At 72.5% G+C, this 57,671-nt stretch carries 45 protein-coding genes and 1 pseudogene (2 of these 46 cut by a window edge); 19 read left to right on the top strand and 27 right to left on the bottom strand.

The window, feature by feature from the left end; all coding sequences use genetic code 11:
* The 4 genes from IEZ13_RS24060 to IEZ13_RS24070 form a co-directional block, all read left to right on the top strand.
* Nucleotides 1-1,691, top strand: the 3' portion of a protein-coding gene (locus IEZ13_RS24060; RefSeq protein WP_203833928.1) for an esterase-like activity of phytase family protein. It extends 55 nt beyond the left edge of the window; 1,691 of the gene's 1,746 nt are visible here — the last part of the coding sequence; the start codon falls outside the window, past its left edge; the stop codon is at nucleotides 1,689-1,691.
* A 17-nt stretch (nucleotides 1,692-1,708) separates the two neighbouring features.
* Nucleotides 1,709-1,834: a hypothetical protein gene (locus IEZ13_RS47545; RefSeq protein WP_260179625.1), complete on the top strand. Its 126-nt coding sequence runs from the start codon at nucleotides 1,709-1,711 to the stop codon at nucleotides 1,832-1,834.
* A gap of 67 nt (nucleotides 1,835-1,901) precedes the next feature.
* Nucleotides 1,902-2,837: an ATP-binding cassette domain-containing protein gene (locus IEZ13_RS24065; protein ID WP_183226077.1), complete on the top strand. Its 936-nt coding sequence runs from the start codon at nucleotides 1,902-1,904 to the stop codon at nucleotides 2,835-2,837.
* Between the two features lie 5 nt (nucleotides 2,838-2,842).
* A complete protein-coding gene (locus tag IEZ13_RS24070; RefSeq protein WP_183226156.1) occupies nucleotides 2,843-3,595 on the top strand; it encodes an ABC transporter permease in 753 nt (250 codons plus the stop codon).
* On the opposite strand, the gene IEZ13_RS47550 is transcribed toward IEZ13_RS24070, so the two are convergent.
* Nucleotides 3,521-6,595, bottom strand: a complete 3,075-nt coding sequence (locus IEZ13_RS47550) for an ATP-binding protein (protein WP_183226076.1) — start codon at nucleotides 6,593-6,595, stop codon at nucleotides 3,521-3,523. The genes IEZ13_RS24070 and IEZ13_RS47550 overlap by 75 nt on opposite strands.
* Before the next feature lie 147 nt (nucleotides 6,596-6,742).
* Between IEZ13_RS47550 and IEZ13_RS47960 the strand changes: the two are divergent.
* Nucleotides 6,743-7,093, top strand: a pseudogene (locus IEZ13_RS47960) (YdcF family protein); the annotation flags it as partial.
* A 79-nt stretch (nucleotides 7,094-7,172) separates the two neighbouring features.
* Nucleotides 7,173-7,379, top strand: coding sequence for a hypothetical protein (locus tag IEZ13_RS46725; protein ID WP_229794947.1), 207 nt, complete (start codon nucleotides 7,173-7,175; stop codon nucleotides 7,377-7,379).
* 25 nt (nucleotides 7,380-7,404) lie between these two features.
* Here the strand turns inward: IEZ13_RS46725 and IEZ13_RS24085 are convergent, their stop codons facing one another.
* The 5 genes from IEZ13_RS24085 to glnA form a co-directional block, all read right to left on the bottom strand.
* The gene (locus IEZ13_RS24085; RefSeq protein WP_183226074.1) at nucleotides 7,405-8,238 is read right to left on the bottom strand and encodes a hypothetical protein; all 834 of its coding nucleotides are present in this window, start codon (nucleotides 8,236-8,238) and stop codon (nucleotides 7,405-7,407) included.
* A 12-nt stretch (nucleotides 8,239-8,250) separates the two neighbouring features.
* Nucleotides 8,251-8,571 (bottom strand): PadR family transcriptional regulator, encoded by a 321-nt coding sequence (locus IEZ13_RS24090; RefSeq protein ID WP_183226073.1) that lies wholly within the window; start codon nucleotides 8,569-8,571, stop codon nucleotides 8,251-8,253.
* Between the two features lie 63 nt (nucleotides 8,572-8,634).
* Nucleotides 8,635-9,216: a putative adenosine monophosphate-protein transferase Fic gene (locus tag IEZ13_RS24095; RefSeq protein ID WP_183226072.1), complete on the bottom strand. Its 582-nt coding sequence runs from the start codon at nucleotides 9,214-9,216 to the stop codon at nucleotides 8,635-8,637.
* Nucleotides 9,213-9,800, bottom strand: coding sequence for a Panacea domain-containing protein (locus IEZ13_RS24100; RefSeq protein WP_183226071.1), 588 nt, complete (start codon nucleotides 9,798-9,800; stop codon nucleotides 9,213-9,215). The genes IEZ13_RS24095 and IEZ13_RS24100 overlap by 4 nt, the downstream gene beginning before the upstream one ends.
* 213 nt (nucleotides 9,801-10,013) lie before the next feature.
* Complete coding sequence (glnA, locus tag IEZ13_RS24105; protein WP_183226070.1) at nucleotides 10,014-11,438, bottom strand: type I glutamate--ammonia ligase; 1,425 nt, start codon at nucleotides 11,436-11,438, stop codon at nucleotides 10,014-10,016.
* A 191-nt stretch (nucleotides 11,439-11,629) separates the two neighbouring features.
* Here glnA and IEZ13_RS24110 point away from each other — a divergent pair, with 191 nt between their 5' ends.
* Complete coding sequence (locus tag IEZ13_RS24110) at nucleotides 11,630-11,995, top strand: RDD family protein (RefSeq protein ID WP_183226069.1); 366 nt, start codon at nucleotides 11,630-11,632, stop codon at nucleotides 11,993-11,995.
* 3 nt (nucleotides 11,996-11,998) lie between these two features.
* Here IEZ13_RS24110 and IEZ13_RS24115 read toward each other — a convergent pair whose 3' ends face one another.
* Nucleotides 11,999-14,035 (bottom strand): hypothetical protein, encoded by a 2,037-nt coding sequence (locus IEZ13_RS24115; protein WP_183226068.1) that lies wholly within the window; start codon nucleotides 14,033-14,035, stop codon nucleotides 11,999-12,001.
* Nucleotides 14,036-14,039: 4 nt separating this feature from the next.
* Nucleotides 14,040-15,050 (bottom strand): hypothetical protein, encoded by a 1,011-nt coding sequence (locus tag IEZ13_RS24120; protein WP_183226067.1) that lies wholly within the window; start codon nucleotides 15,048-15,050, stop codon nucleotides 14,040-14,042.
* Nucleotides 15,051-15,227: 177 nt separating this feature from the next.
* Here IEZ13_RS24120 and IEZ13_RS24125 point away from each other — a divergent pair, with 177 nt between their 5' ends.
* The 3 genes from IEZ13_RS24125 to IEZ13_RS24135 all read left to right on the top strand — a co-directional run bounded on the left by IEZ13_RS24125 (nucleotide 15,228) and on the right by IEZ13_RS24135 (nucleotide 17,314).
* On the top strand, nucleotides 15,228-15,587 hold the full coding sequence (locus tag IEZ13_RS24125; RefSeq protein ID WP_229794949.1) for a WXG100 family type VII secretion target: 360 nt from the start codon (nucleotides 15,228-15,230) through the stop codon (nucleotides 15,585-15,587).
* Between the two features lie 20 nt (nucleotides 15,588-15,607).
* Nucleotides 15,608-15,892, top strand: a complete 285-nt coding sequence (locus IEZ13_RS24130) for a WXG100 family type VII secretion target (RefSeq protein WP_183226066.1) — start codon at nucleotides 15,608-15,610, stop codon at nucleotides 15,890-15,892.
* Between the two features lie 180 nt (nucleotides 15,893-16,072).
* Nucleotides 16,073-17,314 (top strand): S8 family serine peptidase, encoded by a 1,242-nt coding sequence (locus IEZ13_RS24135; RefSeq protein WP_183226065.1) that lies wholly within the window; start codon nucleotides 16,073-16,075, stop codon nucleotides 17,312-17,314.
* 150 nt (nucleotides 17,315-17,464) lie between these two features.
* Here IEZ13_RS24135 and eccB read toward each other — a convergent pair whose 3' ends face one another.
* Together eccB and eccD are read right to left on the bottom strand one after the other, a co-directional pair.
* Entirely contained in the window at nucleotides 17,465-18,832 is a 1,368-nt protein-coding gene (gene eccB / locus IEZ13_RS24140) for a type VII secretion protein EccB (protein WP_183226064.1), read from the bottom strand.
* A gap of 6 nt (nucleotides 18,833-18,838) precedes the next feature.
* Nucleotides 18,839-20,248 carry a type VII secretion integral membrane protein EccD gene (eccD, locus tag IEZ13_RS24145; protein WP_183226063.1) on the bottom strand — a complete coding sequence of 470 codons (1,410 nt, stop codon included), beginning with the start codon at nucleotides 20,246-20,248 and terminating at the stop codon, nucleotides 18,839-18,841.
* Nucleotides 20,249-20,339: 91 nt separating this feature from the next.
* Between eccD and eccCa the strand changes: the two genes are divergently transcribed.
* On the top strand, nucleotides 20,340-24,290 hold the full coding sequence (eccCa, locus tag IEZ13_RS24150) for a type VII secretion protein EccCa (RefSeq protein ID WP_183226062.1): 3,951 nt from the start codon (nucleotides 20,340-20,342) through the stop codon (nucleotides 24,288-24,290).
* Nucleotides 24,291-24,957: 667 nt separating this feature from the next.
* Here the strand turns inward: eccCa and IEZ13_RS24155 are convergent.
* From IEZ13_RS24155 to IEZ13_RS24170, 4 genes are all read right to left on the bottom strand, one after another.
* Entirely contained in the window at nucleotides 24,958-25,947 is a 990-nt protein-coding gene (locus tag IEZ13_RS24155; protein WP_229794951.1) for a hypothetical protein, read from the bottom strand.
* Complete coding sequence (locus IEZ13_RS24160; RefSeq protein WP_229794952.1) at nucleotides 25,944-27,239, bottom strand: type VII secretion protein EccE; 1,296 nt, start codon at nucleotides 27,237-27,239, stop codon at nucleotides 25,944-25,946. Before IEZ13_RS24160 ends, IEZ13_RS24155 begins: the two co-directional genes overlap by 4 nt.
* Nucleotides 27,240-27,288: 49 nt before the next feature.
* The gene (locus IEZ13_RS24165; protein WP_183226060.1) at nucleotides 27,289-28,947 is read right to left on the bottom strand and encodes a right-handed parallel beta-helix repeat-containing protein; all 1,659 of its coding nucleotides are present in this window, start codon (nucleotides 28,945-28,947) and stop codon (nucleotides 27,289-27,291) included.
* A 322-nt stretch (nucleotides 28,948-29,269) separates the two neighbouring features.
* Nucleotides 29,270-29,962: a DUF4191 domain-containing protein gene (locus IEZ13_RS24170; protein ID WP_183226059.1), complete on the bottom strand. Its 693-nt coding sequence runs from the start codon at nucleotides 29,960-29,962 to the stop codon at nucleotides 29,270-29,272.
* Between the two features lie 372 nt (nucleotides 29,963-30,334).
* Between IEZ13_RS24170 and IEZ13_RS24175 the strand changes: the two genes are divergently transcribed.
* A complete protein-coding gene (locus IEZ13_RS24175; RefSeq protein ID WP_183226058.1) occupies nucleotides 30,335-33,490 on the top strand; it encodes a helix-turn-helix transcriptional regulator in 3,156 nt (1,051 codons plus the stop codon).
* A gap of 321 nt (nucleotides 33,491-33,811) precedes the next feature.
* Nucleotides 33,812-34,042 (top strand): hypothetical protein, encoded by a 231-nt coding sequence (locus tag IEZ13_RS24180; protein WP_183226057.1) that lies wholly within the window; start codon nucleotides 33,812-33,814, stop codon nucleotides 34,040-34,042.
* 158 nt (nucleotides 34,043-34,200) lie between these two features.
* Here IEZ13_RS24180 and lipA read toward each other — a convergent pair whose 3' ends face one another.
* Complete coding sequence (lipA, locus tag IEZ13_RS24185) at nucleotides 34,201-35,124, bottom strand: lipoyl synthase (RefSeq protein ID WP_308285632.1); 924 nt, start codon at nucleotides 35,122-35,124, stop codon at nucleotides 34,201-34,203.
* Nucleotides 35,125-35,475: 351 nt separating this feature from the next.
* Between lipA and aspS the strand changes: the two genes are divergently transcribed.
* Nucleotides 35,476-36,723 (top strand): aspartate--tRNA(Asn) ligase, encoded by a 1,248-nt coding sequence (gene aspS / locus IEZ13_RS24190; RefSeq protein WP_183226056.1) that lies wholly within the window; start codon nucleotides 35,476-35,478, stop codon nucleotides 36,721-36,723.
* A 15-nt stretch (nucleotides 36,724-36,738) separates the two neighbouring features.
* Nucleotides 36,739-37,884, top strand: coding sequence for an outer membrane protein assembly factor BamB family protein (locus IEZ13_RS24195; RefSeq protein WP_183226055.1), 1,146 nt, complete (start codon nucleotides 36,739-36,741; stop codon nucleotides 37,882-37,884).
* 294 nt (nucleotides 37,885-38,178) lie between these two features.
* Here IEZ13_RS24195 and IEZ13_RS24200 read toward each other — a convergent pair whose 3' ends face one another.
* The 7 genes from IEZ13_RS24200 to lpdA all read right to left on the bottom strand — a co-directional run bounded on the left by IEZ13_RS24200 (nucleotide 38,179) and on the right by lpdA (nucleotide 47,024).
* Entirely contained in the window at nucleotides 38,179-38,343 is a 165-nt protein-coding gene (locus IEZ13_RS24200) for a peptide ABC transporter substrate-binding protein (RefSeq protein ID WP_183226054.1), read from the bottom strand.
* The gene (gene lipB, locus IEZ13_RS24205; RefSeq protein WP_183226053.1) at nucleotides 38,343-38,972 is read right to left on the bottom strand and encodes a lipoyl(octanoyl) transferase LipB; all 630 of its coding nucleotides are present in this window, start codon (nucleotides 38,970-38,972) and stop codon (nucleotides 38,343-38,345) included. Before lipB ends, IEZ13_RS24200 begins: the two co-directional genes overlap by 1 nt.
* A 9-nt stretch (nucleotides 38,973-38,981) precedes the next feature.
* Entirely contained in the window at nucleotides 38,982-40,898 is a 1,917-nt protein-coding gene (locus IEZ13_RS24210) for a DUF6311 domain-containing protein (RefSeq protein ID WP_229794954.1), read from the bottom strand.
* A 26-nt stretch (nucleotides 40,899-40,924) separates the two neighbouring features.
* A complete protein-coding gene (locus IEZ13_RS24215) occupies nucleotides 40,925-42,796 on the bottom strand; it encodes a DUF6311 domain-containing protein (protein WP_183226052.1) in 1,872 nt (623 codons plus the stop codon).
* A 31-nt stretch (nucleotides 42,797-42,827) separates the two neighbouring features.
* Complete coding sequence (locus IEZ13_RS24220; protein WP_183226051.1) at nucleotides 42,828-43,745, bottom strand: TIGR01777 family oxidoreductase; 918 nt, start codon at nucleotides 43,743-43,745, stop codon at nucleotides 42,828-42,830.
* An 84-nt stretch (nucleotides 43,746-43,829) separates the two neighbouring features.
* Nucleotides 43,830-45,590, bottom strand: a complete 1,761-nt coding sequence (gene sucB / locus IEZ13_RS24225) for a 2-oxoglutarate dehydrogenase, E2 component, dihydrolipoamide succinyltransferase (RefSeq protein WP_183226050.1) — start codon at nucleotides 45,588-45,590, stop codon at nucleotides 43,830-43,832.
* Between the two features lie 42 nt (nucleotides 45,591-45,632).
* Complete coding sequence (lpdA, locus tag IEZ13_RS24230) at nucleotides 45,633-47,024, bottom strand: dihydrolipoyl dehydrogenase (RefSeq protein WP_183226049.1); 1,392 nt, start codon at nucleotides 47,022-47,024, stop codon at nucleotides 45,633-45,635.
* A gap of 165 nt (nucleotides 47,025-47,189) precedes the next feature.
* Here lpdA and IEZ13_RS24235 point away from each other — a divergent pair, with 165 nt between their 5' ends.
* Nucleotides 47,190-47,510: a hypothetical protein gene (locus IEZ13_RS24235; protein ID WP_183226048.1), complete on the top strand. Its 321-nt coding sequence runs from the start codon at nucleotides 47,190-47,192 to the stop codon at nucleotides 47,508-47,510.
* 24 nt (nucleotides 47,511-47,534) lie between these two features.
* On the opposite strand, the gene IEZ13_RS24240 is transcribed toward IEZ13_RS24235, so the two are convergent.
* Nucleotides 47,535-49,070: a leucyl aminopeptidase gene (locus IEZ13_RS24240; protein ID WP_183226047.1), complete on the bottom strand. Its 1,536-nt coding sequence runs from the start codon at nucleotides 49,068-49,070 to the stop codon at nucleotides 47,535-47,537.
* A 120-nt stretch (nucleotides 49,071-49,190) separates the two neighbouring features.
* Here IEZ13_RS24240 and gcvT point away from each other — a divergent pair, with 120 nt between their 5' ends.
* Nucleotides 49,191-50,282 carry a glycine cleavage system aminomethyltransferase GcvT gene (gcvT, locus tag IEZ13_RS24245; protein WP_183226046.1) on the top strand — a complete coding sequence of 364 codons (1,092 nt, stop codon included), beginning with the start codon at nucleotides 49,191-49,193 and terminating at the stop codon, nucleotides 50,280-50,282.
* Nucleotides 50,283-50,575: 293 nt separating this feature from the next.
* On the opposite strand, the gene IEZ13_RS24250 is transcribed toward gcvT, so the two are convergent.
* Both IEZ13_RS24250 and IEZ13_RS24255 read right to left on the bottom strand, forming a co-directional pair.
* Entirely contained in the window at nucleotides 50,576-51,373 is a 798-nt protein-coding gene (locus tag IEZ13_RS24250; RefSeq protein WP_183226045.1) for an adenosylcobinamide-GDP ribazoletransferase, read from the bottom strand.
* Entirely contained in the window at nucleotides 51,303-53,192 is a 1,890-nt protein-coding gene (locus tag IEZ13_RS24255; RefSeq protein WP_183226044.1) for a bifunctional adenosylcobinamide kinase/adenosylcobinamide-phosphate guanylyltransferase, read from the bottom strand. The genes IEZ13_RS24250 and IEZ13_RS24255 overlap by 71 nt, the downstream gene beginning before the upstream one ends.
* Nucleotides 53,193-53,285: 93 nt before the next feature.
* On the opposite strand from IEZ13_RS24255, the gene IEZ13_RS24260 reads away from it, so the two are divergent.
* Together IEZ13_RS24260 and IEZ13_RS24265 are read left to right on the top strand one after the other, a co-directional pair.
* Entirely contained in the window at nucleotides 53,286-53,483 is a 198-nt protein-coding gene (locus IEZ13_RS24260; protein WP_183226043.1) for a hypothetical protein, read from the top strand.
* Nucleotide 53,484: 1 nt separating this feature from the next.
* Entirely contained in the window at nucleotides 53,485-54,312 is an 828-nt protein-coding gene (locus IEZ13_RS24265; RefSeq protein WP_183226042.1) for a site-2 protease family protein, read from the top strand.
* Here IEZ13_RS24265 and IEZ13_RS24270 read toward each other — a convergent pair.
* Nucleotides 54,309-55,307: an aldo/keto reductase family protein gene (locus IEZ13_RS24270; protein WP_183226041.1), complete on the bottom strand. Its 999-nt coding sequence runs from the start codon at nucleotides 55,305-55,307 to the stop codon at nucleotides 54,309-54,311. The genes IEZ13_RS24265 and IEZ13_RS24270 overlap by 4 nt on opposite strands.
* A gap of 9 nt (nucleotides 55,308-55,316) precedes the next feature.
* Nucleotides 55,317-57,671, bottom strand: the 3' portion of a protein-coding gene (locus tag IEZ13_RS47555) for a WG repeat-containing protein (RefSeq protein WP_183226040.1). It continues 2,127 nt past the right edge of the window; 2,355 of the gene's 4,482 nt are visible here — the last part of the coding sequence; the start codon falls outside the window, past its right edge; its stop codon occupies nucleotides 55,317-55,319.

The following is a 57,671-nucleotide window of genomic DNA, read 5'->3' on the forward strand; positions in this document are numbered from 1 at the left end:
CGTCCGCGGCGGCGGCACACGGCCGCGCCCCGGAATTCCGCCGGCTCTCCACCTTCCCGGCCTACCTGAACTCGTCGATCGGCGACACGGCGGCCGCGGAGATCTCCACCGTCACCGAGGACGGCCGTACGGTCGTATACACCGACAGCCCGGGCAAACGCCTCGGCTTCGTCGACATCAGCGACCCGGCGGCGCCCAAGCCGGCCGGCGCCCTGGCGGTCGGCGGCGAGCCCACCTCGGTCGCCCACCTGGGCCGTCTGCTGCTGGCCGGTGTCAACACCAGGACCAGCTTCACCGACCCGTCCGGCAAGCTGGTCGTGATCGACGCCGTGAGCCGGAAGACCGTTCGTGAGATCGACCTGGGCGGGCAGCCCGACTCGGTCGCCGTCGCCCCGAGCGGCCGCTATGTCGCGGTCGCGATCGAGAACGAGCGGGACGAGGACGTCGACGACGGCGCGATCCCGCAGGCGCCGGCCGGGTGGCTCGCCGTCGTCGACACCCGGACGTGGGCGGTCTCAAGAGTCGATCTGTCCGGCTTGTCGGCGGTTGCGCCCACTGATCCGGAGCCCGAGTACGTCAGCGTCAACTCCCGCGACGAGGCCGTCGTCTCGCTCCAGGAGAACAACCACCTCGCCGTGGTGTCATTGCGGGACAAAAAGATTATCTCGGACTTTCCGGCAGGGGAAGTCACGGTCGAGGGCGTCGATGTCGCCGACGACGACCGGATCACCCTCGACGGGACGATCACCGCCAAGCGGGAGCCGGACGGCGTCGCCTGGATCACCGACGACCTGTTCGCCACCGCCAACGAGGGCGACTACCAGGGCGGCTCGCGCGGCTGGTCGATCTTCTCGAAGAAGACCGGCAAAGTCGTCTGGGACGCCGGCAACAGCCTCGAGCACATCGCCGTCGCCTACGGCCAGTACCCGGACAAGCGCTCCGACGCCAAGGGCATCGAGCCGGAGAACGTGGCGTTCGGGGTGTTCAACCGGGTGCCGTACGTCTTCGTGAACGCCGAGCGCGGCAACTTCACCGCCGTCTACGACGTGTCGAACCCGCTGAAGCCGAGATTCCGGCAGCTCCTCCCGACCACCAACGGGCCGGAGGGCGTCGTCGCCGTACCGTCGCGGGGTCTGGTCGTCGTCTCCAGCGAGGAGGAGGACCCGTCGATCGGCATCCGCGGCACCGTCCAGGTGTTCGGAATCGGCTCCTCGAAGAACCAGCGGGTCGTCTCGAAGAACGACATCCCGTGGGGCGCCCTCTCCGGCCTCTCGGCGGTGCCCGGCAGGCGTGACCGGCTGGCCGCCGTCACCGACGCCGTCTACTCGCCGACCCGCGTCCTCGGCCTCACCGCCGACGGCGTGATCGACAGTGAGCTGACCGTGACCAGGGACGGAGCGCCCGTGGGCTACGACGCCGAAGGCCTGGTGGTGCGCCGGCAGGGCGGTTACTGGCTGGCCGTCGAGGGTCAGAACCTTCTGGTACGCCTGAACGCGCGCGCCGAGGTGCAGGAGGAGATCCCCCTGTCCCCGGACGTCGCGGCCGCGATCACCAGCAACGGCCTGGAGGGCATCGCCGAGGTCGGCGCCTCGGTGTGGGTGGCAGTGCAGCGCACCATCAAGGGCGACCCGGCGAACACCACCCGGATCGGCCGCTACGACACCGTCACCAGGACCTGCTGCCGCTGCTGAGGGCGGACGGCGGCTGGGTGCAGGACAAGGTCGAGGGCCTCGCCGTCGCCGGTGACGGCCGCACCTACACGGTCACCGACAACGACGGCATCGACGACGCCACCGGCGAGACCGTCTTCCTGGATCTGGGCCGGCTGCTCTGATACCCGCTGACACGGCGCCGACTGTCACATCAGCGCCGTGTCAGCGCCGCCGGGCACCGTCTCCACCATGGATGACACGAACGCGATCGTCGCCGAGGGCCTGGTGAAACGCTACGGCGACACCACCGCCCTGGACGGCGTGGACCTGGCCGTCCGGGCCGGGACGGTGCTCGGCCTGCTCGGCCCCAACGGCGCCGGCAAGACCACCGCGGTACGGGTGCTGGCCACCCTGATCCCGCCGGACGCCGGCCACGCGACCGTCGGCGGCCACGACGTGGTCCGGCGGCCGCACGAGGTCCGCGGGCTGATCGGCCTCACCGGCCAGTACGCCTCGGTCGACGAGTCCCTGACCGGCACCGAGAACCTGCTCATGATCGGCCGGCTGCTCGGCCTCTCCCGTCCGGCCGCCCGCGACCGGGCCCGTACCCTGCTGGAGCGTTTCGACCTGTCGGACGCCGCCGGCCGGGCCGCCGGGAAGTACTCCGGGGGCATGCGCCGCCGCCTCGACCTGGCCGCCAGCCTGGTCGGCCACCCCCGCCTGCTCTACCTGGACGAACCCACCACCGGCCTGGACCCGCGCAGCCGCAACGAGGTGTGGGAGATCGTCCGCGGCCTGGTCCGCGACGGCGTGACCGTGCTGCTCACCACCCAGTACCTGGACGAGGCCGACCAGCTCGCCGACGAGATCGTGGTGATCGACCACGGCCGGGTCATCGCCACCGGCACGCCCGCCTCGCTGAAGGCCCGGACCGGCGCGCAGACCGTCACCGTCCGCCCCGCCTTCGCCGACCAGCTCGCCCGGGTCCGGGACGCGGTGGGCCGGGTCGCCGCCGGGCCGGCCGTGGTGACCGGTGAGATCGTCACCGCCCCGGTCAGCGACCCCGGCGCGCTCGCGAAACTCGTCCGCGACCTCGACGAGCACGGCCTCACCGTGGACGAGCTGGCGCTGCGCAGCCCCAGCCTGGACGAGGTCTTCCTGAGCCTGACGGGAGCGAACTCGTGACCACCATGCCGCTGCGCAACACCGCGACCCTGGCCTGGCGCACCCTGGTCCAGATCAAGCACAACCCGTTCGAACTGATCGACTTCAGCGTCCAGCCGATCATGTTCCTGCTGCTGTTCACGTACGTCTTCGGCGGCGCCATGGCGGGCAGCCCGGCCGAGTACCTGACCTTCGCCCTGCCCGGCATCATCGTCCAGAACCTGATCTTCGCGACCATGAACACCGGCATCGGCCTGAACACCGACATCAGCAAGGGCGTCTTCGACCGGCTCCGGTCCCTGCCGATCAGCCGGTTCGCGCCGCTCGCCGGCCGGATCAGCGCCGACGTGATCAAGCAGGCCTGGGCGATCGCCCTGCTCCTCGGGCTCGGCATGGTCCTCGGCTTCCGGATCGAGACCGGTCCGGTCGCGGTGCTGGCCGCGTTCGGCCTGCTGCTCGTCTTCGCGATGTCGCTGTCCTGGCTGTCGGTGCTGGTGGCGATGCTGGCCAGCGCCCCGGAGAAGGTGCAGATCTTCGGGTTCGTGGTGTTCTTCCCGATCACCATGGCCAGCGGCGCCTTCGTCGACCCGTCCACCATGCCCGGCTGGCTGGAGGCGTTCGCCGAGATCAACCCGACCACGGTCCTCACCGACGCGGTCCGCGGGCTGCTCAGCGGCGGGCCGGTCGCCGGGCCGGCCATCTGGTCACTGGTCTGGGCGGCCGGGTTCCTGGTGGTCTTCGCGCCGCTCTCGGTGCGGGCCTTCCGCCGCCGCGTCTAACGCGGTCCGCATGGTGACGCCGGTGCCACGCCGGTAGGACTCCTCGAAGCCCGCGTCGCCCAGTGCGGCGCGGGCCTCCCGCTCCACCCGGTCCGAGTGCCGGTCGGAGCGGTCCCGTGAGCCGCGGACCGCGTCGGCGGCCCCGAGCAGCGTCGCGGCCCGCGCCGGATCGCCGGCGCGCGCCGCGAGATCCGCCGCACCGGTCAGCGTCGCCGCGACCACCGGCCCGTCCAGCGCCGACACGGCGACCCGCAGCGCCTCCCGGTGCAGCCGGTCCGCCCGGTCCAGATCGCCCGCGGCGCCCTCGGCCAGACCCGCGGTGGTGTACGCCAGAGCCCGGAACTGCGGCGCCACCGTCGACCGGTCGATCACGCGCAGCGCCGCCGCGGCCAGCTCCCGGGCCTCGGTCACCCGCCCCTCGGCCAGCGCGATGGTGGCCCGCCCGTGGTGCACCGCCGCGACCACCGCTGCCCCACCGTCCTCCCGGGCGTGCTCGTCCGCCCGGTCGAGCATCTCCCGCGCCCCGTCCAGGTCCCCGGTCAGCCACAGTTGGTGCGCCAGCTTCACCCGGAACTGCGGCAGCTCCTCCCGCAGACCGACCTCCTCGATCAGCGCCAGGGCCTCCCGCTGACAGGCGACCGCGCCCTCCCGGTCACCGCGGGCCGCCGCCAGGTCGGCCAGCGTGGTCAGCGTCGACCCGAGGCCCCAGCGCTCGCCGACCGCGCGGAACCCGGCGAGCGCCTGCCGCAGCTCGGCCTCGGCGGTCTCCGGCTCCTCACCGAAGTTCAGCCGGATCTGGGCGATGAACATGACCGCCACCGCCCGCAGCCACGGATCCGGATCGTCCAGCAGCGCCCGCGCCCCACCGAACGAGTCATCGCCCCGATCCGCCGAGGAGAGCGTCACCAGTGGCGGGAGCAGGCGCAGCAGCGGGTGTGTGCCGTCGACACCGGCGGCCGCCTCCCGCGCGTTGCGGAACGCCGCCTGCACCTCGGTGAACTCCATCGGGCCCTCGATGCCGTTGATGGCGGAGAACGCGTACACCAGCGCCAGCTCCGCCCGGTCCGCCGCACCCGGCAGGGCCAGGGCCTCCCGGCACAGCGTCGCCCCCTCCGCCCGGTGCCCGCCCAGCCACCAGTAGAAGCCCAGCGCGGCGCAGAACGCGACCGCCGTGGCCCGGTCCGCCGCCACGATCGCCGCCCGCGCCGCCGCGTGCAGGTTGTCGTGCTCGACGGCCAGCCGGCGCATCCAGGTGAGCTGCTCGGCCCGGCGCAGCCGCGGCTCCGCCTCCCGGGCCAGATCCAGCAGGTGACCGGCGATCGCCCGGCGCGCGTCCTCGGCCTCCCCGGCCTCGTCCAGGCGCTCCAGGCCGTACCCGCGGATCGTCTCCAGCATCCGGTAGCGGCCGTCCGCGCCCAGCACCAGCAGCGACTTGTCCACCAGGGCGGCCAGCGGATCCAGATCGGGGCCGCACACCCGCTCCACGGCGGCCACGTCTGCGCCACCCGGCAGCAGCGCCAGCCGCCGCCACATCCGCCGCTCCGGTTCGGACAGCAGATCCCAGCTCCAGTCCACCACCGCGCGCAGGGTGCGATGCCGGGGCAGGGCGGTCCGGCTGCCGCCGGTCAGCAGGCGGAACCGGTCGGCCAGGCGGTCGGCGAGCACACCGACGGGCAGGGTCCGGGACCGGGCCGCCGCCAGCTCGATGGCCAGCGGAATCCCGTCCAGGGCGCGGCACACCCGTACCACCGCGGGGGTGTCGTCACGCGTCAGCGTGAGCCCGGGCGCCCGGTCGAGCAGCAACCGGACCGCCGGAGCCCGGCCCGCCACCTCCGGACCGGCGCCCGCCGGAGGCAGACCCAGCGGCTCCACCGGGAACAGCCGCTCACCGGCGATGCCCAGCGGCTCCCGGCTGGTCGCCAGGATCCGCAGCCCGGGCGCGGCCCGCAGCAGCACGTCCGCCAACTCGGCGGCGGCGCCGATCACGTGCTCGCAGTTGTCCAGGACCAGCAGCATCTCCCGGGCCGCGACGGCCTCCCGCAGCCGGGCCAGTGCGGGCGCGGTCTCCCGGGCCAGTGTCACCGGGCTCCGCAGGTTCAGGGCGGTCAGCACCGCCTGCGGGAGTTCCGCCGGATCGCGGACCGGGGCCAGCTCGGCCAGCCACACCGGACCCGGCAGCCGGGCGCCCACCTCGACCGCCAGCCGGGTCTTCCCACTGCCGCCCGGCCCGGTCAGGGTGACCAGCCGGTGCGTGCCGGCCAGCGCACGAACCGCACGGACGTCGTCGTCACGGCCGACGAAACTGCTCACCTCGGCCGGCAGATTGCCCCGCCGGCCGGTCTCCCGCAGCAGATCCAGATGCAGGGCGGCCAGCTCCGCCGACGGATCCACCCCGAACTCGTCGGCCAGCCGCCGCCGGATCCCGGCGAAGACCTCCAGCGCCCGGCCCCGGTTCCCGGCCCGCCGCAGCGCCCGGATCAGCAGCGTGGCCAGCGATTCGTCCAGCGGGAACTCGTCCGCCAGCGCCTCCAGCTCGGCGACCACGTCCCGGTCGGCCATCTCGGCGGCCAGCCGGGCCCGCTGGGCGGTCAGCCACAGACCCCGCAACCGGACCGCCTCGGCCCGGGCCGACTCCGGGAACTCCGGGTCGCCACGCCACAGCTCCAGAGCCTTCCCCGGATCCTCCGCGACCAGCCGAGCGAAGCGGTGGGCGTCCACCCGGTCCGGATCCAGGACCAGGCGATATCCGGTCGGCACGGCCTCGATCACCAGGTCCGGCACGGCGCGGCGCAGCCGGGACACCAGCGCCTGCAGCGCGTTTCCGGCGGCGCCCGGCGGCGCCGCACCCCACACCCCGTCGACCAACCGGTCCGCGGAGACGGCGCGGCCCGCGTCCAGGGCCAAGAGCACCACGAGGGTACGGAGACGAGCACCCGGAACCGGGAACGGCCGCCCGTCGCCGTTCTTGACCTGTAGCGGCCCCAGCACCCCGATCTCCACCCGACAGATTGTGCCGCCCGAACGCTACGTGACGAACCCAGTGCCACCGTCCTTTCCGGGACCTCGTCGTCGGCCGCCCTCGTTGCGGACACTTCCGCGGAGGCCGCGCCACGGTTGGCAGACTGATCGTTCGTGGACGTCGAGACGATGCCCGGAACGCCGGGACTGACGCTGGCCGAGGTCGCGCACGTCCTGGTGCCCGGGCACGGCCGCGACGCCACCGGGACCGGCCTCAACCCGGGCGGCGCCGACCGCTGCCGGACCGCGGCCGCCCTGCACCGGATTCTGGGTCGAGGGCTGATCATCTGCTCCGGCTACAGGTCACCCGTCGACGGCAAGGGCGCCCCGTGGAGCAGCGCCGACGCGCCCGGCGAGACCTTCCTTGGCGTGCCGGAAGCCGACCTGATGCGGGCGTGGCTGGTGGCGGACGGCATCGACCCCTCGGCGATCCGCGTGGAGCGCCACTCCGTCGACACCGTCACCAACCTGCTGCGCGCCGAACACGAGGGCCACTTCGGCGACGATCGCCCGGTCGCGATCGTCGCCCAGGCCGGCCACCCTGCGGCGCATCCTGGCGGTGGTCGCCCCGCGGACGCTGCGCCGCCCCTACCTCGGCGTCGTCGTCCCCGGCGGCGCCCCGGAGAACCCCCTGGCCCGGCCGGTGAGCCGCCTCATCGTCGCCGGCCTGCCCCGGGAGCCGGCGCTCGCGATCACCATCGCCACCCGGCGCGCCGAACGCCTGTGGGGCCTCGCCCAGCGGCTGGGCAGACGCTCATACCACTGACGCGTCTTGCGCCTTTGGGGGCGGCTCATACCACTGACAGCCTCGGTGCCGGCTCGACCCGGGTCACCTCGCGGTAGAACATCAGGGCCGCCACCAGGATCAGGACCCCGGCCAGCGCGGCCACCCAGGGCAGCACCAGAGCGTCGGCCCCCGGATCGGCGAAGACGTCGCCGTAGTGGCAGTGCCAGCCCAGCTGGAGCCCGGCCTCCACCGTCAGCAGGAGCCGCGTCCATCGGGTCCACGCCTGCCAGCGGCCGCGCTGGAACACCAGGGCCAGCAGCGCGAGGTGCAGCGCGAGGATCGCCACCAGCCAGGGCATCCGCAGCGGGCCGGCGAAGTCGTCGGTGTAGGTCAGTGGGCCCGGATTCAGGTACACCACCAGCAGCACCGCCCAGGCCGTGAACTGCGCGAGCACACCGGCCCGGCTCGCCCGATCGGTCCGCCGGACCCGGTGCGGCCGCCAGGCGAACGCCTCCGGGCGCCGGCGCAGGATCAGGCCCCGGCCCGCGAACCCGATCACCAGCAACCCGAGCCAGGCGAGCGTCGCCACCGACGTCCACTTCGGTGGGATCATGACCCACGCCACGACACCGCCGGCCACCGCGGCGACCAGGAAACTCCACGTGTCGCTCGGCTCGACGAGCGTGAACGGGCGGTGGTAGCGGGCCGCGGTCTCGGCGGGACGGCCCAGCTCACGCAGCATCTCCACGGCGGACTCCGGCGTACCCCCGTCGGGCCGGGACCGCAGATCCTCCCGCAGCAGCGCACGCAGCTCGAAAGCGACATCGTCCCGCTTGCGCGGTGGCAGCCGCCGCGCCACATCGTGCACGTAGCTCTCGATGACGTCGTCGGCATCCACGCCGATCGCCTCCTAACCCAGGAGCGAATCCATCACCCGGACCTGACGTCGCCACGTCTCACTCATCGTCTCGAGAACGCGCTTGCCCTCCGGGCTGAGCCAGTAGTAGCGCCGGGGTGAGGCGCCGTCGGTGTCCCACGAGCTCTCCAGCAGCCCCTGCGCCTCCAGGCGGCGCAGCAGCGGGTAGAGCGTGCCCTCCTCGACCGGCATGCCGGCGTCGGCGAGGGCCTGGCGTAACGAGTAGCCGTACTGTCGGGTGCGCAGCCGGGTGAGGACCGCGAGCACGAGAACCCCGCGCCGCAGCTCGGCCTCCAGCTTCCCCTCGACCGTCACCCTAGCGTCACCTCATACTGTTTCATACACAGTATCCCTGCGCCCGCCGCCCGGCAACGGGTGTCAGCCGAGCCGGGAGACGACCGGATCGAGGATCTCGACGAGCATCGCAGTGTCCGCGGTGTTCAGGTGCACGCGGCAGGCCTCGATGTTCTCCGCCCTGCTCAGCTCTGACCAGTCCAGTTGGTAGCCGGCGGCAGCGGCGGCCTGGCGCAGGAAAGCGCGAAGTGTCCGGCCGTTGCCTTCGCGGAACGGATGCAGGACGTTCAGTTCGCCGTAGTAGTGCGCCAGCCTGCTTACGAAGATCTCGCGCCGCAGCCCGATCAGGTATTCCTCCTCCTCCAGTTCGGACAGCACGGCACCGACCTGGTCGTCGACATAGCGCCAATGGCAGAAGCGGGCGCCCGGCTTGCTGATGTCGACCGTGCGAGTCCGGCCGGCCCACTCGTAGAGGTCCTGGAAGAGAAAGCGGTGGAAACTCTGAAGGTGGGCGAGGCCGTACCCACCCGGGATCGACGTCCGGGAGATCTGCACGTCACGGATGGAGACGATCCGGAACTCCGCTTCGCGAAGACGTTCCGGATCGGTAAGGCCGAGCTTGTTCTTCAGACAGTCAGTTCCCGGACTGAGGTAGGGGTCGGTCACTCCCGGAACCGGGCGATCTCGGCGGCGATCAGCTCATCGGCCGTCATCGTCCCAGAAGCGACCTCGCGAAGATGATCCTGCCAGTCCGCGTCGAACTCCATGCCCTCCAGGGCGGCGTTGGCGGTTGCCAGCGCGACAGCAGTCTCGGTGTCCGCGATCTGGCGGCCGAAGTACGACTTCATCAACTCGATGCTCAGGTGCTCGGAGGAGGGGGCGTGATCGGGCAGTGCACCGCGAGCGGCCTTCCACGGCAGCTCGTGATGGGTCATCCGGGACAGCTCGACAGCGGAGAACCTGCCGTACTCGGTGGTCACCCACTGGACCGTGGCCCGCTCCGCCGGGGTCAAGGCGTCGTCGTCTCCCCAGGGCCAGCTCGAGATCGTGTATCGCCGCCGATGGTGATCGTAAAGATCGCGCACGACGGGTCCCTGCCGCCACGCCTCGATCGGCTCGCCGAAGAGCGTGCGGTGGTGGCGGGCGAGGTGCCAGCCCTGGCAGTAGTAGACGAGCTTCTCCAGCTTCATCGCCGTCATGCCGCCGAGCCGCTGGACGATCGCCGAAGCGACGTCATGAACCGTCGCCATGCCACACCTCCCTCGCGAGTGAGATCCGAGCGTATCGAGGGCTCGTGACGCCCGGGAACTCCCGACGCCGTGTCACCCCGGATTCACCGATCCTACAGCGAACGGAGGAGAGGAAATGGTACATATGTTCGAGGTGTTCGAAGCTGGTGCGGGTGCGGATGCGAAACGGCGGCCACGCTGAGCGTGGCCGCCGTTGTCGTCAGTGCGCGAGGGTCACACGTTGTAGTACATCTCGAACTCGTGGGGGGTCGGGCGGAGCCGGACCGGGTCGACCTCGTTGGTGCGCTTGTAGTCGATCCAGGTGGAGATCAGGTCCTCGGTGAAGACGCCACCGGCGGTGAGGTACTCGTGGTCGCTCTCGAGCGAGTTCAGCACCGCGTCGAGGGAGCCCGGCACCTGCTTGACGTTGCCCCACTCCTCCGGCGGCAGGTCGTACAGGTCCTTGTCGATCGGGGCCGGCGGCTCGATCTTGTTCTTGATGCCGTCCAGGCCGGCCATCATCATCGCCGAGAACGCCAGGTACGGGTTCGACGACGGGTCCGGGACGCGGAACTCGACGCGCTTGGCCTTCGGGTTGCTGCCGGTCACCGGGATGCGGGTGCAGGCGGAGCGGTTGCGCTGCGAGTAGACCAGGTTGACCGGGGCCTCGTAGCCGGGTACGAGACGCCGGTACGAGTTGACGGTCGGGTTGGTGAACGCGAGCAGCGACGGCGAGTGGTGCAGGAGGCCGCCGATGTACCACCGGGCCATGTCGGACAGACCCGCGTAGCCGGTCTCGTCGTAGAACAGCGGCTCGCCGTTCAGCCACAGGCTCTGGTGGGTGTGCATGCCGGAGCCGTTGTCGCCGAAGAGCGGCTTGGGCATGAACGTGACCGTCTTGCCCTCGGCCCGCGCGGTGTTCTTGATGATGTACTTGAACAGCTGCATCTGGTCGCCGGCGTGCAGCAGGGTCGAGAACTTGTAGTTGATCTCGGCCTGGCCCGCGGTGCCGACCTCGTGGTGCGAGCGCTCGACGGTGAAGCCGGAGTCGATCAGCTTGCGGACCATGATGTCGCGCAGGTCCGAGTAGTGGTCGACCGGCGAGACCGGGAAGTAGCCACCCTTGTAGGTGGTCTTGTAGCCGAGGTTGCCGCCCGGCTCCTCACGACCCGAGTTCCACGCGCCCTCGATCGAGTCGATGTAGTAGAACGACTGGTGGGCCGAGGTCTCGTGGCGGATCGAGTCGAAGATGTAGAACTCCGCCTCGGCGCCGAAGTAGGCGGTGTCGGCGATGCCGCTGGCGGCCAGGTAGGCCTCGGCCTTCTTGGCCACGTTCCGCGGGTCACGCGAGTAGGCCTCGCGGGTGAACGGGTCGTGGATGAAGAAGTTCAGCGCGAGCGTCTTCTGGATCCGGAACGGGTCCACGAAGGCGGTGGCGACGTCCGGCAGCAGCATCATGTCGGACTCGTGGATGGCCTGGAAGCCGCGGATCGAGGACCCGTCGAAGGCGAGGCCGTCGGTCACCACACTGTCGTCGAACGACTCGACCGGGATGTTGAAGTGCTGCATCACACCCGGGAGGTCACAGAAACGTACGTCGACGAACTTGACGTCCTCGTCTTTGAGGTATCGCAGGAGTTCCTCGGGATTGGCGAACACACGTCCTCCTGGCACAGTATTTCCGATACCGGGCGGCACATGCCGCCACCTGGCAGGGCTGGTCGCGACGTTATGGGTGCGGAGTTGCCCCGGCGTATCCCTATTGTTTCCGCCGTGTTACGTAACGCTTCGAGCAGGCACGGCGAGGACGCGAGCCGACCTTCGGACACTATCGCGTAGTCTCAGCCGCCGTGGCTGCATCAACAAACGGGGCCGGACTCGGCCCACGGCTCGGCGCGCTGATCGTCGACTGGGTCCTGTGCCTGCTGATCGCGAGCCTCTACGCCAGCCCGCGGGAGCAGTCGTGGCCGGCCGTCCTGGTGCTGATCGCCGCCAACACCTTCTTCCTCGGCCTGTTCGGTCAGACGCCGGGCATGCGCCTGTTCCGGATCCGCTGTGACGCGTACGAGATCGGGGGTGTGATCGGACTCGGCCGCGGCCTGCTCCGCGCCGTGCTGCTCGCCCTCTTCGTGCCCGCGATCCTGCTCGACAAGGAGGGCCGGGGACTGCACGACCGGGCCGCCGGCTCGATCGTGGTGCCCGTGCCCCGGTCCTGAGGCTCACGACCGGAACGCCCGGCGGATCTCCTGCTCCGGCGGCTCCTCACCCCGGCCGGTAACCACGTTGCCGCCCGGCGTGCGTACCCCGAAGGCCTGCTGATCGGTGACCAGGTCGTGGTCCTCGCGGACCGGGACCGGGACCGGGTCGCCGCCGCCTCGCCGTCGGCCCAGTTCGGGCGCGACCGTGCCGGGCCGGTTCGGCTCGGCCGGTGTCTCCGGCCGCGTCGCCGCGCGGCTGCGCAGACCCCACGGGCCGCCGTCCGGACGGGCCCGCTCCGGCGCGTCGATCACTCCGGAACCGCCGCGCCTACGGGCCTCCTCGGCGCCGAACAGGTCGGACCAGGGCGGCAGGCCACGATCCCGGCGGGTCGGCCGGTAGGGCGGGGGAGCGGCCGGCGAGGTGGGCCGGTTCAGCACCGGCGGCGCGGTGCCGCCGGGACGCTGCGGGGCGGCCGGGCGGCGCGTCTCGGCCTCGCTGCCGGGCCGGGCTCCGCGTCCCTCACCCGGATTCTTCAGTACGGGCGGAGCGGCCTGCCCGGGCGGACGGCCGAACGAGTCCACTCCGGACCCGGTGGGCCGGGCCGGCGTCCCCGGACGCTGGCGCCCCCGGTCCCCGGGCCGCCCCGTCTGTCCAGGCGGCGTGACTCCAGGAGTAGAGGTCCGTCCGGGCGGCGGGGTCACCCCCGGGGTGGTCCGGCCGGGACGTCCGGTCCGGGCAGGCGGCGGCGTCACACCCGGAGTGGTACGCCCGGGGCGCGCGGCCGGGGAGGTCGGCGGAACAGTCGCCGGACCGGTACGGCGGATCTCCCGCCCGCCCGGGGGCACGACCGGTGCGCTCGGAGCACTCGGCCGCCGGATCGTCCGCCCCGGCGGCAGCCCACCCGGCGGAACCGGCACGTTCCGCCCCGGCCGCCCCAGCTGCGGAGGCAGACCGGGCCGCACACTTCCGGGCGGGATCACCGACGGCCCGCTGCCCGGCGGCAACGTCCCGGGCGGGAGGGTGCCCGGCGGCAGCGTCCCAGGCGCCGGCGGCAGGACACCGGGCGGCAATTGGCCGATCGGCGCCGGAAGACCGGGCGACAGGCCCGGCGGCAGGCTTCCGGGAGGCGTCACACCGGGCGGCAGAGACCCCGGGGGTACGGCGCCCGGCGCCACCGGCAGCGGAAGTGCGGCTCCGGGCGGGAGCAGACCCGGCGGCAGTTGCCCGGGCGGCGGCGTGCCCGGCGGAAGCTGCGCCGCAGGCGGGTTGCCGACCGGCAGCGGCTGGAACCCGGGACCCGGCTGTGCCGGCCCCGGCCCACCCGGAAGGCCACCCCCGCCGGGCAGCGCGGCCGGCTGGCTGAGCACCGCGTTCATCGGCTGCACCGGCGGACCGACACCGCTGGAGAGCGTGGCGATGTAGTCGAAGAACTGGTCGCCGTAGTAGAAGGCCAGCTTCTGCGCCTCGTACCGGTACTTCTCCTGGACCCGCGACTGGTCCTCCTCGATCTCCTCCAGCCTCGCCGCGTCCCAGCCGACGCCCTCGGTGGCGAAGGCGCCGACGTGCTCCAGGAAGCCGACGTTCTGCGCCTCCCGCAGCTCGTCCTCGTAGTCGCGGACCAGCCGCTCCATCGCGTACCGGGCCTCGGTGGAGACGTTGACCATGTGACGCAGCGCGGTCACGTTCTGCTGGGCGGCGTCCATCCACACGTCCAGATAGGCGAGCGTCTCCCCGGGCCCCCGCTGCAGGAACGCGTCCCGGGCGGCCGGCGACTGCCACGCCTCGTCCCGCAGCACGTTGCTCTGGCTCAGCAGGAACGTCTTCACGTCCGCCATGAACGACCAGGCGTTCTGCCACTGGTCGGCGAGCGCCGCCATCTGCTCCGGGTGCATGTTCCGGATCCGCTGACGGATCTCCTCGATGCCGGTGGTGTTGCCGCCGCCGGGCGAGCCGGTGAACGGCGTCTGCGAGGACGGGTAGCTGCCGTAGTGCGTCTGCCCGCTGTATGGGCTGTACCCGTAGTTCAGGTCGGCGGTCGCGCCGTAGTAGTCAGCCATCGGATCAGCCGTTCACTCGGTACTTCTCGGCGATGGACGGGGCGGGAACCTCCTGCCCCTGGGTGGCGATGCCGGTGACCACCCGGTTCGTCTCCACGATCGCGCCGTCGGCGTTGCGTTCCGAGGTGACGGTGACCTGCTCGCGGGTGCCCGAGTCGGTGGTCTCGACGGTCCGGTGCACGGTCTGCCCGTCGCCGTCGCGGATCTCGGTGCTGCGGCCGATCACGTGCTCACCGTCGTACCGTGTCCGGGTCTCCGTCGTCCCGGTCTGCCTGCCGTCGGGTCCGAAGGTCTCCTCGACGTTGATCGCGACGTCTCCGGTCTGCCGGGTCGAGGTGCGGGTGGTGACCGACGACACCGTCTCGCCGTCGCTGCCGAACACCGTGGTGGTGACCGTGGTGATCCCGCTGCCCGGCGCGCTGAACGTCGTCACCTCGCGGCGCTCGCCGTTCGGCCCGGCCACCGTCTCCAGCGACTGGTACGCCGACAGCGGAGTGACCGACGTCGTCGTCCACTCGCCACTGTCCGCGGCCGGGACCGCCGGCCGCGCGGCCGCCTGCTGCTCCTGGAAGGTCAGGCCGACACCCTCCGGCAGGCCCGCGGGACGGGGCACGCTCTTGTCGCCGTACGCGAAGAGCACATCGTTGAGGGAGGCCGCGGAGAGGGCGTCGCCGCTGCCGTAGCTGTCCGCGACGGTCCGGGCCGCGTTGCCGATGTTGCCCACCGACTCGGCCAGCTTCTGCATGTAGACGGTCAGCTCGCCGGCGTTCGCCACCAGGCGCGCCCGGACCGCGTCCGCCTCACCCAGCACGTCACCGTCGAAGGCGGCGCCCGGCATCTGGCCGAGCGGCGCCAGGTACGCCGAGCGGGACATGATGTCCGTCTGCTGACTCGCCATGAGGGTCGCGAAGTCGCGGAGGCCGTCCAGGTCGACGTCCACCGACGGGCCGCCGCCGAGCCACGGCGTGCGGGTGTTCTTCGCGGTCTGGTCCGCGTAGGGATTGTCTGCGCCCATCACGCCTCCCCCAATTGATCAAAACGATTTGTCGATCGCAATGAGCGGTGACGCAGAAGAGTACGCCGGAGTCCCGGAACAGGTTCGACGAGATTTCCTTGAAATAGCTTCGAACCGGATTCGGGCGGCCGGCGTACGGACCGGCATAACCCACTCACGAGAATCGGGGAGAAGATCGTGGCAGGAACGCCGGGCATGGGTCAGGTCCATGCCACACAGGAACAGCTCAGCGCGATGGCCGGCCGCTGCTCGGACACCGGACAGAACATCTCCAGCGGGATGAACCAACTCCTCGGCCAGATCCAGGGTCTCAGCGGCGGCGCCTTCGCCGGAACCGCGAACAACGCCCTCCAGGACGTCTCGGCGCAACTCAACGACGGCCTCACGAAGATCATGCAGGCGCTCGAGGAGCTCGGCGGCAAGATGTCGGCCGCCTCGCAGACATACGGCACCAACGACGAGGAAGCCGCCCAGGACCTGCGAGCCGCCGCTGCCGGTGGCGCCGACAGCTCCGTCATCAACGCCCTTCGCGGCTGACCCGAAACGGAGACCAGACCATGAACATCACCTACAACTTCGGCCAGATCGCCGACGTGTCGGCCGCCATCAACACCTTCCAGGGCCAGATGGACCGCGAGCTCAACGACCTGTACACCGCCTTCACCCAGCTGTTCGCCCAGGACTGGACCGGCGCCGCGGGCACCGCGTGCGACGAGGCCCGGCAGAAGTGGAACCAGGGCGCCACCGAGATCAAGTCCGCGCTGGCCGGCGTCGGCGTCCGGCTGGGCGCCTCGGCCGAGCGCATGCAGCAGGTGGACGCGCAGATCGCCGGCAGCATGTGATCGCGCGCCGATGCTCGAACGGGCCGCCGGCTCCCGCCGGCGGCCGCTCCACGCCCACCCGCCGCTCGTGGATCTTGGGCGATTGCCCACCGAATTCGGTGGTCGGCCGCCCAGGATCGTAATGGGGGTGAATTCATGATTTATTTGAGACGTTGGGGATGAGTGCGGAGGATGTGCGTCATGAGGGTCGCGGCGCTGTTCCTGTCGATCATTGTTCCGATTCTTGGAGTGCCCGTTCCCGTGTTCGCCGCGCCCGGCCAGAATTGCGCCGAACCCGGCCGTGATCAAATAAACGGATCATGGCCGCGGGCGATGTTGCAGGCCGATGCCGTCACCCCGCTGGAGAACGGCGCCGGAATCACCGTGGCCGTCCTCTCCACGGGCGTCGACGCCGGCCAGCCGCAGTTCGGCAACCGGGTCCTGGCCGGCGCCGGCGTCATCGGGGCCGGCCGCGCGAACCAGGACTGCACCGGCGCCGGGACCCAGGTCGCCGGCGTCATCAGCGGCCAGCGCGCCGGCGGCGACAACGATGTGGCCGGCCTGTCCCCGGCGTCACGGATTCTTCCGGTCCGGGTGATGCTGGACGACCCGGCCGGCTCCGAACCGACCCCGGACTCGCTGGCCCAGGGCATCACCGTGGCCGTACAGAACGGCGCCGACGTGGTGGTGGTCGCCGCGCCCGTCTACGACGACGACCGCGATCTCGAGGCCGCCGTCGCCACCGCGGCCGCACGGAACGTCGTCGTGGTCGCCGCGGTCGGTGATCTGGGCGGACCGGACGAGCCCAACCCCAGGCCGTACCCCGCCTCGTATCCGAATGTCCTCGGGGTGGGCGCCATCGACCAGGCCGGCCGGATCTGGCCGGACTCGCAGCGCGGCGACTACGTCGACCTGGTGGCCCCCGGCGTGGCGGTCCCCACCCTTCAGACCGGCCGCGGCCTGGTCGAGGTGGACGGCACCGCGGTGGCCGCCGGTTTCGTGGGCGCGGCGGCCGCCCTGACCCGGGCCCGCCGCCCCGGCCTGAACGCCGCCGAAACCGCCCGTCACCTGGTGGCGACCGCCAGTCCCGCCCCCACCAGCCCGGCCTTCGGCGCCGGCGTGATCAGCCCGTACGCGGCGCTGACGGCCCAGGTGGTGGACACCGAGGCCCGCCGGCTGCCGGCATTGCAGGCGCCCCCACCCGCCACCGACGCCACCGAGCTCCAGCGCCGCACGACAGCCCTGGCCGGCGCCGCGACAGCCGCGGTCCTGGTTCTGGTCCTCCTGCTGACGGCCGCCGCCCTGCGCCGGAGCCGCCGCCGCCACTGGCGCCCCGGCCTGCCACCCCGCCTGCACACCGCACCCGAGCCGCTGGAGCCAGGCCCTCCGATCATGCTCTTGGACGAGCCCTCCAGACCCCTCGAACCAGCACGCCGTCCCTAGTCCGTCACCCAGGTCGGCGCACACGTTCGGGCCGCGGTGGCCGCACACGGAGGACACAGCGTGCGCAGGCACTACGGCTCTACGCCAGGCAGGCGGCCACGAAACCGCCACCGTGTGCGCGGGGCGGCGGACGCCGTACCGGAAATGGGGTCAATCGGGGTTGGCGGCCGGCCGGATGGCGGCCTCCGCATCGAGGGTGACCCCCGCCGGGAGGGAATTGATCAGCGCGGTGGGGACCTCGATGGCGTTCGCGGCGGCGTAGCCGAGGCGTGCCACCGTGTCGGCGTCGGGGATCGCGTGGCGCAGGCCGATGTCGGTGATCAGCATGAAGCCGCCGGATCCCGGTACGCGGACCAGCTCGAACCGCCCCGCCGGGACCTGGACCGCGTCGGCGAGCGGGCGGCCGTTGCCGGTGGCGCCGCCGGTCGGGATGGTGGCGCCGAACGCGCCGGCGGGAGCGCCCACCGAGATCGCCGGGGGTTTGTCCGCGGCCGTGGTCACCGCGCAGGCCGATGCGCCCTGGTCGATGGTGGCCAGCCGGGGCACTACCTGCGGGCCGCGGACCGACGGGTCGTCGTTCTGCAGGGCGCGGCTCTCCGGGATGGCGGTCAGGTCGTTGACCGAGATCTGCTCGGGGCGGTCCGGGAAGCCGGCGTTGAGGACCGCCTGCTGGAGTGGGGTGATGGCGGCGCGGCCGTCGTTCAGGACGAGGTAGAACTGCTGGCCGCTGCCGGTCTGGGTGACCAGGATGTCGCCGTTGTCGAAGCCGGGCGCGGCCGGGGACGGGTTGCCGCGGCCGTTGACGTTGATCGGGGCGATGTCGGCGCCGGACGGGAGGGCGTTGAGCCAGGCGGTGCCGATCCGGACCGGTTGGGCGGCGCCGAACAGGGCCTGCACCGTCGTACGCGAATCCTTGACCTCATGTTTGCGGCCCTGCCAGATCAGGTGCACGTCGCCGGTGATGACGTCCGTGGTGAGCAGGGCGCGGTCGCCGGCCGGGGTGGCCGCGGGGGAGCCCGCGCCGACCAGCAGGACCGTGCTGGGGCGGTTGCCGGGGACCGCGCACACCGTCCACGGCAGGCGGGTCTGGCGGGCCGCCTCGGGCAGTGAGGCGGGGGCGCCGGCGATCCCGATGGTGACGCCGCGCGGGGTGCCGGTCAGGGACTTGGCGGCGATCCGGAAGACCGGTGGGTCGGGGCGGCCGGCGGCCAGTTTCGCGGAGGTGAAGTTGAGCGTGGGGTTGAGCCGGCCGCGCAGGTAGACGAAGCTGGCGCCGGTCTCGCGTTCGACCACCACCGAGCCCTCCTGCTGCCACTGGTTCGCGCCGGTCCGGGTGAGCAGGCCGTAGATGCCGAACCCGGCGGCGACCAGGATCGCCACCATGATCCCGCCGAAGAGGGCGCCGACGCCGCGGCGCAGCGGCGACTGGGCCGGGTCGGTCTCGCGCATCACCAGCGCCGAGATCACCCGCTGGTTCATGAACTGGTACGACTGCAACTGGTCGCGGCGCGAGATCACCGGCGGTCACCCCCCGAACGACGCGAACAGGCCGCGGATGTCGTCGAAGACGCCGATCACCGCGCAGGCGAGCGGGATCAGCGCCATGATCGCGACGATGTCCAGGATGTCGGCGGCACGTCCCAGGTACGGCGACGGCGCCTTGCGGCTGTAGATCAGTGCCGACGGCAGGGCCACCGCGACCACCACGGCCGCGCCGGCGACCAGCACCACCCCGGAGACGGCTCCGGTGACGACCGGGCCGACACCGAGCCCGGCCAGCCCGACCAGCCCGGCCGTCAGCAGCGGCACCCGCTGCTGCGGGGTGGGCAGCAGCCGGGCCCGCAGCAGCAGCGCGGCGATCGCGGCGACCATCAGCAGCACGGCCGCGGTGTCCGGGCCGGACAGCGCCAGCCAGGCCATCGCCACCACACTGCACAGCGCCGCCGACAGGATGAACCCGGTCAGCACCTCGGCGGCCCGGACCACGGCGGCGAACACGTCCGCCCGGCGCGGCATCGGCTTGTCCGCCAGGATCTCCTCGGCCCGGTTCGGCAGGTCCGGGAACGGCAGCCGGCCCAGCCAGCCGGCCAACACCGGATAGGCCGGGAGCAGCCCGATCGCGGCGGTCAGCGCCACCGCGGCGGCGCCCTCCGCGGACATCCCGGCGAGCGCCAGCGTCGCGGCCGGCAGACCGGTCAGGGCGGCCGCCATGCCGGCCACGAAGAGCCGGGCCTGCCCGGCCACCCCGGCGTGCCCGATCACGCTGACCACAAGCAGCGCGGACGAGCCGAGGACCAGGCCGGGGGCGCCCACGCCGAGGAATCCGCCGTCGGGCCGGGTCAGCAGCCAGGCGCCACCGAAGAACGCGTACGGCAGCCCGCTCGCGGCCACCACCCCGCCGGCGTTCGCGTCCCCGAACGCCCGGGACAGCAGGATCCCGAGGACCGCGCAGGCCAGCGACACCACCAGGGCGACCACGCCGGGCAGCACCCAGGCGGGACCGGTGGCGGCCAGCCCGGTCAGGCCGAGCAGCAGGGCGGCGGCGGTGACCGCGAGCCCGCAGCGCCGGGTGGCGGCCGGGCTCCAGGACCGGGCGGCCCGCCGGGAGCCGCTGGCGATCACCTCGACCACGTCGTCGTACGCCAGCTCCGGCCAGTCCTCCCGGGCCGGGTTGAGGTGCAGCAGTTCCCCGTCGCGGACGCCCTGCGCGGCCAGGTTGCGCCCGGGTTCGAGGGCGGTGCCGGTGGCGCGGCGCAGCACCCATCCGCCGTACCGCTCGGCCGGCTCGCCCAGCGCGCCCTCGGCATGCCGGAGCAGGTGTGGCAGCAGCTCGGCGACGAGCATGTTGTCGGGCAGCGCGAGGTCGAGGCGGCGGGTCGGCGCCGCGATGGTCACCCGGGCCAGCGAGGGCCCGCTCGGTGCGGGTGCGCTCACAGTGGACAACGTAGCAAGCTGCGAAGATCCATTCACGTGCACGAATGACGGATAGGATGGTCGTCGCTACGTCACCCACGGGGAGCCCAGTGTGACAGTAACGATCATCAAGCGTCCGCCACGCCGGCCCGCGCCCGTGATGCCCTCCGGCGAGGTTCCGCTCGACCCGCCGCCCGAGGTGCCGCCGCCCCAGGGTAAAGGCTGGCAGCGGATGCTGATGATCCTGCCGATGGGCGCCGGCGCGGCCGCCATGGGTCTGATGATGGGCACCCAGCGCAGCGGCCCGATCGCCTACGTGGCCGGCGCGATGTACGGCGTCTCCATCCTCGGCATGATCGCGATGATGGCGGGCAACCAGAGCGGCCCGGGCAAACGCGAGATGATCGAGGCCCGCCGGCAGTACCTGCGGCATCTCTCCCAGCTCCGGGCTCAGCTTCGGGACACCATCCGCCGCCAGCGGGAGGCGCTCTACTACCGCAACCCGGACCCGGAGACCCTCTGGACGTTCACCGAGAGCGGCCGCCTCTGGGAGCGCCGCCGCGGCGACGCCGACTTCACCGTGGTCCGGATCGCGGTCGGCCCGCAGGAGGTGGCCACCCGTCTCGTCCCGCCGCAGACCCGGCCGGTCGACGAGCTGGAGCCGCTCTGCGCCATGGCGCTGCGCAGGTTCGTGAGCACCTACTCGGTGGTGCCGGACCTGCCGGTCTCGGTGGCGCTGCGCGACTTCTCGCACATCTACGTGCGCGGCGCCGACCAGCCGGTGCACGACTTCAGCCGGGCCCTGATCGCCCAGATGGCCACCTTCCACGCCCCCGACGACCTGCGGATCGGCGTCTGCGTGCCGGACCACGAGCGCCCCCGCTGGGAGTGGGTGAAATGGCTGCCGCACGGCCAGCACCCGGGCAAGACCGACGCCATCGGCCCGGTCCGGCTGGTCGCCCCGAGCATCCCGGCGCTCGAGGCGATGCTCGACGACGTGCTGGTCAACCGGCCCCGGTTCGACCCGGCCGGCGCGCCCGGCGGCGGCCCGCACGTCATGGTGATCATCGACGGCGGCTCGACGGCCGGCTCCGACCACCTGATGACCGAGGGCGGCGTCGCCGGGGTCACCATCGTCGACCTGTCGGTGCCGCCGCCCCGGCTGCTCGACGACAGCTCGGTGGTCCTGGAGATCGCCGCCGACGGCACGGTCACCGGCACCACGATGGACGGTCCCACCGAGGTCGGAAAGGCGGACGTGCTGAGTCCCGCGGAGGCCGAGGTGCTGGCCCGGGAGCTGGCGCCGCTGCGGTTGTCGGCCGCCTCGTTCGCCGACCAGCCGGCCATCTCCCAGGACACCGGGCTGGCCGAGCTGCTGGAACAACCCGACCCGTACGGCATCGACCTCAACGAGCTGTGGGCCAGCCGCCCCAACCGGGACCGGCTGCGCGTCCCGATCGGGGTCGGTCTCGACGGCCGCCCGGTCGAGCTGGACCTCAAGGAGTCCGCGCAGGACGGCATGGGCCCGCACGGCCTGCTCGTCGGCGCCACCGGCTCCGGCAAGTCCGAGCTGCTGCGCACGCTGGTGCTGGCGCTCGCCATGACGCACAGCCCGGAGATCCTCAACCTGCTGCTGGTCGACTTCAAGGGCGGCGCCACGTTCGCCTCCCTGGACCGGCTGCCGCACACCGCCGCGATGATCACCAACCTGGAGGACGAGCTGCCCCTGGTCGACCGGATGCTCGGCGCCATCCAGGGCGAGCTGACCCGGCGGCAGGAGCTGCTGCGCAAGGCCGGCAACTACGCGTCCCAGCGCGACTACGAGCGGGCCCGCTCGGCCGGGGTGCCGCTGGCCCCGCTGCCCAGCCTGCTGTTCATCGTCGACGAGTTCTCCGAGCTGCTCAGCGCCCGGCCCGACTTCATCGACATGTTCGTCCAGATCGGGCGGGTCGGCCGGTCGCTCGGCATCCACCTGCTGCTGGCCTCGCAGAAACTCGAGGAGGGGCGGCTGCGCGGGCTCGAGTCGCACCTGTCGTACCGGATCGGGTTGCGCACCTTCTCGTCGATGGAGAGCCGGGCCGTGCTCGGGGTGCCGGACGCCTATGAACTGCCCCGATCGCCGGGGCACGGCTATCTGCGTACCGGAACCGAGGGTTTGATCCGGGTGAAGGCCGCCTATGTCTCCGGGGTCGTCCGGCAGAACGGCGACCTGCCCGGCGCCGGCGGCCGGGGCGGCAACCCGATCCGCGAGTTCTCCACCTTCTACGTGGCGCCGCTGCTCTCCGACTCACCGGACGAGGAGGCCGCCCCACCGGAGGAGACCGCGACCGGGGACACCCTCATCGAGGTGCTGGTCCGGCAGATGGAGGGCAAGGGCGCGCCGGCCCACGAGGTGTGGCTGCCGCCGCTGGACAAGGCGCCCACCCTGGGCCAGATGCTGCCGCCGGTCGTCACCGTGCCGGAGCGCGGGCTCACCGTCGACGCCGAGGAGCGGTTCGGCGCCCTGCACGCGCTCGGCGGGATCATCGACAAGCCGTACGAGCAGCGCCGCGACCCGATGTGGCTGGACCTGGCCGGGGCGGCCGGCAACGTGATGGTGGTCGGGTCCGCCCAGTCCGGCAAGTCCAACCTGCTGCGCACCCTGGTGGTCAGCCTGGCGCTCACGCACACCCCGCGCGAAGTGCAGTTCTACGGGCTGGACTTCGGCGGCGGCCCGCTCAGCGCGCTCGCCGACCTGCCGCACGCCGGCGGGGTGGCGACCCGGCGCGATGTGGACAAGGTCCGCCGCACCATCGCCGAGCTGCACGGTCTGATGCGGGCCCGGGAGGAGATGTTCGCCCGGGAGAGCGTGGAGGGCGCCGCGGCCTACCGGCGGGCCAAGGCGCAGGGCCGGTTCGCCGAGGACGCGTTCGGTGACGTCTTCCTCGTGGTCGACGGCTGGTCCACGCTGCGCACCGAGTTCGAGGACCTGGAAGGCGCCGTGCACGAGCTGGCCAACCGGGGGCTCGGCTTCGGCATCCACATCCTCGCCGCCACGAACCGGTGGATGGACGTCCGCCCGCAGATCCGCGACGTCTTCGGCACCCGCGTCGAGCTGCGCCTCGGCGAGGCCAGCGACTCGGTGATCAACCGGCGGGAGGCGGTCAACGTGCCGGAGGACGCGCCCGGCCGCGGCCTCACCCCGGACGGCTATCACTTCCTCGCGGCACTGCCCCGCATCGACCGCGAGCAGCGCGTCGACGACCTGGCCGACGCGGTCGCCGAGCTGGTCCGGCACGCCGCCGACCACTGGACCACCACGCCCGCCCCGCCGGTGCGCCTGCTGCCCGCCGAGCTACCGTTCGAGGGGCTGCCCCTGGCCCGCGGCGGCGCCGTCCCGATCGGCATCGCCGAGGTCGACCTGCAACCCGTCCACCTCGACTTCGACGCGGAACCGCACGCGCTGCTCTTCGGCGACGTGGAGAGCGGCAAGAGCTCCTTCCTGCGCAGCCTGGCCCGATCCATCGCCGCGTCACACACCCCCGCCGAGGCCCGGCTGCTCCTCGTCGACCTGCGGCGCAGCCTGCTCGGCTGCGTCGCCCCCGAGCACACCATCGGCTACGGCACCTCACACCAGGTCACCGCCGACCTGATCAACCAGGTGGCGGTGGCCATGCGGGAGCGCCTCCCCGGCCCGGACGTCACCCCCGAGATGCTCAGCAACCGCAGCTGGTGGAAGGGCCCGGAACTCTACGTCCTCGTCGACGACTTCGACCTGATCGCGTCGGCCAGCCCGAACCCGCTCACCCCACTGCTCGAATTCCTGCCCCAGGCCCGCGACATCGGCCTGCACGTGGTGATCACCCGCCGGATCGGCGGCGCCGGGCGTGCCATGTTCGACCCGGTCATCGGCCGCATCCGGGAACTCGCCTCACCCGGGATCATGATGTCCGGATCCCGCGAGGAGGGCCCGCTCTTCGGCAACATCAAACCCCAGCCGCTGCCGCCGGGCCGCGCGTGGATGATCACCCGACGGCACGGCGCGCGGTTGGTCCAGCTCGCGTGGTCCCCTCCGGCCCGTTGATTCTCTTTCCGGTACGCGTGTCGCCGCTCCCGACCGCACATACGGCAGTTCCCGTGAGTCGGCGCGAGCGTCTGCCCGGTCAAGTCTGTGCCGCCCCCGCCGGGCTTAGATCGGTGCTCCCGCGGAGTTCCGTCGCCCACCTGCCGGCCTTCGGCCTCCCGCTTGCGCTCGGCCGTTCGTCGCTGTCTTGCTTCCCAAGCACCGGGGCTGCCGGCTCGCGCTCTCTGCCGCCCGTCCCGCCCAGCCGTTGGTCGCCCTCCTGCTCGCCAAACACCGGGCCTGCCCGCTCGCCGCCGTTGCGCCGGTCGTGGTGGGCGCGGGGTTGCGGTGGGCGCACGAGCCGGTGAGCGTGTGCGCCCACCACGCCTATCGCCCTGGCGGGCGCCCACACGGCGGCTTTCGTGCGTGCTCACCCCCGGAACCGCGACCGGATCGCACTCTGAGTGAGCGAAAGGCGCCGTCCACCGGCTTGCGCGGCACATCGGGGTCGTGGGAACAACACCGATCCCCTACACGCCCATCAGCCCGGTCACGAGGAGTGACCCCCCCGACGGGTTCGGAGGGTGGCACGGCCGCTGGCAAGCGCAACCAAGCCGGGCCGAACAGACGGGACGACCTCACACGTACCAAAAAGATCCGAAACACGAACCTCGACCACAAAAGGTCTCTAGCGGCGGGGGAGGCCCACGTACTGCTGCTCGATCGCGGTCTGGTTCAGGAACAGGTAACGGTCGTCGCCGTCGCCGATCAGGGCCATCATGTCGTCGTTCATCGACTGGAGGAGCTGACCGCTCTGCGGGCGCAGTTTCAGGGCGGCCGCCACCAGGGTCGCCTCGTCGCCGCCGAGCCGCTGGAGAACCACCAGGCCGGCCTCCTGCACGGCCGCGACCCCGGGCCGGTCCAGTTGCCGCAGGATGGTGAGCTGGGTGTGCCACGGGCCCAGCGGTGGGCTCGCCGCCGGGCCGGTCATCCCCAGGTCGAAGACGGTCATCAGTGGTGTCTGGGCGGTCCCGCCGTACGGCCCGCCCGGCTCCTGCCCGATCACGGTGAGCCGGTTCTGCTGCCCGGTGGCCCGCTCCCCGAACCCGGCCCACGCCCGTGGCTCGGTCGTCACCACGACCACCCGCACCCCGACCGAGAACGCCCGGAAGATCAGCAACTGGGCCGCCCACACGCCGCCGACCAGCGTGACCCGGACCGGCTCGGGTGCGAACAACCGCAACGGCACCGGCGCCTGCCGCTGGTCCCGCCCGAGCAGCAGCCCCGGCGGCGCGGCCGGGGCGACCGTCACCCGGCGCAACCCGGCCCGCGGGATCGCGTGCCAGCCGATCCGCAGCCGGCTGACCCGCCCCGACGGCCCGGTCCGCTCCGGTCCGCCGGCACCGTCCTCCGGACCCGTCGGCGGTCCGTCCGGCGGCCGCTCCGGCGGGTACGTCCCCGGCCGGGCCAGCGGCGCCGACGTCACCGCGGGTGCGGACAAGCCCCGCGCCACCGGCTCGGCCACCGCCTGCTGCTGGACGAACGGGTCGGCCGGCTCCGGCGCCGGCCGCTGCACCGGCACCGACGCCCGCCCCGACGTCACCTGCCCCGGCTGCCGGGGCGCGGGCGCCGGCTGCTGATAGGCGGCCGCACCCTCCTGCGGCCACGGCTGGCTCATCCCGCGCCACCTCCGGTCGGGGCGGTGGCGTAGGCGGCGGGGCCCTGTTCGCCGTCGAGGGGGAGCAGTTCGCCGCCGGCCCGCCGGACGCCCTCCTGGAGCACCCGGTCCAGGGCGGTCAGGTCCGCGTCCGGGCGGGCCGCCATCCGGATGAACGCGCGCACCGCCACCTCGTCCCCGGCGCCCGCCCGCAGCAGCAACGCCACACTGGTCTGCGCGGCTGGGGCGGTCGCCGCCCAGGCGAACAGCGACCCGATCTCGGTGGCCGACGCGGGCCAGGTCTTCAGCCAGTACGTCCGGTGGATCAGCCGCGCCGACCGCCAATGCGTCCACGCCTCGTCCACGCCCGGGCCGTCGGCCAGCGCCCACGGCTCCACATCGCACGATCGGGCCAGCAGGGCCAGCAGGTGATCCGCGTCCAGCGGCCGGCCGGTGATCCCCAGCCGTCGCAGGTTGGCCGTCACCTTCCGGCCCAGCCCGGCGACCAGCGTGGCGGCCGCCTCCGGGTCGGCGGTGTGGTCGAGCAGCGCCTCGGCCAGCGCCCGCGCGTCGATCCGGACGCTGATCGACGTCTCCCGGTAGGCCGGCACCGGCCCGGCGCTCACCGACTCCACCAACTGCCGGTACGACGCCCCGGACGGCGAGGCGGCCGGCACGTCCGGGCTCGGCGCCGGCACCGTGTGCGTGACCAGCTCCATCACGAGGCCCGGCTGCCCGGCGCCGGCGAGTGCTCCGGCCAGTGCGTCCAATGGCACCTCGGGGACGGCCGGGTCGACCGCGACGACGCTGTACCAGCCGGCCTCGTCCCGGGCCACACCGACGATGCCGTCCGACGCGGTCACGTCCCGCACGGTCAGGCCGGGCGCCACCGAGCGGAGCGCGGCCAGCACCGGCCCGGACCGCGGATCCGACCGGGCGGCCCGGCGGCGGCGGTGCTCGGCGGCGACCCGCCGGTGCTCCAGCCACCAGCGGTGCTGCCGGCGGGAGAAGAAGATCAGCACCACCGCGGCCGCGCCGGCCACCGTGACCGCGAGGGTGGCGAGGTTCTGCGTGACGGCGAAGACGAGGGCCAGCGCCGCCGCCTCGGCCACCACGATCTGCGCCAGGCTGAACGGGCCCAGATGGCCGCGCCGGGGCACCGCCCGGACCGGGGCCTCCGGCGGCCGGTACTGCGGCGCGGCCCGCGGAACCGGCCGTGGCGGGGGAGGCGGGGCGGCGCTGCCGCGAACCGGCGTGCCCGGCGGCCGCAGTGGCGCGGCGGCGCCGTACGTCGGTCCCTCACCCCGGTGCACCCGTCGCCTCCCCCGTACCGTCGGTATCGGTCTGCTGCCCCACCGTAGTTCAGTGGATCGCCACATGCAGATCCGCGAGCATCAACGTCCGCAGATCGTCGCGGCTGGGCATCCGGCCCATCGCCCGCAGCCGTCCGGACTGCGCCTTCCGCATGCCTTCCAGCAGCTTGCGGGCCTCCCGGGCGTTGCCGAAGTTCCGGTCACGTTCGAGCCGTCCGAAGTGCTCCCACAGCGCCTCCGGCAGGCCCTCGTCGAAGGTGTAGTCGTCGTGCCGGGCGATCCGGTCGGCGATCATCACGAGTTCGTCCGGCCCGTAGTTCTCGAACTCCATGGTCTTGGCGAACCGGGACGCCAGACCGGAGTTGGCGTCCAGGAAGTCGGACATCTCCTCGGTGTAGCCGGCGACGATCACCGCGACCTGGTCCCGGTGGTCCTCCATCAGCTTCACCAGGGTGTCGATCGCCTCCTGACCGAAGTCGGCGGCCGCCCCGCCGGCGCGGGCCAGCGTGTACGCCTCGTCGATGAACAGCACGCCGCCCATCGCGTCCTCGAACACCGAGGTGGTCTTCTCCGCGGTGTGCCCGATGTACTGCCCGACCAGGTCGCGCCGGGACACCTCACGGAACTGCCCGTTCGGCAGCACCCCCAGCGCCTTCAGCAGCCGGCCGTAGATCCGGGCGACGGTCGTCTTCCCCGTCCCGGGGGCGCCCGTGAAGATCAGGTGGTGGCTGACCGCGCCCACCGACAGGCCCGCGCTGCGCCGCCACTCGTTCACCTGGATCTCGTCGATCAGGGCCCGGACCTCGTTCTTCACCCCGGCCAGGCCGATCATCGAGTCGAGTTCGGTGAGCAGCCGGTCCACCTCGGCGGCGTCCTGTGCGGCGCCGGCCGCGACCACGCCCGCCTGTGGCAGCCCGCCGGTGTCGGTCAGCGTCACCGTGGCCTGCGCGCCCGGGTCGACGGCGACCGGTGGCTCCGCGGTCTGCTCGACCCGGCACTGCTCGACCACCGCCGTGCAGCCCGGCCCGATCACGATCCCGGAACCGTGCGTCTGATGCACCCAGGTCTCCACGATCCGGGTCGCGCTCGCGTAGGCCACCACGATGCCCGCGTCGCCGGTGCCGGAGACCTCGCAGCGCTCGATCACCGGGCGGGCCGACTGGTAGACGTAGACCCCCCGGTAGCCGCAGTCGCTCACCTTGGTGCCGCGGATCTCCGGGTCGGCGCCCAGCCGCACGATCACCCCGTCGTCCGAGACGCCGCGGATCTCGCAGGAGTCGACCGTGCCGCCCGCGTCGGAGTAGACGAACCCGTGCCGGCCGCGCATCACCCGCACCTCGGTGGCGTCGACCATGGATCCGCCGTCGGCGTGCAGGGCCGAGCCGTAGCCGGCGGACAGCTCGCAGCGCCGCAACCGCACCCGGCCGCCGCCGATCGCCACGGCCGGATAGTCGTCCGAGGTGAGGGCCAGGCCCTCCACGTCGACCTCGCCCGACGAGACGGCCAGCGCCGGACCGTCCAGACCGGACGCGTCCACGACGGCGGAACCGGGATCGCCGGAGGCGCGCACGGTGAGGCGGCGCCCGGTCAGTTCGATGCGCTCCCGGTAGGTGCCGGGAGCGAGGACGACGGTGGCCCCGTCCGGGGCGACCTCGAGAGCGTCGCGGAGAGTCGGGTACGTGCCGGGGACCGCCAGGGTGCTGACCACGAGCGGAACTCCTTCGTGCGAGTCTGCGTCACCGTCCGGCGTGGACCGCCGGAAAGCGGCGTAAACCCGAGGCTAGCGCCCCGAACGAATCATGAAGGCCCCCGTCGATGAATCAACCCCATTCTCGGTACGGCAAGCAGCCCACCCGCCCCACCCCCACGGCGGTGCACTCGTCACCCCCGCAAAAAGCCGCCGGTGTCGAGGCAAGCGGTTTCCCGACGCAGCGGGGTTTGCTGCGGCGGGAAACCGCCTGCCTCGACACCGGTTACAAGGCTTTTTGCCGCGGAGCGAAGCGGAGCAATCAGACTCAGTGCAATCAGACTCAGCGGGGGCGCTGCTGGCGGAACGCGCCCTTGCTCGGCCGCATGTTCTTCGGGATCGCGCCCTTCGGCATCTGGGGGCGCGCCATGAGGGCACCGAGGCGCTTGTCCAGGGCGTTCACGTCCTTGCCGGTGAGGTTGCGGGGCAGGCGCAGCATGGTCGAACGCAGCTTGCGGACCGGGAGCTGGCCCTCCTCGGTGCCGATCACGTAGTCGTAGAGCGGAGCGTTGCCGATCACCTTGACCAGCCGCTTGCGCTCCTGGCCGATGAGGTTGCGGACGCGCGCCGGGTCGCCCTCGCCGAGCAGGATCACGCCGGGCCGGCCGATCACCACGTGCACCATGTCGAACTGCGTCGTGGAGCTGGCCGCGGGGCGGACCCGCCAGTCACCGCGCATGTTCTCCATCAGCGAGGCGGCGGCGCCGGGCTGGCCCTCCGCGACGTTCATCATCGCGGTGTTCGACCGCAGATTGAGCACGATCAGCACGGCCAGCAGGGTGAACAGGATGCCGACCGGGATCCAGAGCAAGCCGTATCCCAGGAGCACGACGGCGACGGTGATCGCCACCGGGATCGCGACCGCCGCGACGACCAGCGGGACGAACCATTTGTCCTGCTTCGCCGTGAACGCGAACACCTGGCCGATCTGCTTCAGGCGCTCGCGGAACGACACCTTCTCCTGGGGTTTTGCCATAGCCGCAAAGTGTAGTGGGGCTCAGGTACCTTACGGCGTCCCGGGGACCCGGACGGTCGTGGGTAAGGAGGGGGCGACGTCGCGGATGAGGCGGCCGCCCCATGCCCTGCGGCCGCCTTCGGGCGAAGAGTCGGTGTCACACCAACCGACAGGAGCCCCGCAAATGATTCCCTTCAGCGACCCCGACACTCAGTTCCGCCTGGTCCGCGATCACCTCGACGAGCGCATCCGGGACGCCGAGGACCACCGGCTCGTCCGGGAGGCCGCGACCGTACGGGCACGCCGTACCGGCCGATGGCCCAGGTGGCGACGAGCCGATCGGCGGCCTCTCGCATCGTGATCGGGGCGGAGGTTCTGTCGTACGGGCGTGGCATGCTCGACCTCATGGTGGTGAGCGCGCACAGCACGGTCCTGGTCGGACGGGACGCCGACCTCGCCACCCTGCACGACGCGTTCCAGCGGGCCGGCGGCGGTGAGGCGCCGGCCCTGCTCATCGGGGGCGAGGCCGGCGTCGGCAAGACCCGGCTGGTCGAGGAGTTCGTCCGCGGGCTGGACGCGCGGGTCCTCGTCGGCCAGTGCCTCGAGCTGGGGGAGGAGGGCCTGCCCTTCGCCCCGTTCGCGGCCGCCCTGCGCGAGCTGGCCCGGCACGAGGGCGGCGCGGTGTTCGCCGGGCGGGAGGCCGAGTTCGCCCGGCTGCTGCCCGAGCTGGGGTCGCCGCCGGAGCTCGGCGGCAGCCACCGGGGCCATCTGTTCGAGCTGGTCGGGGCACTGTTCGCCCGGCTCGGCGAGCAGCGCCCGGTGGTCCTCGTGGTGGAGGACCTGCACTGGGCCGACCGGTCCACCCGTGACCTGATCGGGTTCCTGGTCCGCTCGGCCCGGGTGCCGCGCCTGCTGCTCGTCGCGACGTACAGGACGGACGAGCTGCACCGCGGCCACCCGCTGCGGCCGTTCCTGGGCGAGCTGGAGCGGGTCCGTGGTGTGCACCGTCACGATCTCGACCGGCTCGACCGCGACGGCACCGCCGAGCTGCTCGGCCACCTGCTCGGCGCCGAGCCCGACCGGCCCACCGTCGACGCCGTCTGCAAGCGTGCCCAGGGCATCCCGTTCTTCATCGAGCAGTTCGCCGCGTCCGCCGACCCGCGCTGCGGCGACATCCCGGAGACGCTGCGCGACCTGCTGCTCTCCCGGGTCGACCAGCTGCCCGAGGCGGCCCAACGGGTGCTGCGGGTGGCCGCGGTCGGCGGCACCCGGTTCGGCCACGAGCTGCTCGCCCGGGTCGCCGACGTCGACGACGCCGCCCTGGAGTCCGCGCTGCGGGCCGCCGTCGCCGCCCAGATGATCGTCTTCGACCCCGACGGGGGCTACGAGTTCCGGCACGCGCTGGTCCGCGAGGCGGTCCACGACGACCTGCTGCCCGGCGAGCGGGCCCGGCTGCACGCCCGCTATGCCCAGGCCATCGAGGCCGAGCCACGGCTGGTGGCGGCCGACCGGGCGCCCGCCGAGATCGCCCACCACTGGTTCAGCGCCCGCGACCACGCCCGGGCGCTCGTCGCCGCCGGCCGGGCCGCCGACGCGGCCGGTCGCCGCTACGCGTTCGCCGAGCAGGCCCGGCTGCTGGAGCGCGCCCTCGAGCTGTGGGAGCAGGTTCCCGACGCCGCCGAGCTGCTCGGCAAGTGCCACCTCGACCTGCTGGAGGAGGCGGCGCTCGCGGCCATCGACGCCGGCGACCACGGGCGGGCCGGCCGGCTCACCCGGGCCGCGCTCGCCGACCTGGACGGCGAGGCCGAGCCGACCCGGGCCGCCCGGCTGCTCATCCGGCGGGCCAAACTGCTGCGCAACGCCGGGAAGAGCGACGGGGCGGCGGAGGCCCGCGAGGCGTACCGGTTGCTTCAGCTCGCCCCGCCCGACCTGCCCTGGCTGAAACTGCTCGGCGACGTGGCCTATGTGTTCTCCGGCATCGACGGCGACGAGGCCGGCCGGATCGCGGCGCAGGTGATGGCGTGCGCCGGCGAGTTCGGTGACGAGGCCGCCCGGATCGCCGCCGAGATCACCTTCGGCAAGGTGTGCAGCGGCCACCTGCCGGCCGAGCAGAGCCTGCCCGCCGTGCGCCGGGCGATCGAGCGCGCCCGTGCCTCCGGCGACATCCCGAACCTCGCGCACGGCCTGGTCAACATCTCCGACACGCTGTATGAGATGGGGGCGTATGCGGAGTCCGCCGCCGCGGCCGCCGAGGGCGTCCCGCACGCCGACCGGGCCGGTGTCAGCCGCACCACCGGCGTCTACCTGCTGGCCAACCACGCCGAGGCGCTGATGGCCCTGGGCCGGTGGGACGAGGCCGACGCCCGCCTCGCCGAGGCCGCCCGTCACGACCCGCCCGGCACCCTCGCCGTGCCGTGGCTGCGGTTGCGCGCCCGCCTCCGCCTGGCCCGCGGCCACGACGGCGCGGAGGCCCTGGTCGCCCAGGCGGCCGCCTACCTGGCCAAGCCGTTCCTCAACCCCGACCTGCGGTTGGGGCTGCTGGAGCTGCGCATCCACGCGGCGCTCGCGGCGGGCGACCCGGCCACGGCGCGGGCCGCCGCCCGAGTCGCCCTGCGGGACCGCTACTTCCACCACCTGCCCCGCTATTCGTGGCCGTTGCTGGCCGCGGCGGCCCGTGCCCTGCCGGCGTCCCCGCTTTCCGCGCCTCCCGGCGGGGGCCGCGATCTGTCGGGGTCTCCGCTTCTCGCGTCTTCCGGTGGGGGCCGTGATCTGTCGGGGTCTCCGCTTCTCGCGTCTTCCGGCGGGGCTCGCGATCTGTCGGGGTCTCCGCTTCTCGCGTCTTCCGGCGGCGGCTCCTTCGCCGCTCCCGGGGTGACGTCCACGGCGAGCTGGGACGTGGTGAACCAGGCCGTCCCCGACGGCCTGGCCCCGGTGCGGGGGTGGTCCGGTGCGGGGCATGTTTACCTGCCGACCGCCCCGACCCACGAGGCCGCCCCTGGCGAGGAGCCCGGGCTGGCCGGTCTGATCCGCGCGGCGGCCGAGCGCCTGCCGGAGCGTCATCCGGCCGAGTCGGCGTACGCCGCTCAGGTTTCCGCGCTGCTCGACGGTGGCGCCGACCGGTGGCGAGCAGCGGTCACGGCCTGGCGGGCGGACGGTCAGCCGTTCCCGTTGGCCGCGGCGCTGCTCGACTACGCGGAGGCGGTCGCCGCCGACCGCGCGGCGGCGACCGATGCGATCACCGAGGCGGGCGCGATCGCCACCGCGCTGGGCGCCCGGTCGCTGGCCGGGGCCGCGGACACCCTGGCCCGCAGGCTCGGCGTGGGCGGTGGCCCCGCCCCCGCCGCCGGGACCGAGGTGCTGACCGCCCGGGAGCGTGAGGTCCTGCGCCTGGTCGCCGAGGGCCAGAGCAACAGCCGGATCGCCCAGCGCCTGTTCATCTCCCCGAAGACCGCGAGCGTCCACGTCTCCCGCATCATCGCCAAGCTGGAGGTCACCAACCGGGTCGAGGCCGCCGCCGTGGCCCACCGACTCGGCCTGCTCGACGGCTGACGCCGGCCGCCATTCGCCCCTCGCCTCGCTTCCGCGCGGCGGGGGCGACCGGTCGAGCCTGGCGGTAGCGGCCGGGCTTGGCGGAAGCGGGCCGCGTTTGGCGGAAGCGGCGCTGGGCCTGGTGGAAGCGGCCGGGCCTGGTGGAAGCGGCCGCGTTTGGCGGAAACGGTCAGGCTTGGCGGAAGCGGCCGGACGCGGCATCGGCGTTCCTGTCAAACGGTTGGGAAACGCTAAAGACGGGTGGCCGGGGTCCGATGTTGGGGGTCGGCTCTCCCGTAGGGAGACCTCAGCTCACCCGAGTCCTTCCCCCGGAGGCAAGTAATGGATACCGCTGTCGAGGTGGGTTACGGCGTCGCCGAGTTACTGTTCGGGCCGAACTCGCTGGTGCCGTGGTGGGCCTGGCTGGCTCCGTTCGCCATGATCTTTTTGAAGCTGCTCGCGCCGGTTCTCCTTCCGGAGGTCGCGGAGGCGCGATGGGGTTCCGGCAGCGACGCCGACAGGGCCAGGCAGTCCAAAAGGTCCAAGAAGTCCAAGAAGTCCAAGAAGAAGTAGCCGGTCAGAAGCCCCGCGCCGAATGGTGCGGGGCTTCTTCCGTGCGTGGCCGGGATGCGGTGCCACTGCCCGTGTGTGCGGACACGACACCGGAAGCGGAACGACGGCGGAAGCGGAACGACGGCGCCCCACGCCGGCGGGCGCGGGGCGCTGGAGGCTCAGCCCCGGGCTTCGAGAGCCTGACGGTACAGACGGCCGGCCCGGTACGACGAGCGGACCAGCGGCCCGCTCATCACGCCCGCGAAGCCGATCTGCTCGGCCTCCTCGCGGAGCTCGACGAACTCCTCCGGCTTGACCCAGCGCTCGACCGGGTGGTGCCGCGGGGTGGGCCGAAGATACTGCGTGATGGTGATCAGCTCGCACCCGGCCGCGTGCAGGTCGCGGAGGGCGGCGGAGATCTCGGCGCGCTCCTCGCCCATGCCGAGGATCAGGTTGCTCTTGGTGACCAGGCCGGCCGCACGGGCCTGGGTGATCACGTCGAGGGAGCGCTCGTAGCGGAAGCCGGGGCGGATGCGCTTGAAGATCCGCGGGACGGTCTCCACGTTGTGCGCCAGCACCTCGGGCGCGGCGCCGAAGACCTCGGCGAGCTGGGCCGGGTCGGCGTTGAAGTCGGGGATCAGCAGCTCGACGCCGCAGCCGGGCTGGAGCTTGTGGATCTGGCGGACGGTCTCCGCATAGAGCCAGGCGCCGCCGTCGGGCAGGTCGTCACGCGCGACGCCGGTGACCGTGGCGTAGCGCAGGCCCATGGTGGCGACGGACTCGCCGACCCGGCGTGGCTCGTCGGCGTCGAACTCGGCCGGCTTGCCGGTGTCGATCTGGCAGAAGTCGCAGCGACGGGTGCACTGGTCGCCGCCGATGAGGAAGGTGGCCTCGCGGTCTTCCCAGCACTCGTAGATGTTGGGGCAGCCGGCCTCCTGGCAGACCGTGTGCAGACCCTCTTTCTGCACCAGGCCGCGCATCTCCGTGTACTCAGGGCCCATCTTCGCCTTGACCTTGATCCACGGCGGTTTCCGCTCGATGGGAGTCTCGGCGTTGCGCGCCTCGATGCGCAGCATGCGGCGGCCCTCGGGAGCAATAGTCACAACCCGAAGATACGCCCGCCACCGCCGGGCGCGATGCGGGGGCGACGAGGCTCACGTGACCGACGTTGTGACAGCCGTCACCCGATATTCAGGTGATCGGCACATCGCGGGCTGTTAGCGTGCCGAGCACGGTGTTGATGGGACCGAGTAGCGCTTCGATCCGCCGGCCGAGAGAGCCACCCGGCAGCTGTGAAGGGTGGCCCGTGCGCCGGAGCGTGAAGACACCCCGGAGCCGCAGCACGACAAAGAGGCGCCCTGACAAGGGGCGCGAAGGTGCGGTGGTACCGCGAGGATCCCGCTCGCCCGCACCTCCCTGGGGCCGCGTTGCAGCACCAGAGGAGGTAACCCGCCATGCAACGCATCCTCTCCACCCAGTTGGCGACCACGGAACCCGGCACCAAGGTCACGATCGCCGGCTGGATCCACCGCAGGCGGCTGCTCAAGTCGGTGGCCTTCCTGATCGTCCGGGACGCCGCCGGGCTCAGCCAGGTGGTCGTCACCGACCCGGCCACCCGTGAACAGGTGGAACGGCTCACCGAGGAGACCGTCGTCGAGGTGACCGCCGTGGTCACCGCCAACGAGCAGGCGCCGCAGGGTGTCGAGCTGACCTCCCCGGAGATCCTGGAAACGAGCCGGGTCGCCGTACCCCTGCCGTTTGAACTGCATCGGCCCGCGCTGAGCGCGAGCCTGCCCACCCAGCTGGACCACGCGGCGCTGGCGCTGCGGCATCCGTCGCGGGCCGCGAACCTGCGCATCTCCGCCGCCGTGACCAGGGGTTTCCGGCGGTCGCTGGAAGAGCAGCGGTTCGTCGAGATCCACACGCCGAAGATCGTCGAGTCGGCGACCGAGTCGGGTGCGAACGTCTTCGAGCTCGACTACTTCGGGCGGCCCGCCTATCTGGCGCAGTCGCCGCAGTTCTTCAAACAGATGATGGTCGGCGTCTTCGAGCGGGTCTTCGAGGTGGGGCCGGTGTTCCGGGCCGAGCCGAGCGACACGGCCCGGCATCTCGCCCAGTACACGTCGCTGGACGCCGAGATGGGCTTCATCCGCGACCACCGGGACGTGATGGCGGCGCTGACCAGGACGATCGCCGGGATGCTCGGCGAGGTCACCGGGATGATCGAGACACCGGGCGTGCCGGACGAGATCCCGGCCGTGCACTTCGCCGAGGCCCTGAGGATCGCCGGGGCGCCGGAGGACGAGCCCGACCTGGCCCCCGCGCACGAGCGGGCGGTCGGCGAGTGGGCGCTGCGCGAGCACGGGTCGGAGTTCGTCTTCGTGACCGGCTACCCGATGCGCAAGCGGCCGTTCTACACCCACCCGGACCCGGCCGACCCGACCTGGTCGAACAGCTTCGACCTGCTGTTCCGCGGCCTGGAGATCGTCACCGGCGGCCAGCGGCTGCACCGGTACGAGGACTACGTCGCCGTACTGGGCGGGGCCGGTGAGCAGGGCTACCTGGACGCGTTCCGCTACGGCATGCCCGCGCACGGCGGCTGGGCGATCGGCCTGGAGCGCTTCGTGGCCCGCCTGACCGGCGCCGCCAACGTCCGGGAGGTGACGGCGTTCCCGCGTGACCTGCACCGGGTCGCGCCGTAGTAGTTCAATGCCATCGTGATTATCGACCTCGATGTGCCGGGGCCGCCGCCCGATCCGGTGCGGCGTCCCCGGCACTGGCGTCCCGCGTCGGCCCTGGTGCTGGCGTTGGCGCTGCTGCTCGGCCCGGACCACCTCGAGCGGCCGGTCCCGCCGCTGGAACGGGTGGCCACCACCGAGACCGCCACCGGCTCCTGGCTGCTCACCGACGACACCGTCTACAGCACCCGCACCCTGGCGAACGGCCGGGTCGACGTCCTGGCGCACGACCTGACCACGAACCGGCTCCGCTGGCGCCGGCAGACCGAGTGGTTCGGCGCGATGCCGGCGCTGTCGGTGTCCGGGTCGGCCGTGGTGGTCGGCGGCAACATGGGCGGCGCGCCGGTGGTGGCCGACACGCGTACCGGCGCCGACGCGGCCACCGGACTCCAGGCGGCACTGCCCGCGGGCGACGCGGTCGTCCTCTGGGACGAGGAGTCACGCCTCGGCCTCCGCGACCCGGCGACGAACGAGGTCGCCTGGCGGCGGCCGTTCCACCAGGCCCCGGAGTCGGCCGCCGCCGACGGCCGCTACCTGGTCGTGCTGGAGGAGACCGGCGGGGCGGTCACTCTGCGGCGCTCCGACGGCCGGGTGGCCGGGCGCAACGATCAGGCATCCCCTTCCGGCGAGCCGTCCGAGATCCGGATCGTCGGCGACCACGCCTACCTTCTCGGCGAGTACGCCCTGACCGCCCTGCACCTGCCCGACCTGACCGAGATGTGGACCGTCCGCTCGGTCATCCCGAAGTTCGTCGACCCCTGCGGCACCCACATCTGCGTCTCCGGCGGCGGCGGCCTGCACGCCCTGAACCCCGAGGACGGCTCGGTGACCTGGACCGACCTCCACTGGAAGAGCTGGACCGACGGCTTCGCCCTGACCGTCGACGGGGAGGCCACCCTCCTCGACCCGGAGACCGGCGCCGTCCGTACCGGTCTCGGCCCCGGCCTTCCCCTCGGCGACCTGCTGCTGCGCCCCACCGGCGACGGCCTCCGCCTGATCGACTGGCACACCGGCCAGACCCGCGGCGCGATCTCCGGGACGCTCTCGACCGCCTGCCGCCGCACCGGCGTCCACCTGGCCTGCCAGCAGTCCGACGGCCTGATCCAGGTGTGGCGCCTCCCTTGAAACCATTTCATTTCGTACGGGCTACGTGTGCCGCCGTGGGCAGAAAGCGACCTGGCTGCCGGGTCGCGCCTTTGCCGCCCGCGCCGGGCGGAGCTGCCCACTCACCCTCACCCCACCCACTCCCGGCCGTAGAGCCGCTCCCGCCGGCCGCCAGCGCTCGATCAAAGAGCCGGACCCGGGACCCGTGCGGCGCCAGCCGCCCAGTCAGGCTGCTTGATCAAAAAGCCGGACCCGGGGACCCGTGCGGCGCCAGCCGCCCGGGTCGGACTGTGCGGCGCTAGCCGCCCAGTCAGGCTAGAGAAGGACCGCCAGGGTGACCACCACGACGATCGCGAAGGGGATGATCGTCGTGGTGACGAGGATGGCCCAGGCGACCGGGTGTCCGAAATTGAGCACCAGGCCACCGCCCGGTTTGGGAACGAAGACCCGCTTGTCCTGCGGGTTGCGGTAGAGAGCCATCAGATCAGCGTGGCCAGGTGGCGTTCGACGATCGGCATGACCTCGGTGACCGGGACCGGGCGGCCGACCTCGGCGCTGAGCGAGGTGACGGCGGCGTCCCGGATGCCGCACGGGATGAAGCGGTCGAAATTCGACAGGTCGCAGTCGCAGTTCAGGGCGAAACCGTGCAGCGTCACGCCGCGCGACACCCGGATGCCGATCTGGGCGATCTTGCGGTCCAGGCCGCCGTCGGTGGCCCGGACCCACGCCCCGCTGCGGCCCTCGATGCGATCGGCCACCACACCGAACTCGGCGCAGACGTCGATCAGCAGCTGCTCGGTGCGGCGGACGTAGGCCACCACGTCGACCGGATCGGGCAGGCGCAGGATCGGGTAGCCCACGAGCTGCCCCGGACCGTGCCAAGTGATCTTGCCGCCGCGGTCGACGTCGACGACCGGGGTGCCGTCGAACGGCCGGTCGGCCGGCTCGGTGCGCTTGCCGGCGGTGAAGACGCTCGGGTGCTCCAGCAGCAGGATCGTGTCCGGCTGGGAACCGGCGACCACCGCCTCGTGCAGGCGTTTCTGCTCCTCCCAGGCCTCCAGGTAGTCGACCAGGCCGGGACGCAGGACGGTCAAGACGGAAGACGTCACGCGGCCAGCCTAGTCCTCTTCCGTCCGGTCGACCGGGTCCACTCCCGGCGTGATCCGCCACACCAGCACGTCCTGCACCTGCTCCGGCTCGCCCAGCAGGTCGGTGGTGAGCCGCAGCAGCGCGTCCCGGTTGAGCGGGCCCTTCGGGCCGGTGACCTCGGCGGGCAGGAAGATCGCCTGGAGCTTCCAGTAACGGAAGTCGATCCGTGCCTGGGCCCGGTCCAGGTTCGTGATCCGTGGCACCTGGCCCCAGCGGGCGGCCCGGTAGAACAGCTTGTCGGTCGGCCGGTCCGGTGCGCCCACCCGGCCCACCAGGTGCCGGCCGGTCTCCAGGTAGTCCTGCGGGCCGAGGAAGTACCCGGCCGGGATCCGGAACTGGGCGTCGCCACCGCGCGCCATCGTGTACGCCTGCCAGCGCATGCTGTCCACGGCCACGTCGATGGAGAGCGGCAGCGAGGTCATCACACCGTCACCGGTGACGTAGTCCTGCCATTTCCCGCTGGCGATGAACTCCGGCTCCGGCGCCCGCTCCAGGGTGCGCAGCGGCAGCGGGGCGATCGGGGCGAGCGCCGCCACGATCAGCACGCCGACGGTGAGCCGGGCCAGCGGCCCGCGCTTGAAGAACTCGTCGGCCAGCAGCGCCAGCACGATCGCGAAGATCGCGACCACGACCAGCGTGTACCGGACCGGCAGCGCCGAGTCGAACAGCGGGACGTCGACGAACAGCGCGTACAGCAGCGGGGTGTCGCTGTGCTCCTCGCCCATGAACCGCAGTCGCGGGCCGAGCGAGAGCAGGAAGAAGAAGAGCCCCACCACGGCCAGCGCGCGCAGCGTGACCCGGCGCTCCGGCGACGACCGCTTCCACAGCAGGCCCAGCGCCACGACGACGAGCAGCACGAGCGGGGCGCCCAGGAACGAGGTGGCCTCGGTCGCGTTGGGCGCCAGGTCGGCGCCCCAGCCGAACAGACCGGCCACCGATCGCAGCGGGAACGCCACGTACGACACCAGGTCCTCGGAGTAGAACCGCATCTTGAAGCCGGTGCCGGTGAACTTGAGCGGCCCGTTGAAGTGCATGTACAGCGGCCAGGACAGCAGCGCCCCGGCGACCACCGCGGTCACGCCCAGCGACACCAGGACCCGGCCCGCCGACTCCTTGACGGCGCGCAGACCCGGCTTGGAGAACACCCACACGCCGAGGAAGAGCCCACAGGCCAGGGCGCAGAAGAACAGCGCCTCTGCGGCCACCGAGAAGCCCATGGTGCAGAGCAGGCCGAGGACCACGCCGTTGCGCACCCGGTGGCCCTTCTCCGGCAGCTTCAGCACCCACCACGCGACGATGCCGACCATCCAGCCGGACGTCCAGTTGAGGTGGCCGTTGGCGTGCGAGACGAGACCCGGGCTGAACCCGAAGAGCAGGCCGCCGAACGCCGCGGCCAGCCCGCTGCGCACCAGCCAGCGGCGCAGGAACAGGTACCACACGAAGGCGGAGCCGGCCAGGTTCAGCGTCAGGATGGTGGCGAAGGTGACCTGCGGGCCGGCGAAGTGGGTCAGCGGCGCGAACACCACGGCGTAGAACGTGCTGGACGTGTTCATCGCCAGGTTCACGCCGCGTGGCGCGTTCAGCAGGGTGGTGAAGAACGGGTTGTTCATGTGCTGGAGCAGGTAGACGCCGTACGACATCATCCACTCGAACTGCCCCTGGTCGCTCACGTTGTCGGCGACCACGTGCCGGTACGGCGCCCGCCACAGCCCCTGACAGACGTAGACGGCCGCGGCCAGCGACACGAGAGCCATCGCGAGGTGCGACTTCCAGGCCCGCCACATGGATGCGGGCCGGGCTTCGGGTTCACGTGTCGTCGGGTCGGCCGGGTCGTCGGAATCCCGGGTCGTCGGGTCCGTCATCGGGGCGGGCGCGGCGATCGTCACGTCGCGGAGATTATCCAGCCCCGAATTCATCGTTCGATCGGGTCCACGCCGGGACGAATGCGCCACACCAGAACATCGTCCACTTTCTCCGGTGGACCGAGCAGATCGGTGGCGGTCGTCTCCACCGCGTCACGGAACAGCGTCATGTGGTCGGAACCGGTGATCTGTTCGGGTAGGAAGAGCACCTCCACATTCCAGTAGGCGAAGTCAAGCCGGGCCTGCTCGCGGTCGGCGTTGCTGAGCTGGGCGACGTAGCCGTACAGGGCGGCGCGGGTGAACAGCCAGTCGGTCGGCCCCGGCGGCGCGCCGATCCGGCCGATCTCCTTGCGGCCCGCCTCGCCGTTGATCATCGGGCCGAGGAAATAGCCGTCCGGGATCCGGAACTGCGGTCCGCCGCGAGCCATCGTGTACGCCTGCCAGCGCTGCCCGTCGGCCGTCACGTTGAGCGCGAACGGCAGGGCGGAGATCACACCGTTGTCCGACACGTACCGCTGCCAGGTGCCGTTGGCGATGAAGTCCGGCTCCGGGGCCCGCTCCTGGTGGCGCACCGGCAGCGGGAAGATCGGCAGGAGCGCGGCCACGATCGCCGCGGTCACCGCGGTCTGGAGGTTGGGCGACAGCCGCCGGTCCACCAGCTCCTGGGTGATCAGGGCCAGCAGGATGCCGAAGACGCCGACCACGACCAGCGCCAGCCGCAGGGGCAGCGCCGAGTCGAACAGCGGCAGGTGGGCGAGCGCCGCGTAGGGCAGCGGGATGGGCAGTTCGTCGTCCATCCAGTTCACCCGCGGGCCCCAGGACAGCACCAGGAAGACGCCGCCGACGACCAGGATCGCCCGCAACGTGGCCCGGCGGACCGGCACGGCCCGCCGCCACACCAGGACCGCGGAGACCACCATCAGGAGGATCAGGGGTACGCCGAAGAACGACGACTCCTCGGTGCGGTTGGGCGCCAGGGTGGAGCCCAGCCCGAACAGCGCGGCCAGCGACCGGCTCGGGAACGACAGGTACGCCGCCACGTCCTCGGCGAAGTAGCGCTGGTTGAACCCGGTCCCGGAGAACGTCTGCGGGCCGGCGAAGTGCATGTACAGCGGGTAGGCCAGCAGCGCCCCGGCCACCACGGCGGTCACCCCGAGCGCCCGCAGTACGGTGCCCGCCGCGGCCTTCGCCTCGGCGCGGACCGGCCCGGCCAGCGCCCAGGTCACGATGAAGATGCCGCTGGCCAGGGCGGTGTAGAAGAGGCCCTCGGCGGCGATCGTGAAGCAGCCGGCCAGCATGACGCCGAGGATCAGCCCGTTGCGCAGCCAGCGGCCCGGCTGCCGCAGCCGCAGCACCTGCCAGATGACGACCGGGGCCACCCACCCGGCCGTCCAGTTCAGGTGGCCGTTGGCGTGCGAGATGAAACCGGGGGCGAACCCGCAGAACATGCCGCCCAGCCCGGCCGCGAGCGGGCTGCGGACCAGCCAGCGGCGCATGAACAGATACCACGCGAAGGCGGAGCCGGCGAGATTCAGGGTGAGGATCGTCACGTAGCTGATCTGCGGGCCGGCGAAGTGGGTCAGCGGCGCGAACAGCACCGTGTACACCGAGATCGACGTGTTCGCCGCCAGGTTGACGCCCCACGGCACGTTCAACAGGTCGCTGAAGAACGGGTCCGAGCCGTGGCCCAGCGTGTACACCCCGTACCCCAGCAGCCACTCGAAGAACGCCTGGTCCCCGATGTTGTCGGAGAGACCGTGACGGTACGGATCGCGCCAGAGACCGTTGGTCACGTAGACGGCGAGCGCGAGCGCTGTCAGAGCGACGGCCAGATGGCCACGCCAAGGTCGGCCACGCGGAGGTGGCGAGGACTCGGCGGGCGGATCGGCGGACGCGGCGGGGGCGGGGGTGACGACGGACATCAGCCGCAGGTTAGCAAGAAAGCCTGTTTTTCTAGGGGGCCATCGCCGGTTGCGCTCCGAGGGTCGCCGCCAGCGCGGCGCCGATCTCGGGGTACGCCCACGCGAACCCGGCCTGCGACAGCACCCCGGGCAGCACCCGCTGACTGCGCTGCGCCTCCCCGGCCAGCCCGCCGATCACCAGGTCGAGCACCGGGCCGGGCACCGAGAACAGAGCGGGCCGGTGCAGCACCCGGGCCAGTTCCCGGGTGAACTCGGCGTTGGTCACCGGCCGGGGTGAGACGAGGTTCACCGGACCGGCCAGGTCGTCGCGTTCCAGCAGGAACTCGGCGGCGGCCAGCCAGTCGGCCAGGGCGATCCAGGACATCCACTGCCGCCCGCCACCGATCCGGGCGCCCGCGCCCAGCTTGAACGGCAGAAGCAGCGGCTTGATCAGCGAGCCGCCGGCGTCGATCGCCGGAGCGGTGCGCAGCAGCACCACCCGGGCGCCGGCGTCCTCGGCCGGCCGGGCCGCGGCCTCCCACACCCGGCACAGGTCGGCCAGGAACGTGTTGCCGGCCGGGGCCTCCTCGGCGACCGCCTGATCGCCGGTGTCGCCGTACCACCCGACGGCGGAGCTCTGGAGCAGCACCCGGGGACGCTCGTCGGCCGGCAGCCGGCCGATCGTCTGGGCGATGGTGTCGGTGGTGTCGATCCGGCTGGACCGGAGCACCCGCTTGTACGCCGCGGTCCACCGGTGGTCGCCGACATTGGCGCCGGACAGGTTGATCACCGCATCCGCACCGGCCAGCACGGCCTGGTCGAGCCGGCCCTGCGCCGGATCCCAGGACGACTCGTCCGGCCGTTCGGAGGGGCGCCGGACCAGCCGGACGATGTCGTGGCCGCTCTGTCGCAGCCGTTCGGCGAGCCGGGTGCCGAGGAATCCGGACGCTCCGGCCATGACGATCCGCATACCTGACCCTTTCCCGAAGATCGGTTGTTTCAAAACAGACCGGGGGGTACGCCGCAACGGCGCACCCCCCGGTCCATGTCGTCCTTAGAGGCCCAGGTCGGCCTCGAAGTGGCCGCCCTCCAGACGCTCCTTCAGCGTGCCCAGGAAGCGGGCCGCGTCGGCGCCGTCCACGATCCGGTGGTCGTAGCTCAGCGCCAGGTAGACCATCGACCGCGGCGCGATGATCTCGCCCAGGTCCGGGTCGTTCACGATCACCGGGCGCTTGACGACCGCGCCGAGACCGAGGATGCCGACCTGCGGCTGGTTGATGATCGGCGTGTCGAAGAGCGCGCCCCGGCTGCCGGTGTTGGTCAGCGTGAACGTGCCGCCACCCAACTCGTCCGGCCCGATCTTGTTGTTGCGGGTGCGCTCGGCGACGTCGGCGATCCGCTTGGCCAGACCGCCCAGGTTCAGGTCGCCGGCGTCCTTGATAACCGGGACGACCAGGCCCTTCGGCGCGTCCACCGCGATGCCCAGGTGCTCGGAACCGTGGTAGGTCACGGTGCCCGCCTCGACGTCGATCGAGGAGTTGACCACCGGGTGCTGCTGGAGCGCCTCGACCGTGGCCAGCGCGAAGAACGGCAGGAAGGTGAGCTTCACGCCGTGCTTGGCCTGGAAGTCGGCCTTCGCCTTGTTCCGCAGGTTGGCGATCTTGGTGACGTCCACCTCGACGACCGTGGTGAGCTGCGCGGAGACCTGCAGCGACTCCACCATGCGGCGGGCGATGGTGGCACGGATCCGGGTCAGCTTCTCGGTCCGGCCACGCAGCGGGCTCGGCTCCGCCTTGGCGGCGGCCTTCTCGACCGGTGCGGCAGCCCTCTCGGCCTGGGCTGCCGGGGCCGGGGCGGCCTTCGCGGCGGCGGCCTTCTCGGCCGCGTCGATCACGTCCTGCTTGCGGATGCGGCCACCCACGCCGGTGCCGGTCAGGGTGGACAGGTCCACGCCCTTCTCGGCGGCCAGCTTGCGGACCAGCGGGGTGACGTAGCCGGCGTCGCCGGCGCCGTTCGACTCGACCGCGGCGGGCGCCGGGGCCTTCGCGGGCTCCGGGGCCACCTGCGGGGCCGGAGCCGACTCGATCTTCGGAGCCGGAGCGCTCTCCACCTTCGGCGCGGGCGCCTGGGCGGGCGCGGGCGCCGGAGCCGGGGCCGGCTTCTCCGGGGCCGGAGCGGCGGCCGGGGCGCTGCCCGCGGCGCCGATGACGGCCAGCACCGCGCCGACGTCCGCGGTCTCGTCCTCGCCGACCCGGATCTCCAGCAGAGTGCCGGCGACCGGCGACGGGATCTCCGTGTCGACCTTGTCGGTGGAGACCTCGACCAGAGGCTCGTCCGCCTCCACCTCCTCGCCGACCTGCTTCAGCCAGCGGGTGATGGTGCCCTCGGTGACGCTCTCACCGAGCGCCGGAAGCTTGATCTCCGTGCCCTCGGCGTTGCCCGCCGGGGCGGCGGTCTGCGGCGCGGGCGCCTCCGCCTCGACCGGCTTCTCCGTCGACGGGGTGACCGGAGCGGCGGGCTCCGGCTCCGCGGCCGCCTGCTGGGCCGGTGCGGGCGCGGCCGAACCGGCGTCCTCACCCTCCCCGGCGATGACGGCCAGCTCGCTGCCGACCTCCGCGGTCTCGTCCTCGCCGACCACGATCCGGGTGAGCACACCCGCGGCGGGCGACGGGATCTCCGTGTCGACCTTGTCGGTGGAGACCTCGAGCAGCGGCTCGTCGGCCTCGACGCGCTCGCCCTCCTGCTTGAGCCAGCGGGTCACCGTTCCCTCGGTGACGCTCTCACCCAGCCGCGGCATGGTTACCGATACCGGCATCTTTTCCCAAACTCCTTAACGCGGTGAACGATCGTTTCAGCTTCAGCTGTGCGCGTGCAGCGGCTTGCCCGCGAGCGCGAGGAAGGCCTCGCCCAGCGCCTCGTTCTGCGTCGGGTGGGCGTGTACGAGCTGAGCGACCTCCTCGGGGAAGGCCTCCCAGTTGGTGATCAGCTGGGCCTCGCCGACGAGCTCGCCGACCCGCGCGCCCACCATGTGGACGCCGACGACCGGCCCGTCGTTGACCCGGACGAGCTTGATGAAGCCCGCGGTCTTGAGGATCTGGCTCTTGCCGTTGCCCCCGAGGTTGTAGTTGTACGTCGAGACCTTGTCGTCGCCGTACTGTTCCTTGGCCTTGGCCTCGGTGATGCCGACCGACGCGACCTCGGGGTCGGAGTAGGTGACCCGCGGGATGCCGGCCTCGTCGATGACGGCCGGCTTCTTCCCGGCGATCTCCTCGGCGACGAAGATGCCCTGCTGGAAGCCGCGGTGCGCGAGCTGGAGGCCGGGGACGATGTCACCGACGGCGTAGATGTTGCCGACACCGGTGCGCAGGCGCTCGTCGACGATCACGAAGCCCCGGTCCAGGGTGATGCCCTGCTGCTCGTAGCCCAGGTTGGCGGTCGTCGGGCCACGGCCGACCGCGACCAGCAGCACCTCGGCCTCGAGGGTCTCGCCGCCGGCGATGGTGACCCGCACGCCGTTGTCGGTGTGCTCCACCTTCTCGAACGGCTTGCCGACCTTGAAGTTGATCTTGCGCTTGCGGAAGGCGCGCTCGACCTGCTTCGAGATGTCGGCGTCCTCGGCGGCGACCAGGCGGGGCAGGGCCTCCACGATGGTCACGTCGGCGCCGAACGACTTCCACACGCTGGCGAACTCGACGCCGATGACGCCGCCGCCCAGCACGATCGCGGAGGCCGGCACCCGGTCCATCGTGAGGGCGTGCTCGCTGGTCAGCACCCGCTTGCCGTCGACCTCGAGGCCGGGCAGCGAGCGCGAGTAGGAGCCGGTGGCCAGGATGATGTTGCGGCCGGTGTAGCGCTTGCCGTCCACCTCCACGGTGTCCTTGCTGACGAGCTTGCCCGCCCCCTGGACCACCGTGATGTTCTTGTTGTGCGAGAGCATGCCGCTCAGGCCCTTGAAGAGCCGGCTGACCACGCCGTCCTTGTAGGCGTTCACCCCCGCCATGTCGATGCCGACGAGGTCGGCCTTCACCCCGAACTGCTCGCTCTCACGAGTCTGGTCGGCGATCTCCGCGGCGTGCAGCAGGGCCTTCGTGGGGATGCAGCCGCGGTGCAGGCAGGTGCCGCCGAGCTCGGCCTTGTCGATCAGGGCGACCGAAAGATCGAACTGGGCGGCCCGGAGCGCGGCCGCATAGCCACCGCTTCCTGCGCCGAGAATGACGATGTCGAAGGTTCCGCCGTTGGGCTGGCTCACGTTGACTCCAGTGGTCGCATCGTCTCCGGTGTGGGTCACACAATGGAAACGGTCACAGTCCCGTCACCGACATCTTGTCACTTCTCGGCCCGGTCAATGCAGCCAGGTGCCCTACGACACGTTGCCCCGACGTACCCTTGCGGGATCGAACGCGAGGAGGGAACGGTGGCATGGTTTCGGCGGCGTCCCCGCTCGGGCGGACCCGGCGGACGGCCGGTCGACCGCGCCGATCTCGAGCATCTTACGCAATTCGTCCGCTCCCGGCGGGGAGTCGAGGCATTCATCGAGCCACAGACGACGGTGACCGAGACCACGCTGTTGCTCGTCGCACGCGACGGCGAGTGGACCAGGCGACGGATCGAGTCACCTGAGGTTGCGCGCCGCTTCGCCCACCAGTTGGCGATGCCGGTCTACGACGTCCGGCTGATGGGCTATCCACAGCGGATGCGGGACTACAACGAGCGGCAGCGGCGCCGCCCGGCCTGATCACCGGGCGGCCCGCGGCCGTCGTCAGCCCAGGTCGTCGATCACCTGGAGCAGCGTGCGGACCGGCACGCCCGTCCCGCCCTTGGTCCAGTAACCGTTCGCCTCACCGGTGTGGTAGCTGGGGCCGGCGATGTCGATGTGCGCCCACTCGACGCCCTCGGTGACGAACTCCCGCAGGAAGACGCCGCCCTGGAGCATGTGCCCGGCCCGGTCCAGGTTGGCGTTGGTCTGGCAGATGTCGGCGATCTCCGACTCCATGCCCTTGCGCACGTCGTCCGGCAGCGGCATCCGCCAGGCCGGCTCACCGGCCGCCGTGCCGGCCGCCTCGACCAGCCCGGTCGCCTCGTCCGAGCCCATCAGCCCGGAGATCCGCTTGCCCAGCGCGATCACCTGGCCGCCGGTCAGCGTCGACGTCTCGAACAGGTAGTCGGTGCCGTCCGCGCAGGCCCGGGCCATCGCGTCGCCCAGCACCATCCGGCCCTCGGCGTCGGTGTTGAACACTTCGACCCGCTTGCCGTTGAACATGGTGACCACGTCGCCCGGCCGGTACGCCGACCCGGACGGCATGTTCTCCGCGATCGCCAGGTAACCGGAGACCGCCACACCCGGCTTGAGCTCGGCCACCGCGATCAGCGTGGCGGCCACCGCGGCGGCGCCCGCCATGTCCGACTTCATCTCCCACATGCCGGCGGCCGGCTTGATGCTGACGCCACCGGTGTCGAAGGTGATGCCCTTGCCGACGAGCGCGATCCGCTTCGGGTCGGTCACCCCGGACGGCGTGTAGGTCAGCTTCACCAGCCGCGGCGGCGCCTCGGAACCCTGGCCGACCGCCACGATGCCGCCGTACCCGCCGGCCTTGAGCTGCTCGAAGTCGAGCACCTCGACGTCCAGCCCGGCCTCGGTCGCGGCCGCCGCCACCTGGTCGGCGAGGTCCGCCGGGCGCAGCGCGTTGGGCGGGGTGTTCACCCAGTCCCGGGTCAGGCGCACCGCCCGGGCGACGATTTCGGCCCGGCGTAGCTCGGCCGCCGCCGCCTCGTCGGCCGCGTCCGGCACGTGCAGGCGCAGCTCGGCCACCGGGTCACGGCGACCCGGCGCCTTCTTCGACTTGTACCCCGCGAAGCGGTAGCCGCCGAGCAGCGCGCCCTCCAGCGCGGCGCGCAACACCGGCGCGGCGCCCGCGTCGTCCGGCACCGGCAGGGCCAGCACCACGGTGTTGCTGCCGGCCAGCGCGCGGACCGCCGCACCGGTGCCCCGGCGCAGCGTCTCCAGGTCGGGCGCCGGACCGTCCGGCTCGGTGCCGAGGCCCACCGCGACCAGGAGCGGCGCGGCGATCGTGCCGAGGGTGGCCAGTTTGGTCACCTCGCCGGGCGCGCCGGTCGCGCCGAGCAGAGCCAGTGTCGAGATCAGCTTGCCGTCGAAGGCCGCGGTGATGCTCTCGGCGCCGGCGGCGGGCAGCAGGCTGCCGTCCTCGTCGGGCTGGCTGTGCAGGCCGATGACGATGGCATCGACCGCCGATTCGGCCGGGTCGGTGTCGACCAGGCTGAGGGTGGGCTGGGTCACTCGGACACTCCGGGACGTCTGGGCCGGTACGGCGCCGGTAGGCGCGCTCCCGGCTATTGGGAAAACGGTGTTGTCCCAGCGACTCTAAACCGGGCCAAGGTCACCGGTAAGTTGAGTCTCATGTCTGCCGAGCTTCTTCAGTCTCCCCTGCATGCGCGCCATGTCGCCCTCGGCGCGAAGTTCGCCGCCTTCGGCGGTTGGGACATGCCGCTGGAGTACGCCGGAGGAGGCGTCCTGAAGGAGCACGCGGCGGTCCGCGAGTCGGCCGGCGTGTTCGACGTGTCCCACCTCGGCAAGGCCACCGTCCGCGGGCCCGGCGCGGCCGCCTTCGTGAACTCGTGCCTCACCAACGACCTCGGCCGGATCGCCCCCGGCAAGGCGCAGTACACGCTCTGCTGCGACGAGACCGGCGGCGTGGTCGACGACCTGATCGCCTACCTGTACGACGACGACCACGTCTTCCTCATCCCGAACGCGGCCAACACCGCCGAGGTGGTCCGCCGCCTCACCGTGAGCGCTCCGGACGGGATCACGGTGACCGGCCAGCACCGCTCCTATGCCGTCCTCGCCGTCCAGGGCCCCCGTTCCGAGGCCGTCCTCGGTGAGCTGGGCCTGCCCGCCGACCACGGCTACATGTCCTTCGCCACGGCCGCCTTCGCCGGGGGAGAGTTGGTCGTCTGCCGTACCGGGTACACCGGCGAGCACGGCTACGAGCTGGTCGTCGGGTGGGACGAGGCGCCCGCCGTCTGGGACGCGGTGATCGCCGCCGGGGTCCGCCCGTGCGGCCTCGGCGCCCGCGACACGCTGCGCACCGAGATGGGCTACCCGCTGCACGGCCAGGATCTGAGCCTCGACATCAGCCCGGTGCAGGCCGGCGCCGGCTGGGCGGTCGGCTGGTCCAAGCCGGCCTTCTGGGGCCGCGACGCCCTCACCGCCGAGAAGGCCGCCGGTCCCCGGCGCAAGCTGCGCGGGCTCGAGCTCACCGGCCGCGGCATTCCGCGTGGTCACATGCAGGTGTACGCCGGTGACGAGCTCGTCGGCGAGACCACCAGCGGCACCTTCTCCCCGACCAAGAAGGCCGGCATCGCCCTGGCCCTGATCGACACCGCCCCGGCCCTGCCCGACGGCGCCCTGGTGGAGATCGACATCCGCGGCCGCCGCACCGAGGCCCGCCTGACGAAGCCCCCCTTCGTCACCCCCCAGGTCCGCTGACCCCTCCCGCCCGCCGTCCCGCTCGCCCTCCTCACGCCCGCCCGCCCGCCCGCTCGCCCGCCCGCCCGCCCGCTCGCCCGCCCGTCCGCCCGTCCGCGATCTTGGACGCTGCGCCACCGCATCTGGTGGCCCATCGTCCAAGATCGCTGACCCCCTCGTGATCATCGCTGGCCCCCACGCGACCTTGGACTTTTCGCCACCGGCTGCGGTGGTCCGGCGTCCAAGATCGCGGCGGAGCGGACGTCAGGACGGAGCGGACGTCAGGACGGAGCGGACGTCAGGGGGCGGGGACGTCAGGCGAGAGTGAGGAGCACCAGAGTCAGCGTCACCGCGCACTCCACGGCCGCGCCGAGGACGTCGCCGGTGATGCCGCCGAATCGCCGTACCGTGTGACGCAGGAGAAGGATCACCGCGAACATCGCGGCGGCGACGGCGGCCGGCCCCTGCCACGGACGGCCCGGCACGGCGGCAAGCGCGAGACCCGCGACGCAGGCCGCGGAGCCCAGCACCGCCGGCAGTGGGACGCTGGAGGCGACCAGCGAGCCCAGCCCCTCCGGCCGGGCGGCGGGCACACCGCGGCGGCACGCCACGGTCACCGCGAGACGCCCGGTCGCCCAGGCGGTCACCACGGCCCACGGACCGGCCTCGGTCAGCGCCCCGGCCTGGATCAGCAGCGTCGCGGCGATCGCCGCCACCCCGAACGGGCCGATGTCCGGCTTTTTCATGATCTCCAGGGCGGCGGAGCCGGACCGGTACGACCCGAGCGCGTCGATCGTGTCCGCCAGCCCGTCCAGATGCAGCCCCCGGGTGAGCAGCGCACCCGCCGCCACCGTGACCCCGGCCGCCACCAGCGCCGGCGACCCCAGCGCCCGCAGGCCCTCGTGCACGCCGGCCAGGATCAGCCCGAGCAGCGCGCCCACGGCCGGCGCCACCGCCATCGCCACCGCCGCCGCGGACCGGTCCACCCGGCCGGCCCGCACCGGCAGCACGCTCAGCGTGGTGACCGCCAGCCGGACGCCGTCAAGCACTCGCGATGGTGGCCGGCCCCGGCCCGTGCGGCTCCGGCTCGGCGAACTCGGCGAGATCGTCATCGTCGGAGAGATCGTCGAGGCCGTCGTCGCCGACCTCGTCCAGCAGGGCCGGATGCACCGGGGACGCCGAGGCCAGGCCCACCGCTGTACGGATCAGCGGCAGCACCGCCAGCGCATTGGCCCCCTCGCCCAGGTCGAGGCCCACCTGGAGCACCGGGGTCAGCCCGAGCACGTCGGCGCCCTGCTTCACCAGCGCGAGCGTGCCCGCCTCCGGCAGCAGGCACCAGTGCCGGGTCTGGCTGGCCAGGTCCCGTGCCACCAGCCCGGCCGCGATGCCCAGCGGACCGTCCAGCAGTACCGGGATCCGGCGGGCCGCCGCACCGAGCAGCACACCGGTGGCGACCGCCACGTCCAGGCCGCCGATCTGGCGCAGGATGTCGGTGGCCCCGCGCGGCTCCTGCCGGATCCGGTGCAGCGCGTCCCGGATCGCGGCGCAGCGCACCATCCACGCGGCGTCGTCGAAACGGCCGCCCGGCGCCTGCACCCGGGGCAGTGTCGCGACCGGCTCGGCCCCGGTCGTGGCGGCCAGCACCGCGGTCGCCGCCGCCTCCGTCCCGGCGCCGATCCCGGCCAGTAGGATCGCGTCCCGGCCCGCGTCGGCGGCGCCGTCGGCCAGCTGCCAGCCGTCCCGCAGCGCGGCCTCGACCGCCTCCTCGCTCGCGGCCGGGCCGTCCTCCATGGCGCCGGTCTCCGCCGTGCGCAGCACCGCGATGTCGGCGCCGGCCTGCCCGGCGAGCCGGCCCAGCAGACCCGTACCGGCTTCGGCCTCGGCGACCCGGCGCTCCACGTCGGCGGCGTCCACGCCGGCGACCGCGCCACCGGTGTGCCGGCCCGCGATCACCACGACGCGTACGCCGACCCACGCCCGCGGGGTGACCGTGCTCTGGGTGGCCGCCGCGAACTCGACCGCTTCGCCGAGCGCGCCCAGCCCGCCGCCGGGCAGGTCGATGGTGACCAGGCGGTCCCGCGCGTCGGGGCCGGAGTCGCTGCTGGGCAGCGGCAGGTCCATGCCGGGCTTGATCTCGGTGAGCCCGGAGGCGACCAGCGGCAGCGTCATGGTGGAACCGCTCAGCGCGGCGGCCAGGCCCGGCTCCGGCTCGGCGGGCACGACCGGCTCGACCACCGTGGTCGGCTGCGCGGGCGGCGGCGATGGGGGAGTCGGGGTGACCGGGGTGGTGACCGGGACCGGCCGGGAGACCACGGTCGGTGCCTCGACCGGCGCCTCGACCGGCGCCTCGACCGGCGCCTCGACCGACGCCTGGGCCGGAGCCAGGGGGCCGTTGCGAAGCCAGGTCGGCTGACCGGCCACGACCAGCACCACCCCGTCGCAGGCCGAGGCCAGCGCCTGGTTGGTGGTGCCCAGCGCGTCCGCGAACGCCCGTCCCACCGGCGTCACCGGCACCAGCGACAACCCGACCTCCGGGCTGACCAGCACCACCCGCGCCACCGCGCCGCGCACCGCCTCGGCGAGCGCCGCCACGTCGGCCTCGTCGTCCTTGGGCTGCCGGGCCGGGTCCAGCACCGCAGCCACCCAGCCGCCCAGGTCGTCGACGAGCAGCGTCTCGTCCGGACCGGCCTGCGCGATCAGTTCGGTGAGCCGGGCCGGGTCGCCGCCGGTCTCCTCGGTCGTCCAGGACTGCGGCCGCCGCAATTGATGCGCCTCGATGCGGGCCAGCCACTCCGGATCGTCCTCACCGCCGACCGCGGTGGCCACGTACCGCACCGACGGCGCCGAGGCCACGAGCGATTCGGCGAACCCCGATTTACCGGAGCGGATCCCGCCGAGCACCAGAACCGTGTTCCACCGATCTTCGGACATGCCCCGTACCTTAGAGCCTCCCGAGCCGGTTCCCACGCCCGGACGCCGTAGGGTGGAGGCCCAGCGAGGTACGCGACGTGAGGGGGCGGCTCAATGCCGTGGAGTTGGCGGTACGAGGACGTCGACGGTAAGCCGGTCGAGGGTCCGGCCGAGACGTTCAGCAGCCAGGCGGACGCCGAGTCCTGGATCGGGCAGGAGTGGCGGGCCCTGCAATCGGCCGGGGTCAGCACGGTCACGCTGGTCGAGGACGACCGGGTCGACTACCAGATGAGCCTCCAGCCGGCGGAATGACGTGACCTACGAACCGGTGTACGCCCGTACACCGCGCAGCGCCTTCATACCGAGCCCGGTCTTCGTCGGCATCGTCGCGATCTTCGTGGTCAGCGGTGTGCTGACCTGGACCCGCTTCGGCAACGTCGGGATCGACGTCTTCCTGTTCGTCCTCTCGGGCTGGCTGATCTCGCTCTGCCTGCACGAGTACGCGCATGCCGTGACCGGCTACTTCTCCGGTGACCTGAGCGTCGCCGACCGCGGCTATCTGAGACTCAACCCGCTGAAGTACACGCATCCACTGCTGTCCATCGTGCTGCCGCTGGTCGTGGTGATCCTCGGCGGCATCGGCCTGCCCGGCGGCGCCGTCTGGATCGACCACCAGCACATCCGCAGCCGGGCCAAGGCGTCGCTGATCAGCGCGGCCGGCCCGCTGGTCAACGTGGTACTCGGGCTCGTGGTGGCGGTGCCGTTCCTGGCCGGGCTGGCGCCGGAGCTGACCCAGGACGTGACCGGCCGCTACACGGTGTCCGGCTCCGCCGAGCACCTGGAGTTCTGGGCCGCGCTGGCCTTGCTCGCCTTCCTCCAGGTGACCGCCAGCGTGCTGAACCTCCTGCCGGTGCCGGGCCTGGACGGGGGCAACATCATCGCCCCGTGGTTCAGCCCGGCCTACCAGCGGGCGTGGAACATGGTCGCGCCCTGGGGCTTCCTCATCCTGTTCCTGCTGCTCTGGCAGACACAGGTCGGCGACTGGTTCTTCACCATGGTCAACTGGATCGCCGAGCTGATCAGCGTGCCCACATGGCTGTACGCCTACGGCTTCGAGCTCCTGAGGTTCTGGAGTAATTAGGGACGATCGGCCGGGCTGGAGGTGAGTGACGGGTCGCGGGTCACGACCGGCTCCACGATCTCGTCGATCGCCTTCAGCAGGCCGTCCTCCAACCGGACCCCGGACGCCTTGACGTTGTCCCGGACCTGCTCGGGCCGGGACGCGCCGATGATCGCCGCAGAGACGTTCGGGTTCTGGAGCACCCACGCCACCGCCAGCTGCGCCATCGTCAGCCCCGCCTCCTCGGCGAGCGGCTTCAGCCGGGCCACCGCGTTCAGCACGTCGTCCTCCAGCCAGCGGGCGATGAACCCGGCGCCGGACTTCTCGTCGGTGGCCCGCGACCCGGCCGGCGGCTGCTCCCCGGCCCGGTACTTCCCGGTCAGCACCCCCTGCGCCAGCGGCGACCAGACGATCTGCCCGAGCCCCAGCTCCCGCGACGCCGGCACCACCTCGGCCTCGATCACCCGCCACAGCATCGAGTACTGCGGCTGGTTCGACACGAGACGGATCCGCAGCTCAGTCGCCAGTGGCGCGGCGGCCCGGATCTGCTCGGCGGTCCACTCGGACACCCCGATGTAGTGCGCCTTGCCCTGGCGTACCACGTCGGCGAACGCCTCCATGGTCTCGTCGAGCGGCGTGTGGTGGTCGTACCGATGGGCCTGGTAGAGATCGACATGGTCGGTGCCGAGCCGGCGCAGCGAGCCGTCGATCGACTCCAGGATGTGCTTGCGGGAGAGCCCGCTGTCGTTCGGGCCCGGCCCGGTCCGCCAGAACACCTTCGTGAAGATCTCCAGACCCTCCCGGCGCTCACCCTTCAGCGCCCGGCCCAGCACCTCCTCGGCCCGGGTCCCGGCGTAGACGTCCGCGGTGTCGAACGTGGTGATGCCGCAGTCGAGGGCCGCCCGCACGCACGCGGTGGCGGCCTCCTCCTCGACCTGTGAGCCGTGGGTGATCCAGTTTCCGTAGGCGATTTCGCTGACCCGCAGGCCGGAACGGCCGAGATGACGGAATTCCATCCCCCGACCCTAGAGGACCGGCCGTGCCTCCACCGGAAGCTGATCCACCACGTCCGCGAGGTCACGGTGACCCATGTCGACCAGCGGCTCACCCTCCCGGTCCAGCGCGCCCCACAGCCCCGCCGCGTTGCGCACCAGGAACGCCGACGGGTGGATCACCACGGCCGCGTGCACCGCCGCCACCACCAGCTGCCCGGTCCGGTCGAGCACCCCGAACCGGTCGCCGGCGTCCACCACGGCCAGGCCCTCGTCGGTGAACCCGTCCACCGGCCCGCCCACGTGCAGCACCGTCGCGAACCGCCGGAACCGCGGCCGCACCGCGATCCGCCCGTGCCGGTCCACCGCGCCCCACAGGCCGGCCTGCCGGACAACCGCCAGCCCACGCCGGAACGGTCGCGCGTCCTCGTACGCGCCCGGCGCCACGACCAGCCGGTTCTGCCGGTCGATCGCGAACCAGCCGGTCGCGTCGCCACGGGTCACCCAGGCCAGGCCCTCGGCGAACCGGCCGGCCGCCAGATAGCCGTGCGCTGCCGGGATCACCAGCTCGCCACCGGAGTCGATCAGCTCCCAGGCGTGCGAGTCGGGACGGCGTACCCAGGCGACACCCTCGGCGAACGGCTGCGCCTCGGCGTACCGGGGTTCCACGGCGGCCGCGTAACCCCACAGCCCGGCCCCGTCGTCGAGCAGCGGCATCGGCGCCTCCGGCAGACCCAGCAGCTCGTCCCGGGTACGCGGGTAGGGACCCCACCCGTCCCCGGTCCGCCGCGTGATCGCGTCCAGCGCCAGCTCGATCCGCTCCACCAGCTCCGGATCCTCACCCCGGCGTACGTCCAGCGCCCGCTCGAAGTGGTTCACCGCCTCCAGGTAACGGCCCTGCTCGAATGCCGACCGCCCGGCCAGCTCACTGATCTCCGCCCGGGTGCGTGCCGGCAACTCCGGCGAATCGGCCTGCGCGAACAGCCGGTCCGCCTCGGCGAACTCGCCCCGCCACTGCAACACCTGCGCCAGGCGCGCCTGCGCGATCGACACCGGCCGCAGCTCCCCGCTGGCCTCCGCGTGCCGCACCGCCTCCCGCCCGTCGGCGAGAGCGTCGTCCAGCTCACCGAGCACCCGCGACACCACGGCACGCAGCCCGAGCAGCCCGGCCCGCACGTTGTCCCGCTCCGCGTACTCCAGCCGGTCGGTCAACCGGTCCACCAGATCCCACAGCCGGTCCTGCTCGCCGACCTGCTCCCGCAGCGTCCGCGGATCGAACTCCCACGTGTAGGACGCCAGGATCTGCTCCGGATCGGCCCGCCGCCGGTCAGCCGGGGCATGCTGGTCACGCCGCTGCCGCACCGGCTCGGTCCGGGCCTCCGGCCGCGCTTCCCGCGACCGTCCGGCCACTCCAGCGCCTGCCGCGCCGCCGGCTTCCTCCTCCGCCGGCGTCACCCCATTCAGCTGTACGTCCGGAGCACCCGAATCCCGCTCGCCCCGCCCAGCCTCGGCCCCGGCGGCGTCGCCCTCAGTGCCGGTGCTGTCGCTGTCGGCGCCGTCCACGACCGACGTGGCCCGGTCGCTCGGGTCGGCATCGTCGTCACCGGAATCCGGCCCGGTCTCCCGAACGCCCTCAGCCTCGGCCGGCGAACCCGTCTCGAGCGGGTCGTTCCCGTGCCCGGAACCCGTGCCCGGCGCGACCTCGTGACCAGGGTCGTCCTCGCCGCCCGTTCCCATCGCGGCGGAAGCCGTCGTCTCCTCGACCGGACGGTCCAGCTCGCCCTCGTGGGTCGCGCCCTCGACATCGTCGGGAATCCCGCCCTCAGCCGCGCTCCCCGCCTCCGGAGAAGGCCCGGACTCGGCCTCCGGGGAAGGCCGGGACTCGGCCTCCGGGGAAGGCCGGGACTCATCGGCCTCCGCGCTGTCACCGGTCGCCACTTCGTCCGGAGAGACGACGTCGGACGGAACCTCCGGCGCTCCACCGTCGAATGTCGCGCCGGCCGGAGCGTCGCCCTCCTCCACGCCGGAGGCCTCGCTGACGGCGCCATCGGTCACCAGCGTGTCGGACCCGGCGGCCGGTGAGGCGCTGTCTGCGGCCGGGACAGGCTCGGTCGACTGCCCCGTCGCTGCGTCGCCTTCGGTCGATGACCCCGTACCCGTATCGCCGATCTCGTCAGTGATTGCCGGGGTCGAGTCTTCCGCGGATTCGTCGGTGGTTCCCAGGCTCCGGGTGGCGGACTCCTCCGTGAGTTCGTCGGTTCCCGCGAGCACGTAGGAGACCGCCGGGGCGACAACCTCAGAGGACGAGACCTCCGTCACCGCGGCCGGCTCGGACTCGCTGCGCGAACCCTCGGCGCCGGGCGCGGACCCCTGCGCGGTGTTCCCGCC

This window comes from Actinoplanes campanulatus, from assembly GCF_014647795.1.
In the GTDB taxonomy this organism is placed as follows: Bacteria; Actinomycetota; Actinomycetes; order Mycobacteriales; family Micromonosporaceae; genus Actinoplanes; species Actinoplanes campanulatus.

What these genes read in the sequence shown, in the direction of transcription:
- sucB (WP_183226050.1), bottom strand. Translation starts at nt 45,590, where the DNA reads ATGCCGGTATCGGTAACCATGCCGCGGCTGGGTGAGAGCGTCACCGAG.
- IEZ13_RS24180 (WP_183226057.1), top strand. Translation starts at nt 33,812, where the DNA reads ATGGATACCGCTGTCGAGGTGGGTTACGGCGTCGCCGAGTTACTGTTC.
- IEZ13_RS24135 (WP_183226065.1), top strand. Translation starts at nt 16,073, where the DNA reads ATGAGGGTCGCGGCGCTGTTCCTGTCGATCATTGTTCCGATTCTTGGA.
- gcvT (WP_183226046.1), top strand. Translation starts at nt 49,191, where the DNA reads ATGTCTGCCGAGCTTCTTCAGTCTCCCCTGCATGCGCGCCATGTCGCC.
- IEZ13_RS24260 (WP_183226043.1), top strand. Translation starts at nt 53,286, where the DNA reads ATGCCGTGGAGTTGGCGGTACGAGGACGTCGACGGTAAGCCGGTCGAG.
- IEZ13_RS24120 (WP_183226067.1), bottom strand. Translation starts at nt 15,050, where the DNA reads ATGGGCGCAGACAATCCCTACGCGGACCAGACCGCGAAGAACACCCGC.
- IEZ13_RS24170 (WP_183226059.1), bottom strand. Translation starts at nt 29,962, where the DNA reads ATGGCAAAACCCCAGGAGAAGGTGTCGTTCCGCGAGCGCCTGAAGCAG.
- IEZ13_RS24065 (WP_183226077.1), top strand. Translation starts at nt 1,902, where the DNA reads ATGGATGACACGAACGCGATCGTCGCCGAGGGCCTGGTGAAACGCTAC.
- IEZ13_RS24175 (WP_183226058.1), top strand. Translation starts at nt 30,335, where the DNA reads ATGCTCGACCTCATGGTGGTGAGCGCGCACAGCACGGTCCTGGTCGGA.
- IEZ13_RS24255 (WP_183226044.1), bottom strand. Translation starts at nt 53,192, where the DNA reads ATGTCCGAAGATCGGTGGAACACGGTTCTGGTGCTCGGCGGGATCCGC.
- IEZ13_RS24220 (WP_183226051.1), bottom strand. Translation starts at nt 43,745, where the DNA reads ATGCGGATCGTCATGGCCGGAGCGTCCGGATTCCTCGGCACCCGGCTC.
- IEZ13_RS24250 (WP_183226045.1), bottom strand. Translation starts at nt 51,373, where the DNA reads ATGACGATCTCGCCGAGTTCGCCGAGCCGGAGCCGCACGGGCCGGGGC.
- aspS (WP_183226056.1), top strand. Translation starts at nt 35,476, where the DNA reads ATGCAACGCATCCTCTCCACCCAGTTGGCGACCACGGAACCCGGCACC.
- IEZ13_RS24070 (WP_183226156.1), top strand. Translation starts at nt 2,843, where the DNA reads ATGCCGCTGCGCAACACCGCGACCCTGGCCTGGCGCACCCTGGTCCAG.
- IEZ13_RS24200 (WP_183226054.1), bottom strand. Translation starts at nt 38,343, where the DNA reads ATGGCTCTCTACCGCAACCCGCAGGACAAGCGGGTCTTCGTTCCCAAA.
- IEZ13_RS24215 (WP_183226052.1), bottom strand. Translation starts at nt 42,796, where the DNA reads ATGTCCGTCGTCACCCCCGCCCCCGCCGCGTCCGCCGATCCGCCCGCC.
- IEZ13_RS24115 (WP_183226068.1), bottom strand. Translation starts at nt 14,035, where the DNA reads ATGGCTGACTACTACGGCGCGACCGCCGACCTGAACTACGGGTACAGC.
- IEZ13_RS24155 (WP_229794951.1), bottom strand. Translation starts at nt 25,947, where the DNA reads ATGAGCCAGCCGTGGCCGCAGGAGGGTGCGGCCGCCTATCAGCAGCCG.
- IEZ13_RS24100 (WP_183226071.1), bottom strand. Translation starts at nt 9,800, where the DNA reads ATGGCGACGGTTCATGACGTCGCTTCGGCGATCGTCCAGCGGCTCGGC.
- IEZ13_RS24130 (WP_183226066.1), top strand. Translation starts at nt 15,608, where the DNA reads ATGAACATCACCTACAACTTCGGCCAGATCGCCGACGTGTCGGCCGCC.
- IEZ13_RS24270 (WP_183226041.1), bottom strand. Translation starts at nt 55,307, where the DNA reads ATGGAATTCCGTCATCTCGGCCGTTCCGGCCTGCGGGTCAGCGAAATC.